This window comes from Pseudomonas sp. Yb2C2 (genome assembly GCF_052112325.1).
GTDB classification, from domain to species: Bacteria; Pseudomonadota; Gammaproteobacteria; order Pseudomonadales; family Pseudomonadaceae; genus Aquipseudomonas; species Aquipseudomonas marginalis.
Genome location: NZ_JAVAJK010000018.1, coordinates 56,424 through 112,455, shown reverse-complemented (window position 1 = coordinate 112,455; position 56,032 = coordinate 56,424). Strand labels below are relative to the sequence as shown.

General features: G+C 63.3%; 51 protein-coding genes (2 of these 51 only partly in view). 30 read left to right on the top strand and 21 right to left on the bottom strand.

The genetic code is table 11. The features are described from left to right. On the bottom strand, nt 1-365 hold the 5' portion of the coding sequence (locus tag Q8X51_RS23340) for a DUF4822 domain-containing protein (protein ID WP_065928002.1). Its footprint begins 136 nt before the window's first position; the window shows 365 of its 501 coding nt (coding positions 1-365); the start codon lies at nt 363-365; its stop codon lies off the left edge, out of view. Between the two features lie 442 nt (nt 366-807). Here Q8X51_RS23340 and Q8X51_RS23335 point away from each other — a divergent pair, with 442 nt between their 5' ends. Continuing rightward, the gene (locus Q8X51_RS23335; protein ID WP_315871719.1) at nt 808-2,085 is read left to right on the top strand and encodes a serine/threonine transporter; all 1,278 of its coding nucleotides are present in this window, start codon (nt 808-810) and stop codon (nt 2,083-2,085) included. A 145-nt stretch (nt 2,086-2,230) separates the two neighbouring features. Continuing rightward, the gene (locus tag Q8X51_RS23330; protein ID WP_407694176.1) at nt 2,231-3,880 is read left to right on the top strand and encodes a SulP family inorganic anion transporter; all 1,650 of its coding nucleotides are present in this window, start codon (nt 2,231-2,233) and stop codon (nt 3,878-3,880) included. 126 nt (nt 3,881-4,006) lie between these two features. Here the strand turns inward: Q8X51_RS23330 and acnB are convergent, their stop codons facing one another. Then, nucleotides 4,007-6,616, bottom strand: coding sequence for a bifunctional aconitate hydratase 2/2-methylisocitrate dehydratase (gene acnB, locus Q8X51_RS23325; protein ID WP_065928005.1), 2,610 nt, complete (start codon nt 6,614-6,616; stop codon nt 4,007-4,009). 396 nt (nt 6,617-7,012) lie between these two features. Between acnB and Q8X51_RS23320 the strand changes: the two genes are divergently transcribed. Beyond that, on the top strand, nt 7,013-7,483 hold the full coding sequence (locus tag Q8X51_RS23320; RefSeq protein WP_065928006.1) for a DUF1289 domain-containing protein: 471 nt from the start codon (nt 7,013-7,015) through the stop codon (nt 7,481-7,483). Nucleotides 7,484-7,517: 34 nt separating this feature from the next. On the opposite strand, the gene Q8X51_RS23315 is transcribed toward Q8X51_RS23320, so the two are convergent. Continuing rightward, a complete protein-coding gene (locus Q8X51_RS23315) occupies nt 7,518-8,381 on the bottom strand; it encodes a universal stress protein (protein WP_027608548.1) in 864 nt (287 codons plus the stop codon). 149 nt (nt 8,382-8,530) lie between these two features. On the opposite strand from Q8X51_RS23315, the gene Q8X51_RS23310 reads away from it, so the two are divergent. Further along, the gene (locus Q8X51_RS23310) at nt 8,531-9,133 is read left to right on the top strand and encodes a tRNA-(ms[2]io[6]A)-hydroxylase (protein WP_027608547.1); all 603 of its coding nucleotides are present in this window, start codon (nt 8,531-8,533) and stop codon (nt 9,131-9,133) included. Here the strand turns inward: Q8X51_RS23310 and Q8X51_RS23305 are convergent. Then, nucleotides 9,089-10,288: an MFS transporter gene (locus Q8X51_RS23305; protein WP_407694175.1), complete on the bottom strand. Its 1,200-nt coding sequence runs from the start codon at nt 10,286-10,288 to the stop codon at nt 9,089-9,091. The genes Q8X51_RS23310 and Q8X51_RS23305 overlap by 45 nt on opposite strands. Before the next feature lie 157 nt (nt 10,289-10,445). On the opposite strand from Q8X51_RS23305, the gene Q8X51_RS23300 reads away from it, so the two are divergent. Together Q8X51_RS23300 and Q8X51_RS23295 are read left to right on the top strand one after the other, a co-directional pair. Then, a complete protein-coding gene (locus Q8X51_RS23300) occupies nt 10,446-11,153 on the top strand; it encodes a response regulator (RefSeq protein WP_065928008.1) in 708 nt (235 codons plus the stop codon). Next, nucleotides 11,154-12,431: an ATP-binding protein gene (locus Q8X51_RS23295; RefSeq protein ID WP_065948241.1), complete on the top strand. Its 1,278-nt coding sequence runs from the start codon at nt 11,154-11,156 to the stop codon at nt 12,429-12,431. It begins immediately after the preceding gene. A gap of 75 nt (nt 12,432-12,506) precedes the next feature. Here Q8X51_RS23295 and Q8X51_RS23290 read toward each other — a convergent pair whose 3' ends face one another. The 3 genes from Q8X51_RS23290 to Q8X51_RS23280 form a co-directional block, all read right to left on the bottom strand. Continuing rightward, nucleotides 12,507-13,298 carry a MipA/OmpV family protein gene (locus tag Q8X51_RS23290; RefSeq protein WP_323145994.1) on the bottom strand — a complete coding sequence of 264 codons (792 nt, stop codon included), beginning with the start codon at nt 13,296-13,298 and terminating at the stop codon, nt 12,507-12,509. A 21-nt stretch (nt 13,299-13,319) separates the two neighbouring features. Further along, nucleotides 13,320-15,143 carry a serine hydrolase domain-containing protein gene (locus tag Q8X51_RS23285; RefSeq protein ID WP_137212543.1) on the bottom strand — a complete coding sequence of 608 codons (1,824 nt, stop codon included), beginning with the start codon at nt 15,141-15,143 and terminating at the stop codon, nt 13,320-13,322. Nucleotides 15,144-15,237: 94 nt separating this feature from the next. Then, nucleotides 15,238-15,726, bottom strand: a complete 489-nt coding sequence (locus Q8X51_RS23280) for a GFA family protein (RefSeq protein WP_065928012.1) — start codon at nt 15,724-15,726, stop codon at nt 15,238-15,240. 93 nt (nt 15,727-15,819) lie between these two features. Between Q8X51_RS23280 and Q8X51_RS23275 the strand changes: the two genes are divergently transcribed. From Q8X51_RS23275 to Q8X51_RS23260, 4 genes are read left to right on the top strand one after another with little or no spacing between them, the layout of a single operon-like run. Beyond that, on the top strand, nt 15,820-16,941 hold the full coding sequence (locus Q8X51_RS23275) for an AAA family ATPase (RefSeq protein ID WP_137212545.1): 1,122 nt from the start codon (nt 15,820-15,822) through the stop codon (nt 16,939-16,941). Continuing rightward, nucleotides 16,938-17,384, top strand: a complete 447-nt coding sequence (locus Q8X51_RS23270) for a bpX5 domain-containing protein (RefSeq protein ID WP_027608539.1) — start codon at nt 16,938-16,940, stop codon at nt 17,382-17,384. The genes Q8X51_RS23275 and Q8X51_RS23270 overlap by 4 nt, the downstream gene beginning before the upstream one ends. Beyond that, nucleotides 17,371-19,197: a hypothetical protein gene (locus Q8X51_RS23265; RefSeq protein WP_065928015.1), complete on the top strand. Its 1,827-nt coding sequence runs from the start codon at nt 17,371-17,373 to the stop codon at nt 19,195-19,197. Before Q8X51_RS23270 ends, Q8X51_RS23265 begins: the two co-directional genes overlap by 14 nt. After that, the gene (locus Q8X51_RS23260; protein WP_407694174.1) at nt 19,190-22,081 is read left to right on the top strand and encodes a bpX6 domain-containing protein; all 2,892 of its coding nucleotides are present in this window, start codon (nt 19,190-19,192) and stop codon (nt 22,079-22,081) included. The genes Q8X51_RS23265 and Q8X51_RS23260 overlap by 8 nt, the downstream gene beginning before the upstream one ends. Here the strand turns inward: Q8X51_RS23260 and Q8X51_RS23255 are convergent. Further along, complete coding sequence (locus Q8X51_RS23255; RefSeq protein WP_065928017.1) at nt 22,068-22,967, bottom strand: LysR family transcriptional regulator; 900 nt, start codon at nt 22,965-22,967, stop codon at nt 22,068-22,070. The two genes, Q8X51_RS23260 and Q8X51_RS23255, sit on opposite strands and share 14 nt — an antisense overlap. A 339-nt stretch (nt 22,968-23,306) precedes the next feature. Here Q8X51_RS23255 and Q8X51_RS23250 point away from each other — a divergent pair, with 339 nt between their 5' ends. The 8 genes from Q8X51_RS23250 (at nt 23,307) to dctM (ending at nt 31,801) form a co-directional block, all read left to right on the top strand. Next, on the top strand, nt 23,307-24,125 hold the full coding sequence (locus tag Q8X51_RS23250) for an FAS1-like dehydratase domain-containing protein (protein ID WP_330214563.1): 819 nt from the start codon (nt 23,307-23,309) through the stop codon (nt 24,123-24,125). A gap of 29 nt (nt 24,126-24,154) precedes the next feature. Then, a complete protein-coding gene (locus tag Q8X51_RS23245) occupies nt 24,155-25,312 on the top strand; it encodes an acyl-CoA dehydrogenase family protein (protein ID WP_407694173.1) in 1,158 nt (385 codons plus the stop codon). A 10-nt stretch (nt 25,313-25,322) separates the two neighbouring features. Further along, nucleotides 25,323-26,672: an MmgE/PrpD family protein gene (locus tag Q8X51_RS23240; protein ID WP_065928019.1), complete on the top strand. Its 1,350-nt coding sequence runs from the start codon at nt 25,323-25,325 to the stop codon at nt 26,670-26,672. 9 nt (nt 26,673-26,681) lie between these two features. Then, nucleotides 26,682-27,875: a CaiB/BaiF CoA transferase family protein gene (locus Q8X51_RS23235; protein ID WP_407694172.1), complete on the top strand. Its 1,194-nt coding sequence runs from the start codon at nt 26,682-26,684 to the stop codon at nt 27,873-27,875. A gap of 14 nt (nt 27,876-27,889) precedes the next feature. Then, complete coding sequence (locus tag Q8X51_RS23230) at nt 27,890-28,702, top strand: HpcH/HpaI aldolase/citrate lyase family protein (RefSeq protein ID WP_074846965.1); 813 nt, start codon at nt 27,890-27,892, stop codon at nt 28,700-28,702. A gap of 155 nt (nt 28,703-28,857) precedes the next feature. After that, a complete protein-coding gene (locus Q8X51_RS23225) occupies nt 28,858-29,841 on the top strand; it encodes a TRAP transporter substrate-binding protein (protein ID WP_065928022.1) in 984 nt (327 codons plus the stop codon). Nucleotides 29,842-29,888: 47 nt separating this feature from the next. After that, on the top strand, nt 29,889-30,521 hold the full coding sequence (locus tag Q8X51_RS23220) for a TRAP transporter small permease (protein WP_065928023.1): 633 nt from the start codon (nt 29,889-29,891) through the stop codon (nt 30,519-30,521). Then, nucleotides 30,521-31,801, top strand: a complete 1,281-nt coding sequence (gene dctM, locus Q8X51_RS23215; protein WP_065928024.1) for a C4-dicarboxylate TRAP transporter large permease protein DctM — start codon at nt 30,521-30,523, stop codon at nt 31,799-31,801. Before Q8X51_RS23220 ends, dctM begins: the two co-directional genes overlap by 1 nt. 209 nt (nt 31,802-32,010) lie before the next feature. On the opposite strand, the gene ampC is transcribed toward dctM, so the two are convergent. Further along, nucleotides 32,011-33,165 (bottom strand): class C beta-lactamase, encoded by a 1,155-nt coding sequence (gene ampC / locus Q8X51_RS23210; RefSeq protein ID WP_065948248.1) that lies wholly within the window; start codon nt 33,163-33,165, stop codon nt 32,011-32,013. Between the two features lie 127 nt (nt 33,166-33,292). Between ampC and Q8X51_RS23205 the strand changes: the two genes are divergently transcribed. Together Q8X51_RS23205 and Q8X51_RS23200 are read left to right on the top strand one after the other, a co-directional pair. Continuing rightward, the gene (locus Q8X51_RS23205; protein WP_065928026.1) at nt 33,293-34,171 is read left to right on the top strand and encodes a LysR family transcriptional regulator; all 879 of its coding nucleotides are present in this window, start codon (nt 33,293-33,295) and stop codon (nt 34,169-34,171) included. A gap of 74 nt (nt 34,172-34,245) precedes the next feature. After that, nucleotides 34,246-35,430, top strand: coding sequence for a DUF2252 family protein (locus Q8X51_RS23200; RefSeq protein ID WP_323145986.1), 1,185 nt, complete (start codon nt 34,246-34,248; stop codon nt 35,428-35,430). 62 nt (nt 35,431-35,492) lie between these two features. Here Q8X51_RS23200 and yghX read toward each other — a convergent pair whose 3' ends face one another. Beyond that, on the bottom strand, nt 35,493-36,380 hold the full coding sequence (gene yghX / locus Q8X51_RS23195; RefSeq protein ID WP_407694171.1) for a YghX family hydrolase: 888 nt from the start codon (nt 36,378-36,380) through the stop codon (nt 35,493-35,495). Between the two features lie 44 nt (nt 36,381-36,424). Further along, on the bottom strand, nt 36,425-36,919 hold the full coding sequence (locus Q8X51_RS23190) for a PaaI family thioesterase (protein ID WP_330214559.1): 495 nt from the start codon (nt 36,917-36,919) through the stop codon (nt 36,425-36,427). An 86-nt stretch (nt 36,920-37,005) separates the two neighbouring features. On the opposite strand from Q8X51_RS23190, the gene Q8X51_RS23185 reads away from it, so the two are divergent. Beyond that, nucleotides 37,006-37,563, top strand: coding sequence for a YceI family protein (locus Q8X51_RS23185; RefSeq protein WP_315871730.1), 558 nt, complete (start codon nt 37,006-37,008; stop codon nt 37,561-37,563). Here Q8X51_RS23185 and Q8X51_RS23180 read toward each other — a convergent pair. Beyond that, nucleotides 37,560-38,450, bottom strand: a complete 891-nt coding sequence (locus Q8X51_RS23180) for a DMT family transporter (RefSeq protein WP_065928030.1) — start codon at nt 38,448-38,450, stop codon at nt 37,560-37,562. The genes Q8X51_RS23185 and Q8X51_RS23180 overlap by 4 nt on opposite strands. 88 nt (nt 38,451-38,538) lie before the next feature. Here Q8X51_RS23180 and Q8X51_RS23175 point away from each other — a divergent pair, with 88 nt between their 5' ends. After that, a complete protein-coding gene (locus Q8X51_RS23175) occupies nt 38,539-39,864 on the top strand; it encodes an aminotransferase-like domain-containing protein (RefSeq protein ID WP_407694170.1) in 1,326 nt (441 codons plus the stop codon). Between the two features lie 23 nt (nt 39,865-39,887). Here Q8X51_RS23175 and Q8X51_RS23170 read toward each other — a convergent pair whose 3' ends face one another. Next, complete coding sequence (locus Q8X51_RS23170; RefSeq protein ID WP_407694169.1) at nt 39,888-40,316, bottom strand: nuclear transport factor 2 family protein; 429 nt, start codon at nt 40,314-40,316, stop codon at nt 39,888-39,890. 222 nt (nt 40,317-40,538) lie between these two features. Here Q8X51_RS23170 and Q8X51_RS23165 point away from each other — a divergent pair, with 222 nt between their 5' ends. From Q8X51_RS23165 to Q8X51_RS23150, 4 genes are all read left to right on the top strand, one after another. Continuing rightward, nucleotides 40,539-41,633 (top strand): SMP-30/gluconolactonase/LRE family protein, encoded by a 1,095-nt coding sequence (locus Q8X51_RS23165; RefSeq protein ID WP_407694168.1) that lies wholly within the window; start codon nt 40,539-40,541, stop codon nt 41,631-41,633. Nucleotides 41,634-41,735: 102 nt separating this feature from the next. Next, nucleotides 41,736-41,954, top strand: a complete 219-nt coding sequence (locus Q8X51_RS23160; RefSeq protein ID WP_065928033.1) for a DUF6434 domain-containing protein — start codon at nt 41,736-41,738, stop codon at nt 41,952-41,954. After that, nucleotides 41,951-42,421, top strand: coding sequence for a RidA family protein (locus Q8X51_RS23155; RefSeq protein WP_065928034.1), 471 nt, complete (start codon nt 41,951-41,953; stop codon nt 42,419-42,421). Before Q8X51_RS23160 ends, Q8X51_RS23155 begins: the two co-directional genes overlap by 4 nt. Continuing rightward, nucleotides 42,421-43,158 (top strand): CPBP family intramembrane glutamic endopeptidase, encoded by a 738-nt coding sequence (locus Q8X51_RS23150; protein WP_065928035.1) that lies wholly within the window; start codon nt 42,421-42,423, stop codon nt 43,156-43,158. The genes Q8X51_RS23155 and Q8X51_RS23150 overlap by 1 nt, the downstream gene beginning before the upstream one ends. A gap of 1,054 nt (nt 43,159-44,212) precedes the next feature. Here the strand turns inward: Q8X51_RS23150 and Q8X51_RS23145 are convergent. Together Q8X51_RS23145 and Q8X51_RS23140 are read right to left on the bottom strand one after the other, a co-directional pair. After that, entirely contained in the window at nt 44,213-45,919 is a 1,707-nt protein-coding gene (locus Q8X51_RS23145; RefSeq protein WP_407694167.1) for an amidase, read from the bottom strand. 56 nt (nt 45,920-45,975) lie between these two features. Further along, nucleotides 45,976-46,761, bottom strand: a complete 786-nt coding sequence (locus tag Q8X51_RS23140) for a helix-turn-helix domain-containing protein (RefSeq protein ID WP_323145981.1) — start codon at nt 46,759-46,761, stop codon at nt 45,976-45,978. A gap of 82 nt (nt 46,762-46,843) precedes the next feature. On the opposite strand from Q8X51_RS23140, the gene Q8X51_RS23135 reads away from it, so the two are divergent. Continuing rightward, nucleotides 46,844-47,164 (top strand): DUF2834 domain-containing protein, encoded by a 321-nt coding sequence (locus Q8X51_RS23135; RefSeq protein WP_065948254.1) that lies wholly within the window; start codon nt 46,844-46,846, stop codon nt 47,162-47,164. Nucleotides 47,165-47,211: 47 nt separating this feature from the next. Here the strand turns inward: Q8X51_RS23135 and Q8X51_RS23130 are convergent, their stop codons facing one another. From Q8X51_RS23130 to Q8X51_RS23120, 3 genes are read right to left on the bottom strand one after another with little or no spacing between them, the layout of a single operon-like run. Further along, nucleotides 47,212-48,135, bottom strand: coding sequence for a sugar ABC transporter substrate-binding protein (locus tag Q8X51_RS23130; protein WP_065928039.1), 924 nt, complete (start codon nt 48,133-48,135; stop codon nt 47,212-47,214). A 35-nt stretch (nt 48,136-48,170) separates the two neighbouring features. After that, nucleotides 48,171-49,304: a phytanoyl-CoA dioxygenase family protein gene (locus tag Q8X51_RS23125; RefSeq protein WP_407694166.1), complete on the bottom strand. Its 1,134-nt coding sequence runs from the start codon at nt 49,302-49,304 to the stop codon at nt 48,171-48,173. After that, nucleotides 49,304-50,146, bottom strand: coding sequence for an SDR family oxidoreductase (locus Q8X51_RS23120; RefSeq protein ID WP_065928041.1), 843 nt, complete (start codon nt 50,144-50,146; stop codon nt 49,304-49,306). The genes Q8X51_RS23125 and Q8X51_RS23120 overlap by 1 nt, the downstream gene beginning before the upstream one ends. A 122-nt stretch (nt 50,147-50,268) precedes the next feature. On the opposite strand from Q8X51_RS23120, the gene Q8X51_RS23115 reads away from it, so the two are divergent. Next, nucleotides 50,269-51,294 (top strand): LacI family DNA-binding transcriptional regulator, encoded by a 1,026-nt coding sequence (locus Q8X51_RS23115; protein WP_065928042.1) that lies wholly within the window; start codon nt 50,269-50,271, stop codon nt 51,292-51,294. 36 nt (nt 51,295-51,330) lie between these two features. Further along, on the top strand, nt 51,331-52,335 hold the full coding sequence (gene iolG, locus Q8X51_RS23110; RefSeq protein WP_407694165.1) for an inositol 2-dehydrogenase: 1,005 nt from the start codon (nt 51,331-51,333) through the stop codon (nt 52,333-52,335). Here the strand turns inward: iolG and Q8X51_RS23105 are convergent. Both Q8X51_RS23105 and Q8X51_RS23100 read right to left on the bottom strand, forming a co-directional pair. Continuing rightward, nucleotides 52,323-53,486 (bottom strand): GGDEF domain-containing protein, encoded by a 1,164-nt coding sequence (locus Q8X51_RS23105; protein ID WP_027608507.1) that lies wholly within the window; start codon nt 53,484-53,486, stop codon nt 52,323-52,325. The two genes, iolG and Q8X51_RS23105, sit on opposite strands and share 13 nt — an antisense overlap. A gap of 110 nt (nt 53,487-53,596) precedes the next feature. After that, nucleotides 53,597-54,808 (bottom strand): MFS transporter, encoded by a 1,212-nt coding sequence (locus Q8X51_RS23100; protein ID WP_315871735.1) that lies wholly within the window; start codon nt 54,806-54,808, stop codon nt 53,597-53,599. A 97-nt stretch (nt 54,809-54,905) separates the two neighbouring features. On the opposite strand from Q8X51_RS23100, the gene Q8X51_RS23095 reads away from it, so the two are divergent. After that, nucleotides 54,906-55,727 carry an AraC family transcriptional regulator gene (locus Q8X51_RS23095; protein WP_330216501.1) on the top strand — a complete coding sequence of 274 codons (822 nt, stop codon included), beginning with the start codon at nt 54,906-54,908 and terminating at the stop codon, nt 55,725-55,727. Here the strand turns inward: Q8X51_RS23095 and Q8X51_RS23090 are convergent. Then, nucleotides 55,684-56,032, bottom strand: the 3' end of a protein-coding gene (locus Q8X51_RS23090; protein ID WP_407694164.1) for a bifunctional diguanylate cyclase/phosphodiesterase. The gene runs 2,261 nt beyond the window's last position; 349 of the gene's 2,610 nt are visible here — the last part of the coding sequence; the start codon falls outside the window, past its right edge; the stop codon is at nt 55,684-55,686. The genes Q8X51_RS23095 and Q8X51_RS23090 overlap by 44 nt on opposite strands.

Genomic DNA, 56,032 nt, shown 5'->3' with positions numbered 1-56,032 from the left:
AGTCTTCTAACAATGGTTCTGGTCGGGCCAACGTCAGGGACCAGGATATGGGTCTTTTTATCGCCGGTGACCAGGAAGTAACCGCCGCCGCCATCGGCGTGTTTCGAGCGGCCGGTATCGGTGTAGAAGAACTCATAGCGATTGCGCTGCGGGTCCCACATCGATATGCCTACCACGCCGGGGTAGCTGGCCTTGACGTCGGTGTCCGGCTCGCCTTCGATATAAACCTTGGTGGTCAGCCATTGAGGCGAGGAAGCCAGTGCGTGAACGTCAGGTTCAGACGCGGTTTGATTGGCGTAACTTTCAGACGAGCAGAGTAGGCCCGTGATCAACAAACCAGCAAAAACAACAGTGAGTCTTCGCATATTGGAATCCTTGTTATTTTAAATAAGCATGTTGTTCTTCGAATGGAGCGGGGCGATGTTAGGTTGGTTCTTGGCGAATGCTCAATGGCTATGTAGGGTTGTGTAACAATTGCAAGGTTGTTGTGGTTAAACTTTTATTTAGATATAAGGTGTTTCTGGTCTTGCTGTAGGCGACTTCTCTAAAAGTATGGGAAGTCCATTGGTTAGAATCCCCGATCGCGCTCGTCAATGGCGCCTGGCAGCCACTCGAGAAACCCGCGGCAGCCCCCCGAAACCACTGCCCAGGGCCGCGCTTGAGCCTCTGCACCGCATAACCGTTCCTCAGCTAAGTCTTTGCTTATTCACGAGAATCCCGGACAATCCGGCCCCTTCTATGGTCGGGGCGCTGCCTGTCAGGTTTTTCTGACTCGTCCCGGCCGTGTAAATGCGGAGATCCGACCGGATGAATGATCAGGCCAATAGCGTCGACGAACGCTATGCAACGACACCTGCAACCCTCTCAGGCTGGAGCCGCCAGGACACCACCTGGATGCTTGGCCTGTTCGGCACCGCCATTGGCGCCGGCACCTTGTTCCTGCCGATCAACGCCGGCCTGGGCGGCTTCTGGCCCTTGGTGATCCTGGCGGTGCTGGCGTTCCCGATGACGTTCTTTGCCCACCGTGGCCTGACCCGTTTCGTACTCTCCGGTCGTGCGGGCTCCGACATCACCGATGTGGTCGAAGAGCATTTCGGCATCAAGGCCGGTGCGTTGATCACGCTGCTGTACTTCTTCGCGATCTTCCCGATCCTGCTGATCTACAGCGTGGCCCTGACCAACACGGTCAGCAGCTTCATGGAGCACCAGTTGCACATCATGCCGCCGCCACGGGCGTTGCTGGCGTTTGTGCTGATCCTGGGGCTGCTGGCGGTGGTGCGTTGCGGTGAGCAGGTGATCGTCAAGGCCATGAGCCTTATGGTGTACCCGTTTATCGTCGCCTTGCTGTTCCTCGCGGTGTACCTGATCCCCCATTGGAACGGTGGCATCCTCAGCACCGCCAGTGTGGTGCCGGCACCGTCGGCGTTGCTCAACACCCTGTGGCTGGCGATTCCGGTGATGGTGTTCTCGTTCAACCACTCGCCGATCATCTCGGCGTTTGCGGTCGACCAGAAGCGCCAGTACGGCGAACACGCCGATGAGCGCAGTTCGCAGATCCTGTCCCGCGCGCACCTGTTGATGGTGGTGATGGTGCTGTTCTTCGTGTTCAGTTGCGTGCTGACCCTGTCGCCGGCGCAGTTGGGTGAGGCGAAAGCGCAGAACCTGTCGATCCTGTCGTACCTGGCCAACCACTTCAACAACCCGACCATCGCGTTTGCCGCGCCGTTGATCGCGTTCGTGGCGATTGCCAAGTCGTTCCTGGGTCACTACATTGGCGCCAGCGAAGGCCTCAAGGGCCTGGTGCTCAAAAGCGGTCGCCGTCCGGCCGCCAAGACCCTGGACCGCATGACCGCCGCCTTCATGCTGGTGGTGTGCTGGATCGTTGCCACGCTGAACCCGAGCATCCTCGGCATGATCGAGACCCTGGGCGGGCCGATCATCGCGTCGATCCTGTTCCTGATGCCGATGTACGCGATCCGCAAGGTGCCGGCCATGGCCAGGTACCGTGGGCAGGCGTCCAACGTGTTTGTCACGGCGGTGGGCCTGGTGGCGATTACCGCATTGATTTATTCGCTGCTGTCCTGACCCCGGGGCTCACGCCCGCAAGCCGATTCGCGCACACCGCGAATCGGCTTTTTTTTTGCCTGCGCAAAAGCTGACGCGGCGCAACCGTCGCCGACCAATGAGGGCTAAGCTTACCCACGCTTTTTGCCAGGATGGGTTGGGCCGATTGAAGACTGAAACCGATGCACCCGTTGCCGTAACCTCTAACCGCACCCAAGACCTGCTGGCCGGCTTATCCATTGCCGGTTTGCTGCTGCCGGAGGCCGTGGCCTATTCCAGTATTGCCGCGCTGCCGCCCCAGGCCGGGGTGATCGCCTTGTTTGCCGGGCTGGTGTGCTATGGCCTGTTCGGCAGCAGCCGCTTTGCGATTGTCTCGGCCACCTCGTCGTCGGCAGCCGTGTTGGCGGCGGCCACGGCGAGCCTGGCGGGTGACGACCCGGCATTGAGGCTGTCCCTGGCCTTCGGGCTGGTGTTGCTCACCGGGGTGTTTTTCCTGTTGGCCGGACTGTTCAAGCTCGGCGGCGTCACCTCGTTTATCGCCAAACCGGTATTGCGTGGCTTCGCCTTCGGCCTGGCGCTGACCATCATCCTCAAGCAATTGGCCGGTGTGGTGGGTGTGCACCTCACCGATAACAACCTGATCCGTTTTCTGCCGCAGTTGCTGGAGCAGCTGCCGCGCTGGAACTGGCCTGCGGCACTGGTGGCGACGCTGGCGTTGCTGGTGCTGTGGCTGTGCGCACGCCTCCCGCGCCTGCCCGGTGGCCTGGTGGTCGTGGTGCTCGGCATCGCTGCCGGGCAGTACCTGGACCTGCAGGCCTATGGGGTGGCGCAGATCGGCATGATCGACCTGCGCCTGGAGCTGGGGCATTTGCCGGTGCTGCCGTTTGCCGACTGGCTGCGCCTGGGGGAATTGGCGTTTGCGCTGGTGATGATCCTGTACGCGGAGTCCTACGGCTCTATCAGTTCGTTCGCGCTCAAGCATGGTGACCGGGTGTCATCCAACCGTGACCTGCTGGCGCTGGGCGCGGCCAACCTGGTCTCCGGGTTGTTCCACGGCATGCCGGCCGGTGCCGGGTATTCGGCGACGTCGGCCAACGAGGCGGCCGGCGCCTATTCGCGCCTGGCGGGGATTGTCGCGGCGCTGGTGATCTTGCTGATTGTGCTGACGGTGCTGCCCTATGTCGCGCTCACGCCGGAGCCGGTGCTGGCCGCCGTCGTCATCTATGCCCTGGGACGAGGCTTGAGCGTGCAGCCGCTGGGGCGTTATTTCCTGTGGCGGCGCGATCGCGTGCTGGTGATCTGTGCGGTAACGGCAGTGCTGGTGCTCGGTGTGCTGGATGGTTTGCTGGTGGCGGTCGCGATCAGCGTGATGTTGATGCTGCGCCAGATGTCCTCAGCCGACATCCAGGTGCTGGGGCGCTTGGGTGACAGTCATGACTTTGTCGATCGCCAGCACCATGCCGATGCCCTGGCCGTGCCGGGGGTCTTGATCGTCCGGCCCAGCGAGGCGCTGTTTTTTGTCAATGCCGAACGCATCCTGGGCGCGGCCTTGCGCCTGATGCGCCAGTCGCCGGTCGAGGCGGTGGTGTTGAGCCTGGAAGAATCCCCGGACCTGGACGGCACCAGCATCGAAGCGCTGGCGGCGTTTTTTGCCCAGGTGCGCGGGGAGGGCAAGCGCCTGGTGTTGGCCCGTGTGCGGCATGACGCCCGCGAGGTGTTGCAGGGGTTGCCCGAAGCGCTCGCGCCCCATGTGCTGCTCAGTGGCTTGAGCGTCGATGGCGCGGTGCAGTTGGCGCTTGAAGTGGGCAAAGCGTAACGCGTGGGGCTTGCCCTCGATAGCGGTGGGTCAGTGACAGATGCATCAACTGAATGTGTTTGTATTCCAGGCATAAAAAACGCCGCGTACCTTGCGATACGCGGCGTCTTTCACATCAACACACCGTTAAGCCTGGATCACCGGGATGTTGGCGCTTGCTGCGATTTTGCGGAACTCGGCGATCTGGTCGAAGTTCAGGTAGCGGTAGACGTCACTGGCCATGGTGTCCAGTTTCGCTGCGTAGCCCATGTACTCTTCGACGGTCGGCAGGCGACCCAGGGTGGAGGCGACTGCCGCCAGCTCAGCCGAAGCCAGGTAGACGTTCGCGCCGTCACCCAGACGGTTCGGGAAGTTACGGGTCGACGTCGATACCACGGTCGAGTTCGGCTCTACACGTGCCTGGTTACCCATGCACAGCGAGCAGCCCGGCATTTCCATGCGCGCGCCAGCCTTGCCGTAGATGCCGTAGTAGCCTTCTTCGGTCAACTGGTGAGCGTCCATCTTGGTCGGCGGCGACAGCCACAGGCGAGTTGGCAACTGACCCTTGACCTGCTCCAGCAGCTTACCGGCAGCGCGGAAGTGACCGATGTTGGTCATGCACGAACCGATGAACACTTCGTCGATCTTCTCGCCGGCAACGCTGGACAGCAGACGGGCATCGTCCGGGTCGTTCGGCGCGCAGAGGATCGGCTCGTTGATTTCGGCCAGGTCGATCTCGATGACTTCGGCGTATTCCGCGTCGGCATCGGCTTCCATCAGTTCCGGGTTGGCGACCCAGGCTTCCATCGCTTGGGCGCGACGTTCCAGGGTGCGGGCATCGCCGTAGCCTTCGCCGATCATCCAGCGCAGCAGGGTGATGTTGGAGTTCAGGTACTCGGTGACGGATTCTTTCGACAGCTTGATGGTGCAACCGGCAGCCGAACGTTCGGCCGATGCGTCGGAGAGCTCGAAAGCCTGCTCCAGCGTCAGGTCGTTCAGGCCTTCGATTTCCAGGATGCGGCCGGAGAAGGCGTTTTTCTTGCCTTTCTTCTCTACGGTCAGCAGGCCAGCCTGGATCGCGTAGTAAGGAATGGCATGAACCAGGTCACGCAGGGTGATGCCAGGTTTCATCTTGCCTTTGAAGCGCACCAGGATCGATTCCGGCATGTCCAGCGGCATGACGCCGGTGGCGGCGGCGAACGCGACCAGACCGGAACCGGCCGGGAACGAGATGCCCATCGGGAAACGGGTGTGGGAGTCACCACCGGTGCCGACGGTATCCGGCAGCAGCATGCGGTTCAGCCAGCTGTGGATGATGCCGTCGCCTGGACGCAGCGATACACCGCCACGGGTCATGATGAAGTCAGGCAGGGTGTGGTGGGTGGTCACGTCGATCGGCTTTGGATACGCCGCGGTGTGGCAGAAGGACTGCATCACCAGGTCGGTCGAGAAGCCCAGGCACGCCAGGTCTTTCAGTTCGTCACGGGTCATCGGACCGGTGGTGTCCTGGGAACCCACGGTGGTCATCTTCGGTTCGCAGTAGGTACCTGGACGAACGCCTTTGCCTTCCGGCAGGCCGCAGGCCTTGCCGACCATTTTCTGGGCCAGGGTGAAACCCTTGCCCGTGTCGACCGGTGCTTCAGGCAGCTTGAACAGGTCGGTAGGGCCCAGGCCCAGCTCGGCGCGCGCCTTGTCGGTCAGGCCACGGCCGATGATCAGCGGGATACGTCCGCCGGCGCGAACTTCGTCGAGCAGGACCGGGGTCTTCATTTCGAAGGTGGTCAGGACTTCGTCGGTGCCGTGCTTGCAGACTTTGCCAGCATGAGGGTACAGGTCGATCACGTCGCCCATGTTCATGTTGGTCACGTCGAATTCGATCGGCAGTGCGCCGGCATCTTCCATGGTGTTGTAGAAGATGGGAGCGATCTTGCTGCCGAAGCAGAAGCCGCCGGCGCGCTTGTTCGGCACGTAGGGAACGTCGTCGCCGAAGAACCACAGCACCGAGTTGGTCGCGGATTTACGCGAAGATCCGGTACCGACCACGTCACCGACGTAGGCGATCGGGAAGCCTTGGCCGCGCATTTCTTCGATCTGCTTCATCGGGCCGGTCTTGCCTTGCTCGTCCGGCACGATGCCTTCACGTGCCATTTTCAACATGGCCAGGGCGTGCAGCGGGATGTCAGGGCGGGACCAGGCGTCCGGGGCGGGGGACAGGTCGTCGGTGTTGGTTTCGCCGGTGACCTTGAACACGCGCAGGCTGATCTTGTCGGCCAGGGTCGGGCGGTTACGGAACCACTCGCCGTCAGCCCAGGACTGGATCACGCCTTTGGCGTGCTCGTTGCCGTTGCGGGCTTTTTCGGCGACGTCGTGGAACGCATCGAACATCAGCAGGGTGTGCTTGAGTTGGGCAGCCGCGACAGGCGCCAGCTCGGCGTCGTCCAGCAGCTCGACCAACGTCACGATGTTGTAGCCGCCCTGCATGGTGCCGAGCAGTTCAACCGCGCGTTTCTTGTCGATCAGGGGGGAAGTGGCTTCGCCCTTGGCCAGGGCAGACAGGAAGCCGGCCTTGACGTAGGCAGCTTCGTCAACGCCCGGTGGAATACGGTTGGTGATCAGGTCAACGAGGAATTCTTCTTCGCCAGCCGGGGGATTCTTCAGCAGCTCAACCAGGCCTGCGGTTTGTTCGGCATTAAGCGGCTGGGGAACGATACCCAGTGCTGCACGCTCTTCGATATGTTTGCGGTAGGCTTCAAGCACAGTTATTACCCTCATCAGTGGTCCCACGGGACGCTCATCCAGAAATGAACGGCACGCATGCGCTCGGGGGCTTTTTGGGCCGCAAAGCCAGCGCTGCCGGCATTCCTTACAGAAGCTGCTTTCAAAGTTTTACGCCTGCAGAACGGAGCTGATGAGGGTTGGCGCTGATCATTACCTGCCGGGTAATGACCATCGCCAACACCGTTCTGAAGGAACGACTGTGCTCGTGACGCTTTGAAAACAGCTTCCAGCGGATTATTGGCGCCTTACAAGGCCGGATGATTCTACGGCAAAAAATTTCTAAAGGTAAGTTGCATCACCAAGTTTGCTGGGTGATCAACCTTAGACAAAGGGCTAACATGGCGCACTGTTTCGCTGATTTGCGTGTTGTTGCCCATGTCCAACCAAACCATCAAGACCCCCTGCGTCGGCCTGTGCTCCACGGTCTACGGCGATCTCGTGTGCCGTGGCTGCAAGCGTTTCCACCACGAAGTGATCCAGTGGAATGGCTATAACGAGGAAGAAAAACGCGCGGTCTGGCTGCGGCTGGAGCAACTGTTGGTGCAGGTGATGGCCGGCAAACTCGAGATTTTCGATCCCAAGACCCTGCGCGGCCAACTGGAGCAACGCAAGATCCGTTTCGTGCCGCACCAGTCCGAGTACTGCTGGGCGTACCAGCTGATTGCCCGCGGCGCGCGGGTGATCAATAACCTGGAGGCGTACGGCATGGTGCTGTTGCCGGAGTTTCGCGACTGGGCCTTGCCGGAACTGCGCGATGCCATCGACCGTGAGTTCTTCATTCTGTCCGAGGCCCATTACCAGCGCTATATCGCCCCGGGGTTCCTGAGAGACGCGCTCGCTGACTGACAACACACATCCAACTGTGGGAGGGGGATCGGCGTCAGGCCTTGGTCGCCAGTTCCTCCAGGTGATCCATCAACGTCTGCGGCTTGAGCACCAGTACATCACTGTCCACCGCATCCAGGATCACCTCCGCCGTATTACCGATCAACGCCCCGGAAATGCCGGTGCGCCCCACCGTGCCTATGATGGTCACGGCCGCTTTCAATGTGTGGGCCAGGTGGGGGATCAATACATCCGCCGGGCCCTCCTCGACATGCAGGTGCGCGTCATCCACATCGAATTCCGCCTGGAACGCCTTGCACTGCTCCCGATAACGCGCCTCGATGGTTTCCTTGAGCTGGAACGTCGGGTCCGCCGCCGACAACATCGGCGACGGATGGGCGCTGATCACATGCAACTGCGCCTTGGCCAGGCTGGCGATGTCGAAGCCATGGTCGATGATCGCGTGATGCAGCTCGCGGTGTTCCCCGTCGTTGTTGCCCACATCGATCGCCGCCAGAATTACCCCGCCCGCCCACGGTGTGGACGTCTTGACCAGCAACACCGGCGTCGGGCACAAGCGCAACAGCTTCCAGTCCGCCGGCGTCAGCAGGGCCTTTTTAAGCGGGCTGTCGGGAAAGTGCTGCTTGATCACCAGCCCACAGCCTTCGGCCTGCTGCACATCGATAATGGTGTCATGCAGGCTTTCATTCCACGCCTGCTCGGTGGTCACGCTGTAACCGTCCTCCTGCAAGCCGGCCTTGAGCAGGCTCAACAGCGCCGAATGCTCGTGTTTCTTGTCGCAGACCAGCAAGTGCAGGTGCGCGCCGGTAACCCCGGCGATCAGCTTGGCGCGCTTGAGGGCCAGGCTTTCCGAATGCGCGGGCTCGATGACCACCAGGATGCTGCGAATGGCTTGCATGATCGGATCTCCAAAAGGGTGGGCGTGGAACAACTATAGTTGCTGCCCGCCAGACGTCATGTTGATGCACATCAAGGCCGGTGGCTGGTGGTCTGCGGCGCGGTGGGTATAATCGGCGGCCTTTTTATGATCCTTTGTCCGTGAGCCCGATGAACCTGCCCGAAATCCACGAATTCCTCGGTTGCCGAACCCCCGATGCCTGGGTGCAGGCCGCATTGGCCGATCAGGACACCCTGTTGATCGACCACAAGAACTGCGAATTCAAAGCGGCCAGCACCGCCCTGAGCCTGATCGCCAAGTACCACGCCCATGTTGACCTGATCAATATGATGTCGCGGCTGGCCCGGGAAGAACTGGTGCACCATGAGCAGGTCATGCGCCTGATCAAGAAGCGCAAGGTCGAGTTGCGCCAACTGCACGCCGGGCGCTATGCCTCCGGTTTGCGCAAGGTGGTGCGCAGCCACGAACCGGTCAAGCTGGTGGATACCCTGGTGGTCGGCGCCTTTATCGAAGCGCGCAGTTGCGAGCGTTTCGAAGCCCTGGTGCCGCATTTGGACGAAGAACTCGGCAAGTTCTACTTCGGCCTGCTGAAAAGCGAGGCGCGGCACTTCCAGGGTTACCTGAAGCTGGCCTACCAGTACGGCGACGCCAAGGACATCGCCCAGGTGATCGAGCGGGTGAGGGCGGCCGAGCAGGAACTGATCGAATCACCCGACATCGAGTTCCGCTTTCACAGTGGCGTGCCAGCCTGAGGCCACGGCCACACCGATCAAGGCGCTGATCCCGGTCAGTAGCAGGATCACCGTCTGCGTGCCCAAGGGCGCCGCCAGCACTGCAATCACCAGGCCCGCCAGCGGCTGGGCCAGGTTGTTGAGCAAGGTGATCACGCCGACGGTCTTGCCGAAGTCCTGCACTGGAATGACCCGCTGGCGGGTGCTGCGCAGGTACACGTTGAACATCTTGTCGAAGCCGGTGACCAGCAGGAAGCCCAGGGTGTATGCCCATAGGTTGGGACTGACCGCCATGATCAACGCGCCGGCGCCGATCATCGAGTAAGACAGCCCGCCCAGCACTTTCAAGGGCAGGGTGGCGCGCGCCAGGTAAAACAGAATCGCGATGGTCACTCCCGCGCCGGCCGCCTGCAGCAGGGCATAGGTGTCCTTGTCGGCAGCGTAGAGGCCGGTGACCATGGCCGCGGAGGTGGCCAGCGTCACGCCGATGATCAGGTTCACACCGACCGCCAGGGTAATGATCCGCTTCAGGTCCGCCAGGTTGCGGATATGCCCGAACGCGATGCGCAGCGGTTGCAGCCAGATATCCCGGTGCTGCTGATGGGTTTCCAGGCTTGCCGTGGTTTTACGCTGCCAGGCCAGCATCGCCAGGTCCGCCAGCACAAACAGCCCGGCAATTCCCAGCACCACCCAGTGCCAGGCCCACACCTCCAGCATCAGCGCGGCCACCAGCGGCCCCAGCACCAGCCCGCTCTGGTCGGCGATCTGCGAGTAGGAGAGGGTCTTGGCATAGCTGTACTGCTGGAAGACATGCGGCATCAGCACTTCGCGGGCCATGATACCCTGGGTCGTCAATACCCCGCATAACGCCGACAGCAGCACCAGCCAGTAGATACCGTCGAACATCCCATACAACGCCACCGCCATCACACAGGCCAGTGCCCGGTAAACCTGGCTGATATGCAGGATGCGCACCGGCGAATACTTGTCGCACAACGCCCCGCACACCGGAAACGCGAGATAGCGCGGCAGTGATTCGACAAAGAAGGCCAGCCCGGCCCAGGACACGCTGTGGGTGGTCTGGAACACGATCAGTGGCACGATAAACAACAGGATCTGGTCCGCCAGCCGCGACAGGAACAGCGAAACGAAGAACGCCAGGTAATCCTTGCGCATACAACTCCCTGTGGATGGCGTTAAAAAATGCAGGCTATTTGTTAAAAACTCTTAAAAGCATGAAGCTTCGTCGGCACCAACTGGCCAGTTGCTTTAGTTGACCAGCTTGCCACCTATAATGCCCGCTCTTCAATCCGTCTTTGCACACTGAGAACTTATGGAAAACCTGGGTCTGGGCAAGGTCCTGCTCGTTGAGGACGACGAGAAGCTGGCAGGGCTGATCGCGCATTTTCTGTCACAGCATGGCTTTGAGGTCCGCGTGGTGCACCGCGGCGATGAAGCCCTGGCGGCGTTCCTCGACTTCAAACCCAAGATTGTCGTGCTCGACCTGATGCTGCCGGGCCAGAGTGGCCTGCATGTGTGCCGCGAGATCCGCACGGTGTCCGACACCCCCATTGTGATCCTCACTGCCAAGGAAGACGACCTGGACCATATCCTCGGCCTGGAGTCGGGTGCCGACGACTATGTGATCAAGCCGATCAAGCCGCCGGTACTGCTGGCACGCCTGCGCGCCCTGCAACGTCGCCAGGCGCCCGAGCCGACGGTGCGCGGCGCCCTCGCGTTCGGCCGCTTGGCGATTGACCGCAGTTGCCGGGTGGTCAGCCTGGGGGACGAGCAGATCGACCTCACCACCATGGAGTTCGAGCTGCTGTGGTTGCTGGCCAGCAGCGCGGGCAAGATTCTTTCCCGCGACGACATCCTCAACCGCATGCGCGGCATTGCCTTCGACGGCCTTAACCGCAGCGTCGACGTGTACATCAGCAAGCTGCGCGGCAAGCTCAACGACAACCCCCGTGAGCCGGTGTGCATCAAGACTATCTGGGGCAAGGGCTATCTGTTCAATCCGTTTGCGTGGGAGGTCTAGATGCTGCGCCTGTTTCTGCGCCTGTATGTGATTCTGGCGATCGGCCTGGCGGGGGCGATCTGGCTGGTCAACTACACCTTCGACGAACTGCTCCCCGAAGCCAACGAGACCTATAACCGCGAAGCCATGCGTGGCCCGGCATACGGCTTGGTGGAGCAATTGCGGCCGTTGCCCGTGGAGCAGCGCGCCGCACGGCTGGCCGAGTTGCAGTCCCACTACGGCCTGCGCCTGAAGCTGGTGCAGAAGGATGCCCAGGCCCTCACCGAGCGCGAACAAAAGCTTCTGGAACAGGGCTTGCTGGTGGTGCGCGGCGACTTTATGGAGTTTCTCACGGCCATCGACGGTGGCCCGCAACTGCTGGAAATCAAACTGCCGGAAGAGCCCAAGTGGTTATACCTGTGGGCCTACGGTTTTCTCGGGCTGTGCCTGGCCATCGTCCTGTATTTCTGGGTGCGCCCGCACTGGCGCGACCTGGAACATATCCGCCTGGCCGCGCAGCGCTTCGGCGACAACGACCTCGGCTCGCGCATCCTGCTGCCGCGCAGCTCCACCGTGCGTGCGCTGGCCGGGCACTTCAACCAGATGGCCGAGCGCATCGAAAGCCTGATCGCCAACCAGCGCGAACTCACCAATGCGGTGTCCCACGAACTGCGTACACCGATTGCACGGTTATCGTTCGAACTCGACCAACTCAAGCAACAGGCCGACCCGCGCCAGCGGGGCGAATTGATCGCCGATATGTACGCTGACCTCGGCGAGCTGGAGGAGATGGTGTCCGAGCTGCTCACCTACGCCAGCCTGGAGCGCGGCGCCACTCAGGTCACCCGCGAGCGCATCGAGGCCCACAGCTGGCTCGACAGCGTGATCGGCAGCGTCGCGCTGGAGGCGGAGGCGGCCGGTATCCAGCTGACGTTGCGTACCTGCGAGGTCGACTTTATCCAGATCGAGCCGCGCTTCATGGCCCGCGCCGTGATCAACCTGCTGCGCAATGCCATCCGTTATGCCGAGCGCCGGGTCGAGGTGTCGCTGGTGAAGTTCGGCGAGGGCTACGAAGTGCGTGTGTGTGACGACGGCCCCGGCGTGCCCGAGGACGGCCGGGCCAGGATCTTCCAGCCCTTCATGCGCCTGGATGCCAGTCGCGACCGCCGCACCGGCGGCTTCGGCCTCGGCCTGGCGCTGGTGCAGCGGGTGTCGCAGTGGCATGGCGGGCACGTGCACGTGATGGATTCGGAGTGGGGCGGGGCGTCGTTTCGCATGACGTGGGCGTATGCCGAATAAGTATCCGGAGAACAATGGGAGGCAAATGTGGGAGGGAGCAAGCCCCTTCCCACATTTTCTGACGGGCTTACCCGGTCAAAAGGTGTATTCCAACACCCCCATCACCGAGGTCTGCAAGCGCCGCTCCACAATCGGGCTCTTGCCCGCGTCATCCGCCAGGTATTGCACATCCAGCAGGGTCGAGAACTGGGTGTGCTCGCTGATCGGCAGGCTCCACACCAGGTTCATGCCATTGCTGATATTGCCTGCACCGGCCTTGTAGGCCTTGAAGCGACTTTGCGCGGCCTGGCCGGTGGTCACGCCGTACCAGGTCTGCAGGTAATTGCGGTCACCAAAGTGACTGTTGAGGCTGGCATCGACCGATCCGTAGCGGCCGTCGTAGAGCGTGGTGCCCAGGCTCAGCTCCAGGTGGGTGAACGCCTTGCCGCTGTCCTTGTGGTCATCTTCCTTGAGCGCGTGTTCCAGGGTCGCGCCGGCAATCACGCCACCCAGGTTATAGCTGGCACTCACTCCCACTTGCGGGCGGGCCTTGATCTCGCCCATGCCCTTGAGCCGCTTCGAGCCGGCGTGCAGGCTATGATTCTTGTCCTTGCGTGAATGGCTGGCACCGATATAGGTGCTGAAGCTCAAGGCGTTGCCTTCATAGCCCCAGCCCAGACCTTTGTCGGTGTCGAGGAATATCCCCCAGGGGCTGACGACTTTGCCGCCCAGCACCGGCGCGGTCATGCGCTCATCGCTGCCGCTGTAGCGGGGCACGTTGGCCATGCCGGCCTTGAGGCTGTATTGCCAGTCTTCGGCAATTGCGCGGTCGGCAGCGGCCAGCAGGCACAGTGAGGAGAGCGACAGGTACAGGGGGGTTGAGCGCATAAAGGGTTCCATATGGGGGGGTTAGAAAGCCAAGGGTTTATAAGGGGAGCGGGTGCGTTTGAAGGCGTAGCCCGAAGCGCTGAGACCGTTGATCTGGCGGCTCACCGTATCGCCCAGGCCATAGCCGTTGCCGGCGAGGACGGCATGGGCGTTGTCGATGGGCAGCAGGATGTAGTCGGTCAGCGGTTCGTCGTGCAGTTGGCCGCGGATCACCAGGAAGCCGTCTTCCAGGCGCACGCTGATGCCGCTCAGGGGGGCGTCCGGCTCATGGGTGTTGAGCACTTGATAGGTGCCGATGGTGTCGGCCCAGGCCGAGGGCAAGGGCGGCGGTTCGATGCGCTCACCGATAGCCACGCGCTGGCCGTGGCTGCGGGCGGTGAGCATCTGGCGGCCTTGCACGCTGATCACGTCCAGTTGCACGCGGCCCAGTTCGCCGAGGTCCTTGAGCCAGAAGCCGAGCACTTTCTTCTGCGCGCGCAACCAGCCATCGTCGTCGCGCAATAATTCGAAGGTGTAGCCGGCCAACTCGCCCGACAGCCGCTGATCGTCATCCTTGATCCGGAACACGCCCCAGGCGGTGGCGTAGAAGCCGGCCAGGCGCCTGCGGTCGATGGCGGCCGGCACGTGGCGCAGTTTCAGGCCGTGGCTGGGCGCCTGGCAGTCGTCGGCGCAGACGGCGTGGCCGGTTTGCGCCTGGAGCAGCAGGCGCAGGGTGTCGGTGGCCAGGCCGGCCACCAGGTCTTCGGCGTTGCTGTCATTGGCCATGATGATCACGGCCAGTTGTTGGTCGGGCAGCAGGCTCAACTGCGCGGCAAAATCATCGCCGCCACCGCTGTGCTGGTAGGTGCGTATACCGGGGCCGACGGGTTCGTCACCGCATGGGGCGAGGAACCAGCCCAGGCCCATCTGGCAATCGAAGTCCAGCGCATTGCCGGTGTTCTGCTGGGTGAACATCGCGTCGATCGAAGCGCTGCCCAGCACGCGGTTGCCTTTGTAGACGCCTTGGGCGAAGAGCATGTGCACGTAATGCGCGAGGTCTTTCGGGCTGGCCCACAGGCCGCTGGCGGCGATGTCGCGCACCGGGGCATCGGTACTGGCAACGCCGTCCGTGTAGCCCAGGGCGCGGAACGCCTGCTGGCTGGCGGTGCCGACAAAACTCGACTGGTTCATTTCCAGCGGCTTGAGCAGGCTGTTTTGCAACTGGGCTTCAAAGCTTTTGCCGCTGCTGCGCTCGATGGCCGCGCCCACCAGGGCATAACCGAGGTTGGAATACGCCACCTGCGAGCCTGGCGGGCTGCTCAGCCAAACCCCCGACACGCGCATCGGCATCTGCCCCATGGCGTAGGTGCTGTGCAGGTCACGCAGGTGTTCACTGGGCAGGCCGGACTGGTGGCTGAGTAAACGCCGCAGGGTCACAGCGCGGTCGGCAGCGGCCTGGTCGTCATGAAAGCGCGAGCGCACGTAAAACTCGCGCAAGGTCTGCTGGATCGGCGCATCCAGCGCCAGCCGCTGTTGTTCCACACATTGCAGCGCGGCCGTGGCGGTGAGAAGCTTGGAAATGCCACCGGCACGGAACGCGGTGTTGGGCGTGACCGGCACGCCCCGGGCCTTGTCGGCCAGGCCGAAGCCCTGGGCCCAGATCAGCTCCTGGCCATTGACCAGGGCAATCGACAGGCCGGCGATATGCTCTTGGGCGATCGCCCGGGGAATGCGGGCTTGCAGGTAGCGGATGATCGCGCCGTAGTCACCCTTCTGAATGGGCGGTGGTGCCGGCGGTTGCCCATGGCAACCGAGGCTGCCCAGCAGGCAACCCAGCAGCGGAATACCGCGCAATCTGCGAAACATGAGGAGCACCCGAATGGCTGTTTGGATGCTCGAATGCTAGGGAAGGGCCGTCCAACAATCTTTGCGAGCTTTGTCGGGAAACTGTCAAAGACTGTTAACGGCTGAGCCCATGGCGTTCATGCCACTGCGCGATGGACTCTTCGGGGTATTCATCAAACTGCAGGTCGCCTTTGCGCACGCTGACTTCGACCCACGGCGCCTTCGAGCCCAGCATCAGGTGCGTATGCGCCGGCGGTACTGGCAACGGCGTGTCGATGGCCGAGGCAAACGGGTGGATCAGCTCCGGCCACTCCGGGCTGAACAGCCATAGCGCACTGCCGCACTGCGAACAGAAATGCCGCTCGGCGCTACTCGCATGGGCACGGCTGGCGCCCTCGGGTTTGAGCCGGGCGTGGTAGATCGAAATCTGTTTGCGCCCGCGCACTTGCAAGCTATTGGCATCCCCGGCCAGGTTGATCGCATAACCGCCGCCGCCCTGGGTCTTGCGGCAGATCGAGCAATAGCAACGCTGGTAAGGGTACGGGTGGGCGCTGGTGAGGCTGAACGTCACGGCGCCGCAGTGGCAGGATCCCTCAAGCTGCATCGGGGCTGACTCCTCTTGGGTTTATGTAACAACGCTTTGCTAATACCTTAGCCTCAGGCAAGATTCCTTGCTTTGGTTTCAGGGAAGACACCCATGATTGCTGAGTTGCACAGCGCTGCCGCGCAAATTCGCCATGCCGTGCGTGCGGCCACCGAAGGCCTGGTCGGGCGTGAGCAACTGGCCGAGCTGATTGTATTGGCCGCCGTGGCTCAGGAGCACATCCTGGTCATCGGGCCACCTGGCACCGCCAAGAGTGCCGTGGTGCGGCGTGTGGCGCAGTCCATGGGCGGGCGTTATTTCGAATACCTGCTGGGGCGCTTTACCGAACCCTCGGAATTGTTTGGTGCGGTGGACTTGAAGAAACTGCGCGAAGGCACCGTCGAAACCGACGTCAGCGGCATGCTGCCGGAAGCCGATATCGTCTTTCTCGATGAGGTCTTCCTCGGTTCGACCGCCATCCTCAACACCCTGCTGGGCGTGCTTAACGAGCGCCGCTTTCGCCGTGGACACACCCAGATCCAATGCCCGCTGCGCGTGTGTGTCGGTGCTGCCAACGGCCTGCCGGACGACGAAGCGCTGGCGGCGTTCGGGGATCGTTTCCTGTTGCACCTGTTTGTCGAGTCGGTGCCGGATAACCAGTTGGAGGCCATGCTCGCGGGTGGCTGGCAGTCGGAACAGCGGCCGGTGCAGCAGTTGCTCGGTTTGACCCAGTTGGACACCCTTGGCCATGCGCTGAAAAACGTTGACCTCAACCCCGTACGTCCGTTACTGGCCCAGGCTATCCGCCGCCTGCGTGAAGCCGGCATTCAGTTATCGGACCGGCGTATCGTCAAGTCTCAACGGCTGATCGCAGCGGCTGCCTTGCTGGGCGGGTGCCTGGAAGCCAGCGATGCCGACCTGTGGCCGCTGCTGTACGTGCTGCCGACCCAGGAAAGCCAGCAACACGGTCGTGAAGTGCTGCGCGACCTGTTTGCCGCCTCCAGTAACCGTCATTTGTTCAGTGCGGTGGAGGAAGCCACCTTGCAGCCGATGTCACGATTCAATCGCCTGTTGGAAACCGCCGAAGATTACCTGGCACGCACCGAGCCACCGGCGAGCCCGGCGCTGGAAGGCCTGCTGCGCGAGATTGACGCCAACTTCAACAGCCAGACCCTGCCTGAGCCGTTGCGACAGGTACGCGGGCAATTGGCGCGACTGCTGACGCCCACGCCATGAGTGCAGCGTTGCAGCGTTGGACCTGGCGCCCACGGCAGGTACCGACCGAGCCGCAGGCCGCTGTCGCCTGGGGTGACGCTGCTCGGCTTCTGCACGCGCGCTTGTTACAGCTGCCGGACGAACAGGCTGCGCGACTGCAAGCCACGGCCAGCGGTGAAGTGCTGGTGGTTACCGGCGCCGGTGTTGACCTGCCCTGGGTCGACGGGGTGGCCTACGCCGCACCGGGAGATGTCGCGCCAGGGCTGTGGTTGCCCACCAGTTGGGAGCCGACAGCTGCGGTAGATGTGCTGGGCCAGGCCCTGGCGGCACGCTTCAAACGTTCGCCGTTATTGCTGTGGCGTGAACCGCAGGCCGTGGTGCCGCTGGATCGCTTGCTGCCCGTCAGCCCCGATCATTTGCGGCGAATCGCTGCTCACTGGGGGATGCCCGATGCAACTGCCTGATGCCCTGCAACCCTGGCGGCAGTGGCTGGAATGGTTTGCGCCCGAGCACCTGCCAGTGTTCGCCGATCTGCTGGGCCGTCTCAACCCGCTGCTCGGCCCACTGCGGGGCAGGCAACAAGGCGGTGTGCCGGAGCCTGATGGCCTGGGCGACCTGCAACGCCGTGGCCCCTATGAGCGTCTGCTCTCCAGTGAATGGTTGCTGGCAGAGGAGGTACCCGATGAGTTTCTCCGCCGTGCGGTCGGGGGCGAGCATATGTTCCTCGCGCCCCAGTACCGTGCCCGTGAGGCCAACCGCCTGATGGTGGTGCTGTTCGACGCCGGTCCCTTGCAGTTGGGGGCCGCACGCCTGGTGCATATCGCATTGCTGATGCTGTTGGCGCGGCGTGCCGAAGAGGCGGGCGCCGAGCTGCGTTGGGGGCTGCTGCAAGGCCCGCCGGTGTTGCATGAACTGGATTCGCCGGCACAGATCAAGCGTCTGCTTAACGCCCGCACCTATGAAGGGGTGAGCGACAGCCATTGGTATGCCTGGCGCGACTGGATGGCCGCGCAGGATCGTCCTGTGGGTGAATGCTGGATGGTCGGGCAACGCTTGCCGGTCGCCGACGCCAGGCATTGCAGCCACCGGGTCCAGGTCAAGCGCAGCCTGGATGGGCGTAGCCTGTCGTTTGAGTTGCAGGCAGGCCAGACGCGACGGGTGTTGCTGCCGATGCCGCAGGCGCAGCACGCGGTGCAATTGCTCAAAGGGCAGTTCGATCACGAGGTCAAGGCACCGCCCGCCACCAAGACTGGTGTGGTGCCGCGCGTGGTCCTGACCTTGCCGCCGGTGATCTCAGGCTCCGGCAGCCATGTCGCCCTGCGCATGCTGGATGAAACCGGAATGGTGGTGATCAAGCTGCCGTCGAGGAACCAGAAAAAATCCCTCGAGGTGCGTCGGCGCCTGTGGTCAGGCCACCAACGCGCGCTGAGTATGAGCTTTCACTACCGCAGCCTGGGCGCGGTGCTCAGCAGTGACAACACCTTGAGCTTCTGGAACATACCGGGCATTGCCCCGATCGACAAACCACCCGCCGAACGACTGCACCTTCCTCCAGGCACCGCGACGTTCCTGCCCTCGGTGTGGTTGCGCAGTCAGAAAAGCGAACGGCTCTACCTGCTGGACAGCAAGGGCCGGCTCGCCTGCTGGCAAGGCGCGGTGCTCCGCGCTCCGGCGCGTGAGGGCTGCGAGATCACCGACAATGTCATCGGCCTGGCCCAGGTCGACACCTTGACCCTGGCCTACGCCCGCAGTGAAGGCGGGCAAGTCGTCGTGTATGCGGCTACGGGCGATGGGCTGAGGTCCGGTGGTTACGCGGTGGGTGCGGCCAATGGCGTGAGCCAGGTGCTGTTTGCAGGCACCGCCTATTGGCGGCAGTACTTTGGCGGCTGTGCACTGCTGGCCGATAATCTTGGCAGCCAACGTTGGCGCGTGGTCACCCACGACAGCTTCCCCTCGAAAAAAGCCCAGATCGACCTGGCCCCCGGCTGGAAGGCCATCGGCCTGCACCATGAGGTTGGCCCCCAGGAACTGCACGCGCTGGTACTGCTGGGCCCGAACCAGCACACCGTCGGTTTGTATATCGAAGGGCAGCAGCGTGTGCTGTTCACCACCTCGGCAGCGATTGCGCGGGCAACGTTCTGCCCGATGAGTGGCCTGGTTGCCGTTATCACCAGCGCCCGTGAACTGTTGGTGTATTCGGTGCCCGAGCGTGCCATGCGCCTGCAAGTGCTGTGTAACCAGGTCGCGTTGTTAACCCATGAGCGTGAGCATGCTTGAACAGGACGCAATGCTGATCAGGCGCCCGCTGCTGACGGGGCATCAACACATTGATGGGCTGTGGTTTTCCAGCGACCGCTTGGATTTGCACGAGCGCGCCGGCTTGATCCTCGAATACTGGCAGCCCGGCGCCCGTGCCTACCGCTTTGCCGACGGCGATGTGTTGCAGTTCGCGCGGCCTGAATCGGTGTTGTGCGAAACCCTGGTCGGTTGGCCGCTGGTGCGCCAGGGCCGTGGTTTGTCCTCCGCGCTGCTCGACCCGCAGGAGCTGCGGGCCTTGCCGGCTGCCGACCTGTGGCTGGTGCGTGGCAGCCAGGTGCAGGCCTTGCAGTTGCGCGATGCGCAGTTGCTGGCGCCTGGGCAGTGGCTGGATATCAGCGCCTGCACACTGTTGGATACCTTCGACTGCCATGCACCGGTACTGGAACCGGTGCCGCCGCTGCGGGTCACCGATGTGCGTGAGATTCTCGGCGGGGCACTGGGGCCCGTCAGCCCGGAGCGGGAAGGGGTGATGCAGGCGCTGATCGAACGTCAGCGCCATGCGCCGAAGAGCCCGCCGGCCAAAGCGACCGCGGCTGGCAACGGCGAGTGGGACTCACGCGAGCCAGCCTCGTTCCCGGCACTCAAGCTTGGCGCGACCTTGGCGCTGGTGACTGCTGTGCTGTGGATGGCCAACCAGGGTCAGCACGCGCCCTTGACACCCATGCCAACGCTGAGCAGCGACCAGGTTTTTGCGGTGGTCGGCGTGACGTTGGTCGGTGGGCTGTTCTTGACCGGCTTTTTATGGGGCCTGAACCGAGCCCTGCGGCGTGGGCGCACGCCAGTCTCCGGCACGCCAACAGCACCGGCCGCCCCAGGCATCGCTGCGCGCAGCGAACCGCGCCGGCACAAACCCGCTGCGTGGCGCCGCTGGCTGACCCGCCTGACCCTGCATTCGCGCTTGTCCACGTTGTATGGCAAGCGTCAGGCTGCTTATGTGCGGCGGATGCTCGAGATGTTCGAGGACGGCAATTTCGAAGAAGCCTTGCGCCATGCCATTCCCTTGAATGGTGAGCAGTCCGGTGACGAGCAGAGCTTTGGAACCCCCCAACGCCGCCAGGACCTGGCCCTGGACCGGCAAAACGGGGCAAGCCGTTCGATGTTCTTCGAAGAGGGGATGACCGAGCACCTGCGCCAGGTCTACCGCCAGAGCTATGAGCGCCTGGACCGCGCCGGGCGCATTGAAGAAGCGGTGTTTATCCTCGCCGAGTTGCTCAAGGAGCGTCAGCAGGCCCTCGATTACCTGGAAAAACACGCGCGCTATCAACAAGCCGCCGACCTCGCCCTGGCCTGGGATATGCCACCTGGGGTGATCGTACGCCTGTTGTGCCTGGCCGAGAACTGGCAGCGCGCCTTGCTGGTGGCGCGCCGTGACGATGCCTTCGGCGATGCGGTGCTGATGCTCCAGGCCAAATCACCGGAAACCGCCGACCGCCTGCGCCTGGAGTGGGCCGAAGCGTTGATCGCCAAGGGGTTGTGGCTGCAAGCGGTCGATGTGATCTGGAGCCTGCCGGCTGAACGCCCACGCGCCGCGCAATGGCTGCTCAATGCCGAAGCGGCCGGTGGGCGCCTGGCCATTGGCGCGTTGGTCAAGCGCGCCATCCTGCTGCCGGACACCCTGGAGGCGTACGGCGAATGGGTCGAAGACGTGCGTGACGACCCCGCGCGCGGCAGCGAGCGCGCCGCCCTGGCCGAGGCATTGCTGGAACATAAAGCCCAATCCTCGGCCCTGGCCTGGCTGGCAGGCGCTACCGTGCACGCGATTCTTGCCGACCAGTTCAGTGGGCACGGGCGTCTGAACTTCAATCAGTTGCAGGCGCTGGTCAAAATGAGTCGGGATAAATTGCTTCAGGCGGACTTGCCGGGCCAGGCGCTGAAACGTCCAGCCGTTGTGTCGCTGGACCGCGTGGGCAGCACGCTGGAGTGGTCCGCACCGGCGGCGGGCAATCGGCCGATCCTGGATGCCGTGCCCCTGCACGATGAGCGTTACCTGTTGGGGCTGGGCGAGGCCGGCGCGCTGGTGGTGGATGCGCAGGGCAAGACGCTGTTTCATTTTGCGGTGCCGGCGCAGCAGATTGTCATCGGCCACAGCCGCCAAGTGGCCTTGGCGCTGACGCGTCGAGACCGGCTGTGGCGTATCAGCAAGCTGGACCTGGTAAGCCGCACGGCCACGGACCTTGGTGTCTTGGCGCTGGACGTATTTGCCAAGGTGTTTGACGGCACTGCCTGGACCGTCGGCCGTGACCGGGAACTGAGGGTGGTGGACGTCGATCGTGGGTTTGAAACGTTATGGCACGTGGGCGATCTACCGGCACGGGTGCATGCCCTCGAGACGGATCAGCACAACGAATACCTGTGGCTGTTGGAAATGGGCGGGATCCTGGCGCTCTGGCATTATCGTTTGCCGGAGCGTCGCTTGATCAGTCGCGACCCTGGAATCGATGTCATAGAAGCGGATTTCGGGCTACCCAGTGCAACCGGTCAGGCGGCGCAATACTTGATCAAGTACGACAGTGAAGGGCCGCCGGTCCTCGTCCTGAAGCAGGGTGGGGCGCGCAAGGGCTATCGTTTGCCCGGCAACCTGCGGGAGGAGGAGTGGGATCAAACGGTCTGGCCATTCCTGTTCGAGGACTGGCTGCTGATTCGCTATGGCGTGGAGGAAGAGGCGACCCGTTGGCATTTCATTCATCGCGCCAGCGACCGGCTCTGCGTCAGCCTGCACTGGCCACAAGCGCAAGTCCAGGCGCGGCGCCTGGGGACGGACTGGCTGTTATTCGATGATCAAGGCCGCTTGAGCCACATCAACCTCGACCACGCCAGCCAGCACAACCTCACCCTGCATTGACCGTTTCCGGCATCAGCGTGGCAATCAATGCCCGTATGGTGCCGGGCAGTGCCTCAAGCTCCCTGACCAGAATACTGCGCTCACGAATCGCCCACGGCTCATCCAGCGTCACCGCCACCAGTTGCATGGTGCGGCTGTGCCGTACGGCGGCGGACTCGGGGATGATGCCGATGCCCACGCCCGCTTCGACCATCCGGCAAATCGCCTCGAAACTCGACACCTGGATACGCAGCGACAACTGCTTGCCCAACCGTTCGACGTGTTCACGCAGGAAGCTGAGCAAGGTGCTGCCTTCATGCAGGCCGATATGCTGATAGGCCAGGGTTTGCTCCAACGTGACCGAGGCTTGATCGGCCAAGGCGTGGCCGACGGGTACCATCAGCACCAGTTTGTCGGTGCTGAAGTGCAGCACCTGCAAACCCGCCGCCTCCACGGGGCCGGCGATGATGCCCATGTCGCTGGTGCCATCCAGCACGCCGCGCACGATATCGCGGGACAAGCGCTCCTGCAGGTCGACGGTCACGCCAGGGCGCTGGGACAGGAAGCCGGCCAGCACCTCCGGGAGGAACTCGGTGACCGCCGTGGTGTTGGCGAAGATGCGGATATGCCCGGCGGAATCCACGCCGTATTGGGTGAACTCACTCTTGAGGTAATCCACCTGGCGCATGATCAACCGCGCATGGTGCAGCAGCCGTTCGCCCGCAGGGGTGATCTCTACGCCACGGCTGTCACGGTACAGCAGGCGCGTGTCGAGCTGGCCTTCCAGCGCCTTGATCCGCGCACTCGCGGCGGCCGGCGAGAGGAAGGCGCGCCTGGCGCCCTGGGTCAGGCTGGGGGATTCGGCGATATGGATAAACAGGCGCAGGTCGGCCAGGTCGAAGTGCATGCAAAACTCCCGTATGAATGAACCCGGTAGATACCGTCCTATCCAACACCGCCCAAATCCCCGTAGCAGCTGTCGAGCGCAAGCGAGGCTGCGTAGGCCGCGACTCGGTCCTGAATCGACAGCGCGCCCGACGCAGCCTCGCCGGGGCTCGACAGCTGCTACGGGGATTGCGCGGTGCGGGATAAGACGGTATCTACGGATCTGGGCCGCGCGGGTGTTATGTCGGGGAAAGAGCGTTCAGCATAGCCGAACGCTGGTTTATTGAAATGCAAATTCTCAGAACGGGCCGGCGCTTGCATGATCCGGGGCAGACACTCACTGCCCGAGGACCTGTACCTGATGAGCGCTACTGACTGGATCGGCCGAAGCGAAACCGCCCACGACCACCTGAGCCATAACCTGCTCAAACGCATTGCCGCCACCTTTGGCGAAGCCGTCCCCGAGCAGGGCGCGGTCCTGCCGCCGCTGTGGCAGTGGTGCTTCTTCCAGGACCCGCTGCCGGAAAGCGCCCTGGGCGGCGACGGCCACCCGGCCCGTGGCGGCTTCCTGCCGCCGGCGGATAACCGTAATCGCATGTGGGCCGGCGGGCGTATCGAATTCCTGCACCCGCTGCGGGCCGGCGAGGCGGCAACCCGCGTGTCGACCATCACCCAGGTCGAAGAAAAGACCGGCCGCAGCGGCTCGCTGTTGTTTGTCACCGTGCGCCATGACTATGCCCAGGAAGGTCGCCTGGCGATCCGCGAAGAACAGGACATCGTCTACCGCGAGCCGACGCCGCCCAAGCCGGGCAGCGGCGAGGCCCTGGCCCAGGGCGAGTGGCAGGAAACCATCGACCCCACGCCGACCCTGCTGTTTCGCTACAGCGCCGTGACCTTCAACGGTCACCGCATTCACTACGACTACCCCTATGTCACCGGCACCGAAGGCTACGCCGGGCTGGTGGTGCATGGCCCGCTGATCGCGACCTTGAGCCTGCGCGCGTTTTGCCGCGCCCATCCCGAAGCCACCGTGCGGCGCTTTGCCTATCGCGGCGTGCGCCCGTTGATTGCGCCGCAGCCGTTCGCAGTGGGCGGTCGCATCAGTGAAACCGGGGCGGCGGCGTTGTGGGCCGGGAATACCGATGGCCTGGCGCAGACCGCTGAAGTGCATTTCGAATAAGCCAAGAACAACAGGCGGAGAGCCGTGAGATGAACCCGAATGACAACGAAGCACTCAATGCCATCCGCGACGGCGTGCGCGCCTTGTGCGCCGCATTCGACGCGGCCTACTGGCGCCGGATCGACGAAGAAAAGGGCTTCCCCGAAGCCTTCGTCAAGGCGCTGACCGACGCCGGCTGGCTGTCGGCGATGATTCCCGAGGAGTACGGCGGCTCCGGCCTGGGCCTGGCCGAAGCCTCGGTGATCCTCGAGGAGGTGAACCGCTGCGGCGGTAACTCCGGCACCGTGCACGGGCAGATGTACAACATGTTCACCCTGTTGCGTCACGGCAGCGAGGCGCAAAAACGCTTCTACCTGCCCAAGCTCGCCAGTGGCGAATTGCGCCTGCAATCCATGGCGGTCACCGAGCCCACCACCGACACCACCAAGATCAAGACCACCGCGATCAAGCGTGGCGACAAATACGTGATCAACGGCCAGAAGGTCTGGATCTCGCGGGTGCAGCATTCCGACCTGATGATCCTCCTGGCGCGCACCACCCCGTTGGCACAGGTGAAGAAAAAGTCCGAAGGCATGTCGATCTTCCTGGTCGATCTGCGTGAGGCCATCGGCAACGGCCTGACCGTGCAGCCCATCGCGAACATGGTCAACCACGAGACCAATGAGTTGTTCTTCGACAACCTTGAACTGCCCCTCGATAGCTTGATCGGCGAAGAGGGCAAGGGCTTCAAATACATCCTCGATGGCCTCAATGCCGAACGCACCCTGATCGCCGCCGAATGCATCGGCGATGGCCGCTGGTTTATCGACAAGGCCAGCGCCTACGCCCGCGACCGCGTGGTGTTCGGCCGGCCCATCGGGCAGAACCAGGGCGTGCAGTTTCCGATTGCCGAAGCCCATATCGAAGTCGAGGCGGCCGACCTGATGCGCTGGCGCGCCTGTGCGGAATACGACAGCGGCGTGAATGCCGGCGCCAGCGCGAACATGGCCAAGTACCTGGCGGCCAAGGCGTCCTGGGAAGCGGCCAATGCCTGCCTGCAGACCCACGGCGGCTTTGGCTTTGCCTGCGAGTACGACGTCGAGCGCAAATTCCGCGAGACGCGCCTGTACCAGGTGGCGCCGATCTCCACCAACCTGATCCTGTCCTACGTGGCCGAGCACCTGCTCGAGCTGCCACGCAGCTTCTGAGGGCCTGCCCATGAGCCATACCCAAGCCCTGTGTCGGTTCCTGGCCGACCTGGCCTACGAGCAGTTGCCCGAACCCGTGCTGGCGCGCACCGAAGACCTGTTCCTGGATTGGCTGGCGTCCGCGTTGGCCAGCCAGGGCGCGCACCCGATCCCGTTGTTCGAGCGCTATGCCCAGAAGATGGGCCCGAGCAGCGGCCCGGCGCAGGTGATCGTCAATGGCACCGGCAGCAGCGCGTATTTCGCCGCACTGGTCAACGGCGCCTCGTCCCACCTGGTGGAACAGGATGACCTGCACAACAGCTCGGTGCTGCACCCGGCCACCGTGGTGTTTCCCGCTGCCTTGGCCGCCGCCCAGGACCTCGGTAAATCCGGCCGTGACGTGTTGCTGGCCTCGGTGGCCGGCTATGAGGCCGGGATCCGCATCGGCGAATTCATGGGGCGCTCCCACTACCGCATCTTCCACACCACGGCCACGGTGGGCACCCTGGCGGCGGCCGTGGCGGTGGGCAAGTTGCTGGATTTCAATCAGGACCAGTTCATCCATCTGCTCGGCAGCGCCGGCACCCAGGCCGCCGGGCTGTGGGAGTTCCTGCGCGATGCCGCCGACTCCAAGCAACTGCACACGGCCAAGGCGGCCGCGGACGGTTTGCTCGCCGCGTACCTGACGGCGGATGGCCTGACCGGTGCGCGCAATATCCTCGAAGGCGACCAGGGCCTGGCGGCGGGTATGTCCACGGATGCCGAACCGAGCAAGTTATCGGCTGGCCTTGGTAGCCGTTGGGCGCTGCTGGAGACCTCGTTCAAGTTCCACGCGTCGTGCCGCCATACCCATCCGGCCGCCGATGCGTTGCTGGCGTTGATGCAACGCGAAGGCCTGGAGGCCGTCGATATCGCCCGTGTGGAAACCCGTGTGCACCAAGGCGCCATCGATGTACTGGGGCGGGTAAGCGTGCCGACCAGCGTGCATCAGGCCAAGTTCTCCATGGGCACCGTGCTGGGGTTGATCGCCGTGCATGGCAAGGCCGGGCTCACCGAGTTCCATGAATCGGCGTTGACCGATCCCGCCGTCGCCGCCTTTCGCGACAGGGTCAGCATGACCCTCGACCCCGAGGTCGATGGCGCCTACCCGCAGCGCTGGCTCGGCCGCGTCACCGTCACCACGGTTGACGGCCGCACCCTGCACGGCGCCATCGACGAGCCCAAGGGCGACCCGGGCAACACCCTGAGCCGTGCAGAACTGGCGGATAAATTCCAGCGCCTCGCCCGGTTCAGTAACGCTCGCACACCGGCCCAGGCCGCCGCATTGATCGCCAAAGTCTGGGATGTGCGCAACGCCGCGTCCATGGCCCACTGGCTCTGAGGAACTGTCATGACTGACCCACGACCGCTGGACGGCATCACCGTTGTCAGCCTGGAACACGCGATCGCCGCGCCCTTTTGCACCCGTCAACTGGCCGACCTCGGCGCCCGCGTGATCAAGATCGAACGCCCCGGTGCCGGTGATTTCGCCCGTGGCTACGATGAGCGCGTGCGTGGCCTGGCCTCGCATTTCGTGTGGACCAACCGCTCCAAGGAAAGCCTCACCCTGGACCTCAAGCAGGACGACGCCGACGCCATCCTCGACAGCCTGCTGGCGGATGCCGATGTGCTGGTGCAGAACCTTGCACCGGGCGCGGCGGCGCGCATGGGCCTGTCGTTCGAGGCGCTGCATGCACGCTTTCCACGGCTGATCGTCTGCGACATTTCCGGCTATGGCGAAGGCGGGCCCTACGAGAAAAAGAAAGCCTATGACCTGCTGATCCAGAGCGAGGGCGGCTTTTTGTCGGTGACCGGTGGCCCGGGTGACGAGCAGATGGCCAAGGCCGGTTGCTCCATCGCCGACATCTCCGCCGGCATGTACGCCTACAGCGGCATCCTTTCCGCGCTGCTGTTGCGCGGCAAGACGGGGCAGGGCAGCCGCATCGACGTGAGCATGCTCGAAAGCCTGGTGGAATGGATGGGCTACCCGATGTACTACGCCTTCGACGGTGCGCCTCCACCCCCGCGTGCCGGCGCGGCGCATTCGACCATCTACCCCTACGGGCCGTTTCCCACCGGTGACGGCGGCACGGTGATGCTCGGTTTGCAGAATGAGCGCGAATGGGCGGCGTTCTGCGACAAGGTGCTGCTCACGCCTGGGCTGGCGACGGATGAGCGCTTCGGCGCCAACTTCAAGCGCTCGGCCAACCGCGAGGCGCTGCGCCAGATCATCGTCGACAGCTTTGCCCAACTGGATGCCGAGGCCGTGATCCAGCGCCTGGAGGACGCGCAGATCGCCAGCGCCCGCGTCAACGATATGCAAGGCGTGTGGGACCACCCGCAGCTCAAGGCCCGCGACAGTTGGCGTGAAGTTGCAAGCCCTGCCGGGCCGTTGCCGTCGCTGTTGCCGCCGGCACGCAACGGGGCGTTTACCCCGCGCATGGACGCCGTGCCGGCGCTGGGGCAGCACAGCCAGGGCATCCTCGAGCAGCTCGGTTACTCCGGCGATGCCATCGACAGCCTGCGCGCGCGCGGCGTTATCTAATAAGGAAGTCCGTTATGCCAAACCCTCTTGTGCGCTCTGCGCTGTTTGTTCCCGGCAGCCGACCGGAGCGATTTTCCAAGGCGCTGGCCAGTGGCGCCGACGCCGTGATCGTGGATTTCGAAGACGCGGTGGAAGAGCCGCTCAAGCGCCAGGCGCGGGATAACCTCGGGGCGTTCCTGCAAAGTCACCCGCAGGCCCGGGTGTGGGTGCGCATCAACGCGCCGGAACATGCCGAGCATTTTGAAGATGTGGCGTTCTGCAAAGCCCACGTCAACGTGGCAGGTGTGCTGTTGCCGAAAGTGGAAAGCGCGGCCCAGGTGGCGGTGGTCGCCGCTGCGGGCAAAGTGATCTGGCCGATTATAGAAAGCGCACGGGGCTTGCTGGCGGTGGCCGACATCGCGGGGGCGCCGCAGGTCGAACGCCTGTCATTCGGCGGCCTGGACCTGGCGCTGGACCTCAACTTGAGCAGCAACTCCCCGGCCGCGCAGTTCGCCCTCGACCAGGCACGCCTGGCGCTGATCGTGCATTCCCGCGCGGCTGGCCTGGTGGCGCCACTGGATGGCGTGCACCCGGCCATCGACGATCCTGAAGGCCTGCGCCGTTCGATCCGGCATGCCTATGAAATGGGCTTTGCCGGCGCGTTGTGTATCCATCCCAGGCAGGTGGCGGTGATCCATGAAGCGTTGGCGCCCAGCGCCGCCGACCTGGCCTGGGCACGGCGGGTGGTTGACGCCGGGGCGCATGGGGCGGGGGCTTACCAGATTGATGGGCAGATGGTGGATGCGCCGGTGTTGTTGCGGGCGCAGCGGTTGCTCGCACAGTTATAGCTGACGGAACCGAATCAAATGTGGAGGGGGAACTGCATTTTTCTTGAGGTTGGTGTTCGGCGTGGCCGAACGCAGGTATCAAAAATTCGAAATTCACTACACGCGTCATATCAGGCACCTTGCCCTACAACACAACAATAAGAAGGTGATTTTCCATGCTCAAGCTTTCTCGGGCGCTGTTCTGCGCCGCCACCTTGTTTGCCGCGGGCCTGGCCCAGGCGGCGGACCCGATCGTGATCAAGTTCGCCCACGTGGTCGCTGAAAACACCCCCAAGGGCCAGGGCGCGTTGCTGTTCAAGAAGCTCGCCGAAGAACGCTTGCCCGGCAAGGTCAAGGTCGAGGTGTACCCCAACTCGTCACTGTTCGGCGACGGCAAGGAAATGGAAGCCCTGCTGCTGGGCGACGTGCAGATGCTGGCGCCGTCCCTGGCCAAGTTCGAGCAATACACCCGGCAAGTGCAGATCTATGACCTGCCGTTCCTGTTCAACGACCTGGCCGCCGTCGACCGCTTCCAGGCCGCCGAGGGCAAGCAACTGCTGACCTCGATGCAGAGCAAGAACATCCTCGGCCTGGCCTATTGGCACAACGGCCTCAAGCAACTCTCCGCCAACAAGGCACTGCATGAACCCAAGGACGCCCGTGGCCTGAAGTTCCGCGTGCAGGCCTCCAGCGTGCTGGAGGAGCAGTTCAAGGCGATCCGTGCCAACCCGCGCAAGATGAGCTTTGCCGAGGTGTACCAGGGCTTGCAGACCGGCACCGTGAATGGCACCGAGAACACCTGGTCGAACTATGAAAGCCAGAAGGTCAACGAAGTGCAGAAGTACTTCACCGAATCCAACCATGGCCTGATCGACTACATGGTCATCACCAATGCCACGTTCTGGAACGGCCTGCCGCCGGACATCCGCGGCACCCTGGAGCAGGTCATGGTCGAGGTCACCGTCGAGGTGAACAAACAGGCCGAAGCGCTGAACCAGTCGGCCAGGCAGAAGATCGTCGAGGCCAAGACCAGCGAAATCATCGAGCTGACCCCCGAGCAACGCCAGTTGTGGCGCGAAGCGATGCGGCCGGTGTGGCAGAAGTTCGAAGGGGAAATCGGGGCTGATCTGATCAAGGCGGCGGATGCCTCCAACCATTGAATCCGGTTTCCGCCCTGACATCTCATTTGCTTTCGCGAGGTTTTGCCATGCAAACGCTAAGGCGCGTCTGGGAGCACCTGGAGGAAGGCTTTATTGCCTTCCTGCTGGCGGCCATGACCCTGGTGACATTTGTTTACGTCATGCTCAACAACATCTACACGCTGTTCTTTGCCCTGTCTGACAAGTGGGCGTGGAGCAGCACGTTCTTCGGCGCGCTGGGCGACCACACCATGACCTGGGCCCAGGACATGACCTGGAGCGTGGCGCTGACCAAGGCCATGTTCGGCTGGCTGATTTTCTTCGGCATTTCCTATGGGGTGCGCACCGCCGGCCACCTGGGGGTGGACGCGCTGGTCAAGCTGACCCGGCGTCCGGTGCAGCGCGTGCTGGGCATGCTCGCCTGCCTGTGCTGCCTGGCCTATGCCGGGCTGTTCATGGTCGCCAGCTACAAGTGGGTCAGCGCGGTGATGACCGCCCATATCGGCGCCGAAGACCTCGACCAGTTCGGTATCGACGTGGGTGACATTGTGATCATCGTGCCCATCGGTTTTGCCCTGGTGTTTATCCGCTACCTGGAGATCTTCTACCGCATCTTTACCCGCCGTCAGGTCGGGTTGGGGCTGGCTGACGAGGCCGGTGAGGCCAGCAAATTGGCAGGCAGCCATGGGGAGCGTCACTGATGGCCGTGCTCTGTCTGTTCCTGCTGTTGTTCGTGTTCATGTTCCTCGGCGTGCCGATTGCCATTGCGCTGGGTTTGTCGGGCGCGGTGTCGATCCTGATGTTCAGCCCGGACTCGGTCAGTTCCCTGGCGATCAAGCTGTTCGAAACCTCCGACGCCTATACCTTCCTGGCGATCCCGTTCTTCCTGCTCTCCGGTGCGTTCATGACCACCGGCGGCGTGGCGCAGCGGCTGATCGACTTTGCCAACGCCTGTGTCGGGCATATCCGTGGCGGCCTGGCGATTGCGGCGGTACTGGCGTGCATGCTGTTTGCGGCGCTGTCCGGCTCATCCCCGGCGACGGTGGCGGCGGTGGGTTCGATTGCGGTGGCGGGCATGGTGCGCTCCGGTTACCCGAAGGAATTCGGCGCGGGGATCATCTGCAACGCCGGCACCCTGGGCATCCTGATTCCGCCGTCGATCGTAATGGTGGTGTACTCGGCGGCGACGGAAACCTCGGTGGGCAAGCTGTTCATGGCCGGGGTGATCCCGGGCTTGCTGCTGGGCCTGATGCTGATGGTGGCGATCTACATTGTCGCGCGCATCAAGAAGCTGCCGGCCCAGCCACGGGCGACGTTGGGTGAATGGCTGGGCTGTGCGCGCCGCGCCTTCTGGGGCCTGTTGCTGCTGGTGATCATCCTCGGCGGCATCTACAGCGGCATGTTCACCCCCACCGAAGCGGCGGCGGTGGCGGCGGTGTACTCGGCCTTTGTGGCGTTGTTCGTCTACAAGGACATGAAGCTGCGCGACTGCCCCAAGGTGCTGCTGGAGTCCGGGCGCCTGGCGATCATGCTGATGTTTATCATCGCCAATGCCATGCTCTTCGCCCATGTGCTGACCACCGAGCAGATCCCCCAGGAAATCACCGCCTGGGTGCTGTCCGAGGGCCTCACGCCGATTGGCTTTTTGATCATGGTCAACGTGGTGCTGCTGATCGCCGGCAGTTTCATGGAGCCTTCGGCCATCGTGCTGATCCTGGCGCCGATCTTCTTCCCGATCGCCATGAAGCTGGGCATCGACCCGATTCACCTGGGCATCGTGATGGTGGTCAATATGGAAATCGGCCTGGTGCACCCACCGGTGGGGCTGAACCTGTTCGTCACCTCGGCGGTGACCGGGTTGACGCTGGGGCAGACCATTCGTGCGGCGTTGCCGTGGCTGATGATCCTGTTGGTGTTCCTGATCATGGTCACGTACTTGCCGTTTATCTCGCTGGCCTTGCCGCACTGGTTGGGGATGTAGCGCGGGTCAGCAAGTGACTCACTGTAGGAGCGAGGGGGACGCCTAGTTCTTGCTCGCGAAGAACTCAGGGCCACCACGTTTATCGAGAATGAACGCGTTGCCTGGGCGTTTTTCGCGAGCAAGAACTAGGCGTCCCCCTCGCTCCTGCAAAGTGTCTTAACTGACTGGTATTGGGGCTTGCCCCTCCCACATTGGTTTTGCGTCAGGCTCTATTGGTCCAGTGCACTCAAGATTGCATGGGCGACCTTTACCCGTTCGGCATTCGGGTAGTTCTTGTTCGCCAATATCACCACGCCCACTCCCTTGCTCGGCACGTACGCCACGTAGGCGCCAAACCCATTGGTGGAGCCGGTCTTGTTCACCAGGGTGTCGGCGTGGGGCGCCTGGGGCGGGGTCAGCCAGTTGACCGCGTGCGGTTCCATTGCCATGGGTGTGGAGTTGCCGGCCATCAACCCATCGAGCGGGATGGGGTAGGGGTACATTTCCCAGCCCAGGCCCTGGGTCATGCCGTCCACGCTGTAGTAACCCGTGTGAGTCACGCTGATCGCCTGCTGCAGGGTTTTATCCAGCGTCGCCGGGTGCATGTTCGCGTCAACGTACTTCAGCAAGTCCGCAGCGCTGGTCTTGATGCCGTAGGCCTCGCTGTCCAGGGCGCCGGGGCCGACGCGTACCGGTTTGCCATCTTTGCCATAGCCTTGGGCGTACAGGCTCATCTGGCTCTGCGGCACCTTGATGAAGGTGTGCTTGAGCCCGAGTGCGGGCAACAGGGTCTTTTCCATCGCCTGATCGAACGGCTGCTTGAGGCTCTGCGCCGCCAGGTAGCCGAACAACCCCAGGCTCGGGTTGGAATACAGGCGCTGGGTGCCAGGGGCGAAGTCGGGTTGCCAGTGCTGGAAGTAGCTGATCATGCGCTGGGTGTTATCCGCATTGGCGGGGAATTGCAGGGGCAAGCCGCCGGCGGTGTAGGTGCCGAGGTTGAGCACGCTGATGTGGTCGAACTTGCCGCCGCCCAGTGCCGGCAGGTAATGGCTGGCCGGGTCGGAGAGCGTGAGTTTGCCGCTGGCTACCGCGTAACCGGCCAGGGTCGCGGTGAAGGTCTTGCTCACTGAACCCACTTCGAACAGGGTGTTTTCGCTGACCGGCTGGCGGGTATCGGTGGCGGCGATTCCGTAGTTAAAGTATTGCGCCTTGCCGTCCCGCACCACGCCGACCACCAGGCCGTTAATCGACTGCTGCTGCATCAGCGGTTTTACATTGGCATCCACCACCGCCTGCAGGTCGGTGGACGCCAGGCAGTTGCCGGCGGCGATAAACACCGCGAGGGCGGTTAAATTACGCACGCCAGACAGTAAATGTTGGGGCATGATAACGCTTCCATGAGAATGATCGATTGAATAAAGAGCCTGCGCGGGCGAGGCAAATGTAGGCCGTTCGCCGGTCCTGAGCAAACGATGATATCTCGCAGCAGTCATTAGAAATATTGGGGTCAATATGCTCCGCTCCCACTTACCGTTGAACGCCTTGCGCGCCTTCGAAGCGGCCGCCCGGCATTTGAGCTTTACCCGCGCCGCCATTGAGTTATGCGTGACCCAGGCGGCGGTCAGCCATCAGGTCAAGAGCCTGGAGGCGCAGCTCACTGTCACCTTGTTCAAGCGCCTGCCCCGCGGGTTGATGCTCACCCGCGAGGGCGAAACCCTGCTGCCGGTGGTGCGCGAGTCGTTCGACCGCATTGCCCACACCTTGGGTCAGTTCGAGGGCGGGCATTACCGCGAGGTACTCACCGTGGGCGCGGTCGGCACCTTTGCCGTCGGCTGGCTGCTGCCACGTCTGCCGGACTTCCAGAGCCGCTACCCGTTCATCGACCTGCGCCTGTCCACCCATAACAATCGAGTCGACGTGGCTGCCGAAGGCCTGGATTACGCGATTCGTTTCGGTGCAGGTGCCTGGCACGGCACGGATGCGCTGGAGTTGCTGGAAGCGCCGCTGACGGTACTGTGTGTGCCGTCACTCGCCGCGCAGTTGCACACGCCGGCCGACCTGTTGAAACACACGCTGCTGCGCTCCTACCGCGCGGATGAGTGGAGCCTGTGGCTTCAGGCCGCCGGGCTGCCCGCCGACACCCTGGTACCGCGCAGCATCGTGTTCGACTCGTCGCTGGCGATGATGGAAGCAGCGCTGCAAGGCAGCGGTGTCGCGCTGGCGCCAGCGCTGATGTTTTCGCGGCAACTGGAGAGTGATGTGATTCGCCAGCCATTCGACGTCGGCATCACCACTGGCAGCTACTGGCTGACGCGCCTGCAGTCGCGGGCCGAGACCTCGGCCATGCAGGTCTTCAAGGCGTGGTTGCTGGAGGAGAGTGGGCGTGTCTGAGTTTATTTCTGAAACATAATGAAACATTTGCTCGGGGCCGGCGTTCTACCGCTACACCTGCACTGAGTTATTCCATGAAAATACCGCGCCCCTCCGCTCGCATGCCACACCTCACCCAACTGCGCAATTTGAAGATGGCACGCTCCGCCCACGCGTATGTGCGCGGCAGCACCGTGCAATTCTACGAGTGGCTGCACAGCCAGATGGGCAGGCGTCTGCCTCAAGGCCCGGCGATCTGGATCTGCGGCGACTGCCACGCGGGTAACCTGGGGCCCACCGGCGACAACAAGGGCCGCATCGATATGCATATCCGCGACCTTGACCAGGCCGTGATCGGCAACCCGGCCCACGACCTGGTGCGCCTGGCGCTGTCCCTGGCCACCGCCGCGCGCGGTTCGGACCTGCCGGGCGTGACCACCGCGCGCATGCTTGAAGAAATGATGGTGGGCTATGAACAGGCGTTCAAGGACAAGCCCGACGAGGTACCGCCGCGTCCGTCCCAAGTCAAGGCGGGGATGCGCAGCGCCGTCGAGCGCACCTGGAAAAGCCTGGCCCGTGAGCGCATCGACAACGTGCGGCCGACGATCCCGCTGGGCAAGCATTTCTGGTCGCTGTCGCGGGCAGAAAAAAGTGCGCTGGAAAGCGTCTGCGCGTCGGATGACATCCATCAGTTGGTCACCTCGCTCAAGGGCCGCCCCAAGGACGCCAAGGTCCAACTGCTGGATTCGGCTTACTGGGTCAAGGGCTGCAGCTCCCTCGGCCTGCTGCGCTACGCCGTATTGCTGGGGGTGGGCGACAAGGACGATGAGGAATACTGCCTGATCGATATCAAGGAAGCCGTCGGCGCCGCCGCACCGCGCGCGGCACGGGCGAAGATGCCCAGGGACAACGGCCGCCGAGTGGTGGAGGGCGCCCGCCAGCTGTCGCCGGGCCTGGGTGAACGCATGGTGGCGACACGGTTTCTGGACCATGGCTTTTTCATCCGCGAACTGTTGCCCCAGGACATGAAGCTGGAACTGGACGAACTGAGTGAACTCGATGCCATGCACGCCGCCGGTTACCTGGCGCGGGTGGTCGGTATCGCCCATGCCCGGCAGATGGACCGGGCGACGCGCAAGGGCTGGATGTCGGTGCTGCAGGAAAACCGCTCCAGGCAATTGGATGCGCCGTCGTGGTTATGGACCAGCGTGGTGCAGTTGGTGGGCAGCCATGAGCAGGGCTACCTCAACCATTGCCGCCGGTATGCGCTGGAACACTGAGCTGGAATGCGGTGACGATCAATGTGGGAGGGGGCTTGCCTCCTCCCATATTTGGACTGTATTCAGGCCAGGTATTTGCGGAACCAACCCAGTGTCCTTTCCCACGCCAGATTCGCCGCGGCCTCGTCATAACGCGGTGTCGAATCGTTATGGAAACCATGGTTGGCGCCCTTGTAGATATACGCTTCATAAGTCGTGCCGGCGGCCTTCAGGGCCTTTTCATACGCCGGCCACCCCTCGTTGATCCGCGTATCCAGCTCGCCGTAATGCAGCATGATCGGCGCCCTGATGCGCGGCACGTCCTTGGCTTCCGGCTGGCGCCCGTAGAACGACACCGCCGCGCCCAGTTCCGGGTACGCCACCGCCGCCGCATTGGTCACGCCGCCGCCATAGCAGAAGCCGGTGATGCCAACCTTGCCGGTGCTGCTGTCGTGGTGCATCAGCCATTCGATGGCGGCGAAGAAGTCGTTCATCAGCTTGGTCGGGTCGACTGTCTGTTGCAGCGCCACGCCTTTTTCATCGTTGCCGGGATAGCCGCCCACCGAGGTCAGGCCGTCCGGCGCGAGGGCGATAAACCCGGCTTTGGCCAGGCGCCGGGCGACGTCTTCGATGTAGGGGTTGAGGCCACGGTTTTCGTGGACCACCACCACGGCCGGCAGCTTGCCGGTGGCCTTGGCCGGGCGCACCAGGTAGCCACGCACGGTGCCGTTGCCCTTGGGCGAGGGGTAGGTGATGTAGTCGGCAACGATGTCCGGGTCGGTGAATTTCACCTGTTCGGCCAGGGCATAGTTGGGGCTCAGGGCCGCCAGCAGGGCCGAGGCGGTGAGGCCGCCAAAGGTGAACAGCGCCGCGCGGTCGAGAAATTCGCGGCGGTTGAGCTTGCCGTGGGCGTAGCCGTCGTAGAGTTCCAGCAGTTCGGGGGCAAAGTCTTTCGCGGTGAGACGAGTCATCGGTTCGGTCCTCGATTAGCGGTGCCAGTCAATGTAGACCAGGATCAGCTGTCACGGCCATGGGCGGCCGCAGCCAGTTCGCGGGTGTCGACGCGCACAAACAGCGAATCGCCGATGGCCGTGAGCACCTCGCCGGCGTACACCTCGCAGACCACGCGGCTTTTGCGGCCCACTTCGCCTTCGACCCGCGCACGCAAGGTGAGCGGAGCGCCCATGGGGGTCGGCTTGATGAATTTGATCCCCAGGTTGCCGGTGACGCAGTCGATGCGCGGCAGGCTGCCGGGTTCGCGTTGTTCGTCACGGTAGTGGTAGGCCATGGCGGTCCAGTTGGAATGGCAGTCCACCAGCATGGCGATCAGGCCGCCGTAGACCAGGTCGGGCCAGCCACTGTATTTTGCCTCGGGGTGATGTTCGGCGATGAGATGGACACCATCGGCATCCCAGCGGCTCTTGATATGCAAACCATGCGGGTTACTGCCGCCGCAGCCGTAGCAGATGCCTTCCGGCGCGGTGATGTCCTGTAGAGAAGGGGTGGGCATGCAGCGTCCTTATTGGTGTGAGCGACTAGTCTGTTTAGCAGGACAGGCACCTGATGGGAATACATCCATTTTTTGCGGAGCGTGGCATGAAGCGTCGAATTCTCCCGTTGGTCCTGGTCCTGGGTGCTATCGGCTGTGCCCAGGCGGCGGAATACACCGACGTCAATCGCACCGCCAGCCAGATCAGTTTTACCTATAAGCAGTTGGGGCAGCGGGTGTATGGCACCTTCGGCGACTTCGAAGGCACGCTGAGCTTTGACACGCAAAAGCCCGAAAGCGGACATGCCTTGCTCAAGATCCAGCTGGCGAGTATCGATGCCGGCAGCCCCGATGCGAACGACGAGCTGCAACGGGCCTCGTGGTTCGATACCGCGACCTATCCGGTGGGCGTCTATGAGTCCACCGCTGTAAAGGCCCTGGGGGATAACCGCTTCAACATCAGCGGCACCCTGACGATCAAGGGCACCACGCGCCCGGTGGCGGTCAACGTGGTGCTCAAGGAGCTGGATGGCATCGGCGTGTTCGACGGTGAGTTCATCCTCAAGCGCGGCGACTTCAGGATCGGCGAAGGCGAATGGGCCGGCAACAGCGTGGTGTCCGACGACATCAACATCAAGTTCAAGATGGTCGCGCCCCAGCGTTAGCGCGCGAACCGCTTGGCCCCGGCCACGCAGCCGATCACCGCGACCGTCACCAGCAGCATGCCCAGGCTGACCTGTTCATGCAGCAAGCCCGCTGCCAGCGCCAGGCCGAAGAACGGTTGCAGCAGTTGCAACTGTCCGACGGCGGCGATGCCACCCTGGGCCAGGCCGCGATACCAGAACACAAAGCCGATCAGCATGCTGAACAGCGACACATAGCCCAGGCTCAGCCAGGCCGGCAGGCTGATACCGCTGACGCTCGACGGCGCCAGCACCAGGCTCAACGGCACCACCACCGGCAACGACACCACCAGCGCCCAGCAGATCACCTGCCAGCCGCCCAGGCTGCGCGACAGTTTGGCGCCTTCGGCATACCCCAGGCCGCACACCAGCACCGCCAGCAGCATCAGTACGTCACCCGCCGGTGCGGCGCTCAAGCCCTGGGCGAAGGCGTACCCCATCACCAGCGCACTGCCGAGGATCGAAAACAGCCAGAACACCGGGCGTGGACGCTCGCCGCCACGCAGTACAGCAAACACGGCGGTCGCCAGCGGTAGCAGGCCGATGAAGACGATGGAGTGCGCGGAGGTCACGTATTGCAGCGCCAGCGCGGTGAGTAACGGAAAGCCGATCACCACGCCGAGGGCGACGATGGCCAGGGGCATCCATTGCTGGCGCGCGGGGCGTTGCTCCTTGAACAGCCCCAGCAAGGCCAGCCCCAGCAGCGCGGCAATGGCGGCGCGGATCATGGTCAGGAACACCGGGTCGAATTCCATCACCGCCAGGCGCGTGGCCGGCAGCGAGCCGCTGAAGATCACCACGCCGATAAAACCGTTGATCCAGCCTTGGGTGCGGGTGTCCAGGTTGCTGAGGGGGGCTGTACGTTCCATATGGGGTGTCCGAAAAGGATGAGTTGCGTGGCAGGCATCCTAGGGTTGAAGATAAAGACAATCAAAAAATTGTCATGGATACATCGCTATGCCCCGCGCCCGCTACAAGTCGTTGGTCGACAGCTTCGCCGAGGCCATTCGCTCAGGCAGCATGCCCCCCGGTACGCGACTGCCGACCCACCGCCAATTGGCCGCCGAACATGGCCTGGCGCTGGTCACCGCGAGCCGGGTGTACGCCGAGCTGGAGGCCATGGGCCTGGTCAGTGGCGAGACAGGCCGAGGCACCTTTGTGCGCGAAATCTCGCTGCCGCCGGGGCAGGGCAGCGGGCAGATGAGCGTGGCGGCGGGCATGCTCGATCTGAGTTTCAACTACCCGTCCTTGCCGGGCCAGGCCGACTTGCTGCGCACCGCATTGCGCCAGTTGGCGCTGTCCGGCGACCTTGAAGCGCTGCTGCGTTACCAGCCCCACGCCGGTCGCCTGCATGAGCGCGCCGCTGTCGCGCGGCACCTGTTGAGTCGAGGGCTGACGGTCGAGGCCGAACAGGTGCTGGTGGTCAGTGGCGCCCAGCACGGGTTGGCCGTGACCATGATGACCTTGCTCAAGCCCGGTGATGTGATCGCCGTCGACGCCTTGACGTATTCGGGGTTCAAGGTGCTGGCCGAGACCCTGCACCTGGAGATCGTCGCCATCCCGGTCACCGCCGACGGCCCGGACCTGGACTACCTGCACAGCCTGTGTCGCAAGCGCCCGGTGCGTGCCGTGTACAGCATGCCGACTTTGCATAACCCGTTGGGCTGGGTGCTGAGCCTGGCGCAGCGCGAGCAGTTGGTGGCGATTGCCCGTGAGCACAACCTGATGATCATCGAGGACGCGGCCTACGCGTTCCTGGCCGAGGACGCGCCGCTGCCCGTGGCCAGATTGGCGCCGGAGCGCACGGTCTATGTGGGCGGGCTGTCGAAAAGTGTCGCGACCGGCCTGCGCGTGGGGTTTATCGCTGCCCCGTCGGGTTGGGTCAAAGCACTGGAACGCACCATCATGGCCACCACCTGGAACGTGCCGGGGGTGATGAGTGCGATTGCGGTGGCCTGGCTCGAGGATGGCACCGTGGCGCAACTTGAAACCCACAAGCGCCAGGATGCGCGGGCGCGGCAAGCCTTGGCCGCGCAGGTGCTCAAGGGGGTGGCCTACACCAGCCACCCGTCATCGTATTTCTTGTGGCTGCCCCTGGCGGAAGAGGCCCGCGCCGATCAAGTCGCCATGACCTTGCAGCGCGACGGTATTTCCGTCTCCACCGCCGAGCCCTTCGCCGTCTCGGCCCACGTGCCCCATGCGTTGCGCCTGGCATTGGGCTCGGTGGACATGCCGGCGCTGCGCGAGGCGTTGGTGATGGTGCGCAAGGTGGTGCAGTGGTGAGCCCGATGGCCCACCGCTAGCCATCAGAATTTAAACGCCTGGCGCCCGATCAGCAGCCAGTGGCCTTTCTGTTTTTGCCAGATCTGGAAGTTCTCGATTTCGGTGGGCACTTCCTTGCCGCTGTTCACCGCCAGGGCGGAGAAGTGGTTGCGTACCAGGGCGGTATCGCCACTCAGGGTGATGGTCTGTTTCTGCATTTCCAGGGTCTTGAAGCCGCTGCGCCCGGTCTCGATATCGGCAATGAATTCTTGCTTGTTCTGGATCTTGCCGCTGGAGTGGCCGTAGGTGAGGTTCTCGGCGGTCAGGCTCTGGAGCTGCTTGAGGTCTTTATGCAGCATGGCCTGGGTGAGGTGGTCGACCGCTTGGGCGACGTCTTCGTCGGCGGCAGGGGCGGCGGCCACATAGCCGCTGAACAGGCACAGAAAACCGATCAGCACTTTGACGTTTTGCATGGGTGTTTCCTTATTGTTGTTGGGGAGGTGTACGGGCAACACGTTACTGAATATGTTGTCGTACAACATTGCAATAGTCGAAGGGCTTTTGGAAAGTAAAATTTGGAATATTTGCGCAGTGCCTTACGTTGTAAAGGGTGGTTGAAGTCTTCAATCTTGTACGATGTCTCATCACAGGTTAAAACTAGTCTCCCGTCTAACAATAAAATAACGGAGATACCCATGGATTTTCCCCCTTCGCCTGCCCGCTCCGAACACAGCCGCCGGGTCTTTCTCCAGCGATCCCTGGCGGTTTCCGCGTCGGTGGCGGTGCTGGGCAACCTGCCTCGCCTGGCAGACGCGGCCGAGCCCTTGAGCCAGCGTTATCCAGACCCCCTGATCAAGGTGCTCGACGACAGTTTCCTCGAGCTGCGACTGTTCAATGCCAGCGTTGAGCGCCTGGCGACCGGCCTGCGCTGGGCCGAAGGACCGGTGTGGATCGGCGATGGCCGCTACCTGCTGCTCAGTGATATTCCCAACAACCGCATCGTGCGTTGGGATGAGGTGACCGACAGCCTGTCGGTGTACCGTGAAAACGCCAACTTCTCCAACGGCATGTGCCGCGATCGCCAGGGCCGCCTGCTGGTGTGCGAAGGTTCGACCACTTCTGGCGAGGGGCGGCGCATCACTCGCACCGAACATAACGGTAGCATCACGGTGCTGGCGGACAGCTTTGACGGCAAACCCTTCAACTCGCCCAACGACATCGTGTGCAAGCGCGATGGTTCGGTGTGGTTCAGCGACCCGCCATTCCAGACCGGCAACCACTACGAAGGCCACAAGATCACCCCCACCCAGCCCCATGGCGTGTATCGCATCGACGCTGACAGCGGCAAGGTTACGCGGGTGATCGACGACCTCAACGGTCCCAACGGCCTGTGCTTTTCGCCGGATGAAAAGACCCTCTACGTGGTGGAAGGGCGCGCCAAGCCCAACCGACTGATCTGGGCGATTGACGTCAAGGACGACGGCACCCTGGGCGAACGGCGCAAGCATATCGAAGGCCTCGAATACGCAGCGCTGGACGGCATCAAGTGCGACGAGAGCGGCAATCTCTGGTGTGGCTGGGGCGGCAATGGCGACCCCAAGGCCGACCTGGAAAAGCTCGACGGCGTGCGCGTGTTCAATTCCCAGGGCAAGGCCATCGGGCATATCTCGCTGCCGGAACGCTGCCCCAACCTGTGCTTTGGCGGCCGCGAAGGCAACCGCCTGTTCATGGCCGGCAGCCATTCGATCTACGCGTTGTTCGTCAATACGCGAGGGGCGGATTTCGCCTGATAGGCGCTGAAAAAAATCCACTGTCAGCGCCGGTTGGCCGGCGTTCACAGTGGCTATTTAGCGCTATGCTGCGTGCTCCTGAAACATCAGAGCGTTACGCAAATGGACTTTGATTGGCACAGCGCCCCTATCACCCGCAGCACGCCTGTCACTTCACACTACAAAAACACCCAGAACGTACGCCGTTTCATGCGTGAGCACTGTGGCGCGGGGTTCACGTTCGACCGGCCTTTCATGGCGTGGATTCGCAACGCAACACCCAAGACAATGGGCGACGTGGTGGATGAGTGGCAGCGTCGCAACGAGGACTCCCGAGCATGACACCGGATGAAAAATACCAAGCCGTGCAAAAACGCCTCGGCTATCAATTGGATGAATTCAAAGTCGGCGGCAACTACACGCCGCTGGTGCGCGACGGTAACCATCTGTACATCAGCGGGCAGATCCCGCGTGTCGGCGACACGGTCATGCTGCCGGGTAAGGTCGGTGACACCTTGACCCTGGCCCAGGCACAGATCGCCGCCGGCATCAGTGCATTGCGCTGCCTGGGCCTGCTCAAGCAGGCGCTCGGTTCGCTGGATCGGGTCAAGGCCATCCCGCGTATCACCGTGTATGTACGCAGCGCCGAGGACTTCGATCAGCAGAGTGAAGTGGCCAACGGCGCCTCGGACCTGTTGCACGAGATCCTCGGCGGTGCCGGGGTGCATTCGCGCACGTCGGTGGGGGTGATGCAACTGCCGAAGTCGGCGGCGGTGGAAATCGACATGGTCGCGGTCGCGCACGACTGATGGTCAGCCAAGGTCTGGTCGTCCTGCTCAACTACGGCCTGCACCTGGCGCCGGGCTTGCTGCTGTTTGGCCTGTGGTTCGGGTTGACGCCCAAGTCGTTGCCGGCCATGCGCATCCTGATTTTGCTCGCGGCGTTCGTGCTGATGCGCGATGTGATGACGCCCCTGGGCATGTGGGCGCTCAGTGACGACGTGCAAATCGCCTTCACCGCGAATGCCTTTGTATTGGCGGCGCTGGGTGGCCTGTCGGTGCTGCTGGCCGTAGTGTTGGTCCGGGTGGCGCCGGAGTTGTGGCGCCTGGTGGTATGGACCCGGGGCCACCGCGCCCTTGGCCTGGCGGTGGGGCTTGCGGTCGGTTGCCTGATCGGTGTGCCGTTGCGGCTCTATCAAGGAATAGAGCCGCACGCGATCCCCGGCTACTGGGTGTGGCTGCCGGGCATGGTGGTGTTGGCCTATGGCGCCAATGCGCTGGAGGAAGTGTTGTTTCGCGGGTTTTTGCAGGGCTACCTTGAACAGCAGGTGACACCGCTGCGAGCGGCGCTGATCAGTGGCGTGGCGTTTGCCGCCTGCCATGCCTTCCTGGCCTTGAGCGTGACTCAACTGGGCTGGCCGGTGTTGCTGTTTACCCTGATCGAAGGGCTGGCCTGCGCACTGGTGCGCATGCGTCATGGCGTGTTGGCGGCGACGGCCTGCCATGGCACGGCAATCCTGCTGATTGCGGTGCCCTATATGGCCTGACTTGAAATGCGCTCAGAACGGTGGGAGGGGGCTTGCTCCCGATTGCAGTGGGTCAGCCACCGATGCATCAACTGACACGCCCTCATAGGGAGCAAGCCCCCTCCCACATTTTTTACCGAGTACACCAGCCCCAACTCCAATTGGCTCCAAGGCCGAAAAAGCCAGAGCAAAAGCAGACCGAGATCTACCTGATATATGCAGTTCCAAATGTGGGAGGGGGCTTGCTCCCGATGGCAGTGGGTCAGCCACAGATGCATCAACTGACACGCCCTCATCGGGAGCAAGCCCCCTCCCACATTTTTTACCGAGTACACCAGCCCCAACTCCAGTTAGCTCCAAGGCCGAAAAAGCCAGAGTAAAAGCAGACCGAGATCTACCTGATATATGCAGTTCCAAATGTGGGAGGGGGCTTGCTCCCGATGGCAGTAGTTCAGCCACAGATGCATCAACTGACACTCCCTCATCGGGAGCAAGCCCCCACACTTAACCGAGTACACCAGTGACAACTCCGGTCGGCTCGAAGACTGCAAAAGCCAGAGTAAAAGCAGACCGAGATCTACCTGATATATGCAGATCCAAATGTGGGAGGGGGCTTGCTCCCGATGGCAGTAGTTCAGCCACAGATGCATCAACTGACACGCCCTCATCGGGAGCAAGCCCCCTCCCACATTTTTTACCGAGTACACCAGCCCCAACTCCAATTGGCTCCAAGGCCGAAAAAGCCAGAGCAAAAGCAGACCGAGATCTACCTGATATATGCAGATCCAAATGTGGGAGGGGGCTTGCTCCCGATGGCAGTGGGTCAGCCACAGATGCATCAACTGACACTCCCTCATCGGGAGCAAGCCCCCTCCCACACTTAAGCGAGTACACCAGTGACAACTCCGGTCGGCTCGAAGACTGCAAAAGCCAGAGCAAAAGCAGACCGAGATCTACCTGATATATGCAGTTCCAAATGTGGGAGGGGGCTTGCTCCCGATGGCAGTGGGTCAGCCACAGATGCATCAACTGACACTCCCACATCGGGAGCAAGCCCCCTCCCACAGTGAAGCAGTTAGTTTGTCGCCAGCGGCGGCGTGCGCGGCGGGATCAGGCGTTTGCTGCCGGTGGCTTCATACGCCGCCGCAAATCGCAGCAACGCCGAATCCTCATAGGCCCGCCCGGCAAAGGTCAGCCCGACCGGCATGCCGATGTCTGCCATTAGGCCCATGGGCACGGTAACGGTAGGCACGCCCAGGTGGCGGATGGCGAGGTTGCCGTTGGCCACCCACACACCGTTGCTCCAGGCAATGTCCGCACTGGCTTCGTTCACATCGGCATCCGCAGGGCCTACATCGGCCACGGTGGGGAACAGCACAGCGTCGAGGCCGAGCTTATCCATCCAGTCTTCCAGGTCGATCCGCCGGGTTTGCTCCAGGCCGCGCAGGCCATCGGGCACGGTGCTGATCTCGTTCCACGGGGTGATGCCACGCTCGGCCATGCGCACGTACTCGTCCATGCCGGCGGCCAGGTCGTCCTCACGGTTGGGCAGGGTGCCGGGGTCGTGGGGGAAGATTTTCGGCCCGTCCACATCGGCCAGGCGGTTCAGGGCCGGGTCGTTGTTGGCGCGCAGGAAATCATCGAAGGCCCAGGCCGACAGTTCCCACAACTCATCGTGCAGGAATTCCTTGGACACCAGGCCACGAGTAAACACGGTCGGCGCGCCTGGGCGGTCGCCTTCGCAGTTGGACACCAGTGGGAAGTCCACCTCGATGACTTCGGCGCCTGCGGCTTCAAGGGCCTGGCGCGCGGCCTGCCACAGGTCGATCACGCTGGCACGGGTGTTGATTTTCTGCCCGGTCGGGCCGCCGATGCCGGGCTTCTCGCTGGTGCCGGCCTCGGGGTCGGCATTGATGTACATGCGCGGCACGCCGAAGCGTTTGCCGGCCAGGGCTTCAGTGTTGACCGCCAGTTCAGCGTAAGACGCCGGGCGCACCGAGGCGACGCTGGGGATCGGCACCCACGGCTGCAGGCGCCACAGGTCGCCACGGGTGTCCGGGTCGTCGGCCACCACCACGTCGAGCACTTCCAGCAGGTCGGCCATGGTGCGGGCGTAGGGAACTACCACGTCCATGGTCGGGGTCAACGGCCAGTTGCCGCGCACCGAAATCACCCCACGGGACGGGGTGTAGGCGCACAGGCCATTGTTGGACGCCGGGCCACGGCCGCTGGACCAGGTTTCCTCCGCCAGGCCGAAGGCGGCAAAGCTGGCGGCGGTGGCGGTGCCGGCACCGTTGGACGAACCGGAGGCGAACGGCGCGGTGAGGTAGTCGGCGTTATACGGGCTTTCCGCGCGGCCATACACGCCGCGCTGCATGCCGCCATTGGCCATCGGCGGCATGTTGGTCTTGCCCAGGCAGATGGCGCCACCGGCGCGCAGGCGCTCGATGGTGAATGCATCGCGCTGGGCGACAAGGCTGGCAAAGGCCGGGCTGCCCGAGGCGGCCGTCAGCCCTTTGACCAGGTAGCTGTCCTTGGCGGTGTAGGGAATGCCATCCAATGGCCCCAAGGTTTCGCCCTTGGCCCGACGTGCATCGGAGGCTTGGGCTTCCTTGAGGGCGTCGGGGTTACGCACGACGACGGCGTTGAGGGCGGTAGCGGTCTGCGGGCCGTCGTAGGCATCGATCCGTGCGAGGTAAGCCTGCACCAGTTCAACGGCCGTGGTCTGGCCGGATTCGAGCGCCGCGCGCAATTGGGCAATGGAGACTTCGGTAACTTGCATGACGTTTTCTTCGCCGCCTTAAGGTGAGGTATGGCGGCAGTCTACGTACAGATATTTCACAAAACCAGTGCGGCATTTTCCCCATGGGCGGCACGCATCACCTGCCAGGTGGCGTCGTCTGCGGGAATCAGATGTTCGATACGCAGGGAGGCGAGGGTGATGTCCTGGGGCATGCCGAAGGTGGTGAAGGTGGACAGAAAGCTCAGCTCGCCCTGGCTGGTATGCACGCGGGTCAACACCAGCGGCGGCATTTCAGGCGGCGGCGTGGTGTGGGCGGGGGCGGGCAGGCTCGCCAGTAGAGCGGCCAGCACAGGGTTGTCCAGCGCCTCGCGGCTTGCCCGTTGCCAGGCCAGGGTGCGGATTTCTTCGGCGTTGACCAGGTGGTCGCCCAGGCCGCCGGGTTGCAGCAGGGTGGTCAGCAGGTTCAGGCCTTCCAGCGGCGGCGTGACCCCCGCCAGTGCCAACAGCGCGCCGGTACTCGCATTCGCCGCCAGCACTTCCCAGTGGCTGCCCAGCAGGATCGCCGGGGCCGGGTTGTTGGCGTGCAGGACATGGCTGACCGCCTCGCGAATTGCAGCCATGGCCGGGGAGGCGAGCGGGGTAGCGGTATAGCGGGGCGCGAAGCCGGCGGCGAGGAATACGCGGTTGCACTGCTCCAGCGGTGTTTCCAGTGCGCTGAGCAGGTGATGCAACGTACCTGGGCTCGGCTTGGCGCGGCCGGTTTCGAGGCAACTGAGGTGGCGCTGGGACACGCCGGTGATCAGGGCCAGGTCAAGTTGGCTCAGACCAGCCTGTCGGCGTAGCTGGCGCAGATGTTCGCCGGCAGTAGCGGGGTTATCCATGGCGTGACTATGACCTCCGAGGTCATTGCGAGGGGGCAACCTTATCACTAGGGTGGGCCTCGATCACGTCAAGGAACAGACCATGCACAAACCTTATCTGGCCCTCGCCGCTCTGCTGGGTTTTTCGCTGTACACCCTGTTCACGCTGCTCACGGCCGAGCAATCGTTGCTGGCCTTCGGACGAGAGTTGATATCGCGCCCGGACACCGCGCAGGTCGTCATCGACCTGTACCTGATGGCCGTGCTGGCCTGTGTGTGGATGTACCGGGATGCACGGGCGCGGGGGCGGTCGCTGGCGTCGGTGCTGCCGTACTTCTTGCTGACGGCGGTGTTCGTGTCGGTGGGGCCGTTGCTGTATATCGTCGTCAATGGGGTTGTGCGACGCGCAGAACGTCAGGACTGACGGGTCTACTTGTGGCGAGGGAGCAAGCCCCCTCGCCACGATGAAGTTTATGGGTTGAGGAATGCCTGGTAGTTGTCCTTGGTGATCTGCTGATAAGGAATGGTCAGCTCGGCGTCATACGGCTGTTTCTTGACCATCTTCACCGCCAGGTCAATGGAGCCCACGGCCTGCCCCTTGTTGTCCTGATACGCCGTCACCAGCAACTGGCCTTTCTTCACTGCGTCCAAACCGGCCGCGCCGCCATCGCTGCCGGCCACCAGAATATCCTTGCCGGGCTGCATGCCGGCCTGGCTGATCGCCATGGCCGCGCCAATCGCCATTTCATCGGCATTCGCCGCCACGGCGTCGATTTTGCGCCCGGACACGATCCAGTTGTTCATCAGGTCAATTGCCTTGCTGCGCTGCCATTCGGCACTCTGCTCCTCGACGATCTTTATACCTGGATAGTCCTTGAGCACGTTCTTGACCCCCAGCGTACGGTTGTGGGTGGCGTTGTTGGACAGCAGCCCGAGCATGATCGCCAGGTTGCCTTTGCCGCCCATTTTCTCGGCCAGGTAGCGCATCTGGATTTCACCGGCCTTGATCTCATCCGAGCCGACATAGCCAACCCCTGGCGGTACTTCCTTGAACTCGGGGCGGCGGTTGACGTACACCAGCGGGATCCTGGCCTGTTGGGCATTGACCGTCATTTTCTGGGTGGCGGCGGTGTCTACGGCGTTGACGATAATTGCGTCCATGCCCTGGGCGGTGAAGTTCTGCACCTGGTTAAGCTGGCGCACCACGTCGCCCTGGGCGTCTTCGAATTGCAGGGTCACGCCGGGCAGTTCCCGGGCGTGGGCGGCCATGTAGTCACGCATTTGCGCGAGAAATACGTCGTCGACCTGGGCGATGCTCACGCCGATCCGTATATCGGCCAGCGCCCAGGGGGTGATGGCGAGGGTCAAGAGTGCCGCAAGGAGTTGCTTCTTCATGGTTGTGCTCCGTTGTTTTTGTTGTTGTTAAAGCATCACGCCTGGCGCTTGGCCCGCAGTTGCGCCACGGCCGCGGCGAAGTCCTCATACGCCCAGCGTTCGTCGAGGGCTTGCAGCATGAGTTGTTGCCCGGTTTGCGGGGCCAGGCCCTGCAAGGGTGGGTCGGTGTCGAGGTTGGTGGGGAAGGCATAGCCGTCGGCGGTGCAGGCCACCACCGCTGCAATTGCCTGGGCATCCAGGGCCGTGCTGGCCAGCAGGGCCGGGTACACCGCCAGCATCATGCGGTCGCGGTCGAGGGCTTCCATGGGCTTGCCGAAGGCCGAGGAGATTTGCAGCAGGTTGGCCATGCGCTGGTGGCCGGCCGTGCGGTTGGTGCCGGCGGCGTGGAACAGCGCCGGGTTGAAAAACAGCAGGTCGCCCTTGTCCAGCGCCAGTTGCACGGCGTGCTGCTGGAAGTGCTCGATAAATTCGGGGCGCCGCCAGGCCAGGTAACCCAGGGCGTATTGCTGGGAAAACGGCAGCAACTGGGTGGGGCCGCTTTCCAGCGGCATCGCCGAGTGGGCCACTGCGCCCTGCAACGTCAGGTACTGGGACAGCACATGCAAGGGCAGGGGAAAGCGCTCCACCACCTCGGTGGTCTGGAAGCCCAGGTGATAGTCGCGGTGCGGCTGTTGCGCCTGGCCGCCGGGGTGCACCACGTTCACTTGCGCCGTTACCTGATAGCTCGGGCCCAGCCATGCCTCGGCGATCAGCCCCAGCAGCGGGTTGGCGTAATACTCCACAAAGGATTGCGGCGACTGTAGCGCGGCCTTCTGCAATGAATTCCAGATACGCCCGTTACTGCCGGCCTTGGCAAAATGGTCGGCGGCCACGCCTTGGGCGGCCTCCTGGGCAAAGATCGCCTCGAACACCTGGCTGTGGCGATCCACCACTTCCAGGTCCTCATAGGCGCGGCGCACCACCATCACGCCCGGTCCATCGCGAAACAAACGGTGCAGTTCATTCATCACCGTGTGGCGGTCGCTGTTGCGCAAGGTGTAGGCCTGATAGACCGGCACGTTGCCGAGCACTTCCGCAGCCAGGGGATAGTCCTCGGCACGCGCCTGTTGCGCGCAAATCCGCTTGAAATCCTCAATGCGTACATCCTGCAGTGTCACAAATGCCGACATTACTCACCTCCCAGGCTCAGGGCATTGAAGGGCTGCGGGCTGCCGCTGTCGGTGCAGCCGACCACGCCTTGCTCCAGGTCGATCACCGCGCCGGTCATCATCCCCGACTCGCGCGACAGCAGGAACGCCACGCTTTGCGCCACCTCTTCGGGCTTGAGCAGGCGGCCGAACGGCTGCGCGCGTTCCGCCTCAGCCAGCCAACCGTCCTGGGCGCCGTGGTACTGGCGCTGGATCTGATCCTCATGGGGCGTGTCCATCCAGCCGATGTTCAGGCCGTTGACGCGGATCCGGTTGCGCAGCGCACTGAACGCCACGTTCCTGGTCAGGATCGCCAGCGCACCTTTGGACGCCGCATACGCGCAAAGGAACGATTGACCACCATGCCCGGTGATGCTCTGGATGTTTACCACGGCGCCTTCCACGCCCTGGCTGATCATCAATTTCAACGCGTCCTGCATCAGGAAAAACGGCGCCCGCACATTCACCGCCATCAGCCGATCGAACAGCTGCGGCGAGGTGTCGACAATGGTGCCGCGGTCCGACATCCCGGCGCAGTTCACCAGGCCATGCAGGGTGCCGAAGTGGGTGCGCGCGGCCTCGATGATCGCGCGGCAATCCTCGACCTGTTCAAGGTCGGCCTCGACAAAAAACGCCTGGCAATCCAGCTGCGCCAACTGCCGCACCTGTTCTTCGCCCTGGGCGCGGCGCCGCCCGCAAATGATCAGCCCGGCGGCGCCGCGTCGCGCCAGGGTGTGGGCCACGGCGGCGCCCAGGCCCTGGGTGCTGCCGGTGACGACAAAATATTGGCCGTTGAACGTACTGGCGAGGTCGGCTTGAGGCATGGGGTTCTCCTGGATTGTTGTTGTTTTGATTGCCCGGCTCGACGCCGGACAAAACTGAGACTAGCATTGCAAAACCTCAGTAATACCTAAAAAAGACCTCATAAACACCTCAGGCGAAACCCATGCTCGAACGCGCCAAACACTTCTCCATCAAGCAACTCGCGACCCAGGCGGGCGTGAGCAAGGCCACGGTCGACCGCGTGCTGCATCAGCGCGGCAGCGTGCACGGCCAGACTCGCCGACGTATCGAGCAGGCGCTGGATGAACTGGAATCCCAGGAGAAAAACGGCCTGGCGGTAGGGCGCACCTTCCATGTCGACGTGATCATGCACACCCCTCAGCGTTTCAGCGCCGCGGTGCAGGCGGCGATCACCGCGCAACTGGCCAGCCTGGCGCCGTTTCGCATCGCCCCGCGTTTTCACTTGTTCGAAGAAATCGAGCCCCAGGCCATGCACGATCAGTTGCTGCGCTGCCTCGACACCGGCAGCCAGGGCGTGGTGCTCAAGGCCGCCGACGAGCCGGCGGTGAACCAGGCCGTCAAGCACCTGATCGCGGCGGGCATCCCGGTGGTGACCCTGGTGACGGACCTGCCGCAAAGCGAACGCATCGGCTACGTCGGCATGGACAACCGCACCGCCGGCCAGACCGCCGCCTACCTGATGTCGCGCTGGCTGCCGGCGTTGCCCCAGGACGTGGCGGTGGTGATCGGCAGCGAGTTGTTCCGTGGCGAGGAGGAGCGCGAGATGGGCTTTCGCGCCTGGCTGCGCGGGCGAGCCCCCCACCTGCGGGTGCTGGACGTCAGCGGCGGCTATGGCGTGTACCCGCGCACCTTCGAGCGGGTCACCCAGGCGCTGCAACAGCATCCCGGCCTCAAGGCGGTGTACAGCGTCGGCGGCGGCAACCGTGCGATTGTCGACGCCTTCGCCGCCCTGGGTCGCCCGCTGGAGGTGTTTATCGGCCACGACCTCGACGAAGAAAACCGCCAACTGCTGCTGGACGAAAAAATCGCCGCGATCATCGACCACAACCTGCAGATCGATGCCCGCCACGTGTTCCTGCACATCCTGCACTACCACCGGTTGTGGAAGGCCGGCCCGATTGCGCCGTCACAGGTGCAGATCGTCACCCCGTTCAACCTGCCGGACTGAGCACTCCCCCCAAACAACAAGATCAGGAGTTCAACCATGCTACGTATCGCCGTCCTAGGTGCCGGGCGCATCGCCAAGATCCACGCCGCCAATGTCGCCGCCCACCCGAATGCCACGCTGGTGCTGGTGGCCGATCCCTGGCGCGAAGGCGTCGATGCCCTCAGCCGCCAACTGGGCTGCGAGGCGGCCTACGATTGCGCCGCCGTCCTCACGCGCAAAGACATCGACGCCGTGGTCATCGGCACCCCCACCGATACCCATATCGACCTGCTGTTGGCGGCGGTCGCCGAGGGCAAGGCGGTACTCTGCGAGAAGCCCATCGACCTCGACATCGCCAAGGCCCGCAGCGCCGCCCAGGCCGTGGAGCGCCAGGGCGGCAAGGTGATGCTCGGCTTCAATCGCCGTTTCGACCCCGACATGCTGCGCCTGCGCCAGGCCCTGGATGCCGGCCAGATCGGCGCAGTGCGCCAAGTGATCATCACCAGCCGCGACCCAGGCCTGGCCCCGCGGGACTACCTGGAACACTCCGGTGGCATCCTGCGCGACATGACCATCCACGACTTCGACACCGCCCGCCACCTGCTCGGCGAAGAACCGGTGGAAGTCAGCGCCATCGCCAGCCGCCTGGTGGACCCGAGCCTGGAACAGATCGACGACTACGACAGCGTGATGGTCCTGCTGCGTACCGCCTCCGGCAAGCAATGCCATATCAACTGCTGCCGCCAGGCGGTATACGGTTACGACCAGCGCGTGGAAGTCTCCGGCGCCCTTGGCGTGCTGCTCACCGACAACCATCGCCCCAGCACCCTGCGCCACTGGAGCGCCGACCACACCGAAGCGCTGGAACCGTTGCAGCATTTCTTCCTGGAGCGTTACGCCGATGCCTATCGCAATGAGCTGACCCGGTTTATCGATGCGCTGAACAACGGCCAGGCACTGCCCACCAGTGTGCGCGACGGGTTGTATGCGCTGCATCTGGCCGATTGTGCGTTGGAGTCGGTGAGGACGGGGAGGTGCGTGGCGGTCAGTTACGACCTGTAGGCCCCGGTCCGATCCACCAACCGAATGCTGTCCCGTCCGCCACGCTTGGATTCATACAGCGTGGTATCTCCCTGTTCGATCAGCGCCGCCAGGCTGGCCGGCGGCTGGTCGAACAGGGTGGCGCCGATGCTCAGGGTCACCGGCGCGGGCGTGGCAAAGGTTTGTGCGGCCAGTTGCTGGAACTGCTCGCGCAGGCTGCTGCCCAGTTCGACGATCTGCTCGGTCGAGGCCGGGTTAAGCAGGATCACAAACTCATCACCGCCCAAACGTGCGGCCAGCGCGCCTCGGGGCACGACTGCGCGAATCATCTCGCTCAAGGCGATCAGCACACGGTCGCCGGCGGTATGGCCGTGGAGGTCGTTGACCGACTTGAAGTTGTCGATATCGATCAGCAGCAGTGCGCCCGGTTGTTGCGCCGACACCTGGGCCAGCAGGCGCGGCGCGCGCAGGTCGAGGGCGCGGCGGTTGTAGAGGGCGGTGAGCGGGTCGCGGGCGGCGAGGCGGGCGATCTGCTGTTCGCGGCGGTAGCGTTCCGAGCCGGTCATCGACAGCGCAATCAGCATGATCGCCATGGCGCCTTCCACCAGGGACACCTGGATGATCTCGCCCTTGAACGCCGCAAGGTCGATCAAGGTGCCAGGGATCACCACCGACAGCGCCTTGGCCACGTAGAACATGCCGTGGACCAGCAGCACATAACGCAGTTGCACCGCGCCGATGCTCAATGATCGGCCGTGGGGCCGCAGCAGGAAACTGGCGCGCAGGGTCGGCAGCGCGACCAGCAGCGACTGCACGCCCAACATGGCTTTGGACCACGGCAGGTCGGTCGGGAGCATCAGCATGCCCAGCCACACGGCCAGCAGCAGCCACCACCGCGGCGACAGGCGTACCTGGGTAAAGCGCGCGACCCCGAGCAAGAACAGGCAGTGCGCGGCCACCAGCAAGCCGTTGGCAAACCAGATGCCGATGAGCAGGTAGCCATTGATGCGCAGCAGGGCCAAGGTGGAGCCGACGGTGATGGTGGCGAAACCGGCGCTCCAGAACAGCAGCGAAGGTTCGCGTACGCTGCGCCATTCTATGGCCAGGTACAGGGCAGCAGCGGCGGCCAGGGCAACGGTGAGTGCCAAAATCGTAGGAGGGTCGAGCGTCATTTCGTGCCGGGTCTGCCTGGGTGTGCGTTGAGGCTGGGGATTGTAAGCGCACACGCAGGTTTTTCAGAGCCCAAAGGATAATGGCATACAGCCATCCGATGATCGGCGGTCTAGACGCCTTTGGTCGACGGCAGCAGTATCGTCAGGATGCCCACCAGTGGCAGGAACGAGCACAGTGTGTAGACGTACTCGATGCCGTGGCTGTCGGCGAGCAGTCCGAGCAAGGCCGCGCCGATCCCGCTGAAGCCGAACATCAGGCCGAAAAAGATCCCGGCGATCATGCCGACATTGCCGGGCACCAGTTCCTGGGCAAACACCACGATGGCCGAGAACGCCGAGGCGAGGATGAAGCCGATCACCACGCTGAGCACGGCGGTCCAGAACAGGTCGACGTAGGGCAGGGCCAGGGTGAACGGCGCGGCACCGAGGATCGAGAACCAGATGACTTTCTTGCGCCCGATCCGGTCGCCGATCGGCCCGCCCGCGAAGGTGCCCACGGCCACTGCACCGAGGAACAGGAACAGGTACATCTGAGAACTCGATACCGACAGGTGGAATTTTTCAATCAGGTAGAACGTGAAGTAGCTGGTCAGGCTGGTCATGTAGAAGTATTTGGAGAACACCAGCACCGCCAGCACCACCAGGGCAAACGTCACGCGGCCTTTGGACAAGCCGTGGGTGGCTTTGCCGCCTTGCTTGAGCTTGAACAGGTTGAGGTGGTTGCGGTACCAGCGGCTCAAGCCGTACAGCACCAGGATCGCGAACACGGCAAACAGCCCGAACCAGGCGATGTTGCCCTGGCCGTAAGGAATGATGATCGCCGCCGCGAGCAACGGCCCCAACGCGCTGCCGGTGTTGCCGCCGACCTGGAAGGTCGATTGCGCCAGGCCATAGCGCCCGCCGGAGGCCAGGCGTGCGACGCGCGAGGTTTCCGGGTGGAAGGTCGATGAGCCGACGCCCACCAGGGCTGCCGCCAGCAGGATCGCCGGGAAGCTGCCGACAAACGCCAGCATCAGGATGCCGACCAGGGTGCAGACCATGCCCGCCGGCAGCAGCCACGGCTTGGGATGCCGGTCGGTGTGGTAGCCGATCCAGGGTTGCAGCAGCGAGGCGGTCAGCTGGAACGTCAGGGTGATCAGGCCGACCTGGGTAAACGTCAGGCCGTAGTTGGCCTTGAGCATCGGGTAGATCGACGGTAATACGGCCTGGATCAGGTCATTGATCAGGTGCGCCAGGGCACAGGCGCCGAGGATACGCAGGACTAACGGGCTTACTTGGGGCGGACTCGAGGTGGCGGCAGGTGATGCGGTCAAGGTCGACATGCAGGCATTCCATACAAGGCAGCGAACAGGGGCAGCGAGTACTTGAGCAGGCTGCCCATTTCAATTTGTTTCAGAGCTTATGCTAGATTCGCCAGGAATGCCTGTCTCGCGTAATTCGGGAGGCAACCATCGTAAAAAGGGCGAAATGATCAAATCACTGGATAAATTTTTGCAGGAAATCGATGAGGGCGACTGGGCTGTCATCAGTTCGGCCACCGATTATCCGGAAAACTGGGTGATCCCCGACCACAGTCACGAAAAGCATCAATTACTCTACGCCACCGAAGGCGTGATGGTGGTGCATTCGGCGCACAACCAGTGGACGGTACCGCCCAACCGCGGCTTCTGGATGCCCTGCGGGCACGTGCACTCCCTGCGCTGCGTGGGCGCCCTGAAAATGCGTAGCGTGTTCGTGCGCCCTGACAGTTTCCCCAACCTGCCGACCGAGACCAAGGCGGTGAGTATTTCGCCGCTGCTGAGCGAGCTGATCAAGGCCTCCGTGAGCTTGAAACCGCCCTATGCCGAAGACTCCCGCGATGCGCGGATCATGCACCTGATCCTCGACGAGCTGGCGCTGTTGCCGGCCTTGCCGCTGTCGCTGCCGCAACCCGCCGACCCGCGTATCCAGCAGATCTGCCTGGCGTGGCAGGAGGACCCGGGCGATGCCTCCACCGTGGCGGATTGGAGCGAGCGCCTGGCCCTCGACCAGAAAACCATCCAGCGCCTGTTCCGCAAGGACACCGGCATGACCTTCGGCCAATGGCGCCAGCAGGCGCGGCTGCTGCTGGCATTGGAGCGTATCGCGGTGGGGCAGAAGATTATCGACGTGGCCCTGGAGCTGGGCTACGAAAGCCCGAGTGCGTTTACCAGCATGTTCAAGAAACAGTTTGGCAAGACCCCGAGTCATTTTTTCCGCTGACGTCGGCGCAGTAGTCGTCCAGCAAGCCGTTGAATGCGTCGATATCCAGCGGTCGGCTGAGGAAGTAGCCCTGGCCTTCTTCACACGCCACGCTTTTGAGCATGGCCAGGTGCTCAGCGGTTTCGATGCCTTCGGCCGTGACCGTCAGGGCAAGGGCACGGCCCAAGCCGACAATGGCTTGGATAATCGCCTTGTCATCCTCGCTTTCCTCCAGTCGGGTGAGGAAGCTGCGGTCGATTTTCAGACCATCGAACGGGAACGCCCGCAGGTAGCTGAGGGACGAATAGCCGGTGCCGAAGTCATCC

Excerpts from the sequence above, each read along its gene's own strand:
- Q8X51_RS23335 (WP_315871719.1), top strand. The coding sequence starts at position 808 with ATGAATGATCAGGCCAATAGCGTCGACGAACGCTATGCAACGACACCT.
- Q8X51_RS23320 (WP_065928006.1), top strand. The coding sequence starts at position 7,013 with ATGTCCAACCAAACCATCAAGACCCCCTGCGTCGGCCTGTGCTCCACG.
- Q8X51_RS23315 (WP_027608548.1), bottom strand. The coding sequence starts at position 8,381 with ATGCAAGCCATTCGCAGCATCCTGGTGGTCATCGAGCCCGCGCATTCG.
- Q8X51_RS23310 (WP_027608547.1), top strand. The coding sequence starts at position 8,531 with ATGAACCTGCCCGAAATCCACGAATTCCTCGGTTGCCGAACCCCCGAT.
- Q8X51_RS23305 (WP_407694175.1), bottom strand. The coding sequence starts at position 10,288 with ATGCGCAAGGATTACCTGGCGTTCTTCGTTTCGCTGTTCCTGTCGCGG.
- Q8X51_RS23300 (WP_065928008.1), top strand. The coding sequence starts at position 10,446 with ATGGAAAACCTGGGTCTGGGCAAGGTCCTGCTCGTTGAGGACGACGAG.
- Q8X51_RS23295 (WP_065948241.1), top strand. The coding sequence starts at position 11,154 with ATGCTGCGCCTGTTTCTGCGCCTGTATGTGATTCTGGCGATCGGCCTG.
- Q8X51_RS23290 (WP_323145994.1), bottom strand. The coding sequence starts at position 13,298 with ATGCGCTCAACCCCCCTGTACCTGTCGCTCTCCTCACTGTGCCTGCTG.
- Q8X51_RS23285 (WP_137212543.1), bottom strand. The coding sequence starts at position 15,143 with ATGTTTCGCAGATTGCGCGGTATTCCGCTGCTGGGTTGCCTGCTGGGC.
- Q8X51_RS23280 (WP_065928012.1), bottom strand. The coding sequence starts at position 15,726 with ATGCAGCTTGAGGGATCCTGCCACTGCGGCGCCGTGACGTTCAGCCTC.
- Q8X51_RS23275 (WP_137212545.1), top strand. The coding sequence starts at position 15,820 with ATGATTGCTGAGTTGCACAGCGCTGCCGCGCAAATTCGCCATGCCGTG.
- Q8X51_RS23270 (WP_027608539.1), top strand. The coding sequence starts at position 16,938 with ATGAGTGCAGCGTTGCAGCGTTGGACCTGGCGCCCACGGCAGGTACCG.
- Q8X51_RS23265 (WP_065928015.1), top strand. The coding sequence starts at position 17,371 with ATGCAACTGCCTGATGCCCTGCAACCCTGGCGGCAGTGGCTGGAATGG.
- Q8X51_RS23260 (WP_407694174.1), top strand. The coding sequence starts at position 19,190 with ATGCTTGAACAGGACGCAATGCTGATCAGGCGCCCGCTGCTGACGGGG.
- Q8X51_RS23255 (WP_065928017.1), bottom strand. The coding sequence starts at position 22,967 with ATGCACTTCGACCTGGCCGACCTGCGCCTGTTTATCCATATCGCCGAA.
- Q8X51_RS23250 (WP_330214563.1), top strand. The coding sequence starts at position 23,307 with ATGAGCGCTACTGACTGGATCGGCCGAAGCGAAACCGCCCACGACCAC.
- Q8X51_RS23245 (WP_407694173.1), top strand. The coding sequence starts at position 24,155 with ATGAACCCGAATGACAACGAAGCACTCAATGCCATCCGCGACGGCGTG.
- Q8X51_RS23240 (WP_065928019.1), top strand. The coding sequence starts at position 25,323 with ATGAGCCATACCCAAGCCCTGTGTCGGTTCCTGGCCGACCTGGCCTAC.
- Q8X51_RS23235 (WP_407694172.1), top strand. The coding sequence starts at position 26,682 with ATGACTGACCCACGACCGCTGGACGGCATCACCGTTGTCAGCCTGGAA.
- Q8X51_RS23230 (WP_074846965.1), top strand. The coding sequence starts at position 27,890 with ATGCCAAACCCTCTTGTGCGCTCTGCGCTGTTTGTTCCCGGCAGCCGA.
- Q8X51_RS23225 (WP_065928022.1), top strand. The coding sequence starts at position 28,858 with ATGCTCAAGCTTTCTCGGGCGCTGTTCTGCGCCGCCACCTTGTTTGCC.
- Q8X51_RS23220 (WP_065928023.1), top strand. The coding sequence starts at position 29,889 with ATGCAAACGCTAAGGCGCGTCTGGGAGCACCTGGAGGAAGGCTTTATT.
- dctM (WP_065928024.1), top strand. The coding sequence starts at position 30,521 with ATGGCCGTGCTCTGTCTGTTCCTGCTGTTGTTCGTGTTCATGTTCCTC.
- ampC (WP_065948248.1), bottom strand. The coding sequence starts at position 33,165 with ATGCCCCAACATTTACTGTCTGGCGTGCGTAATTTAACCGCCCTCGCG.
- Q8X51_RS23205 (WP_065928026.1), top strand. The coding sequence starts at position 33,293 with ATGCTCCGCTCCCACTTACCGTTGAACGCCTTGCGCGCCTTCGAAGCG.
- Q8X51_RS23200 (WP_323145986.1), top strand. The coding sequence starts at position 34,246 with ATGAAAATACCGCGCCCCTCCGCTCGCATGCCACACCTCACCCAACTG.
- yghX (WP_407694171.1), bottom strand. The coding sequence starts at position 36,380 with ATGACTCGTCTCACCGCGAAAGACTTTGCCCCCGAACTGCTGGAACTC.
- Q8X51_RS23190 (WP_330214559.1), bottom strand. The coding sequence starts at position 36,919 with ATGCCCACCCCTTCTCTACAGGACATCACCGCGCCGGAAGGCATCTGC.
- Q8X51_RS23185 (WP_315871730.1), top strand. The coding sequence starts at position 37,006 with ATGAAGCGTCGAATTCTCCCGTTGGTCCTGGTCCTGGGTGCTATCGGC.
- Q8X51_RS23180 (WP_065928030.1), bottom strand. The coding sequence starts at position 38,450 with ATGGAACGTACAGCCCCCCTCAGCAACCTGGACACCCGCACCCAAGGC.
- Q8X51_RS23175 (WP_407694170.1), top strand. The coding sequence starts at position 38,539 with ATGCCCCGCGCCCGCTACAAGTCGTTGGTCGACAGCTTCGCCGAGGCC.
- Q8X51_RS23170 (WP_407694169.1), bottom strand. The coding sequence starts at position 40,316 with ATGCAAAACGTCAAAGTGCTGATCGGTTTTCTGTGCCTGTTCAGCGGC.
- Q8X51_RS23165 (WP_407694168.1), top strand. The coding sequence starts at position 40,539 with ATGGATTTTCCCCCTTCGCCTGCCCGCTCCGAACACAGCCGCCGGGTC.
- Q8X51_RS23160 (WP_065928033.1), top strand. The coding sequence starts at position 41,736 with ATGGACTTTGATTGGCACAGCGCCCCTATCACCCGCAGCACGCCTGTC.
- Q8X51_RS23155 (WP_065928034.1), top strand. The coding sequence starts at position 41,951 with ATGACACCGGATGAAAAATACCAAGCCGTGCAAAAACGCCTCGGCTAT.
- Q8X51_RS23150 (WP_065928035.1), top strand. The coding sequence starts at position 42,421 with ATGGTCAGCCAAGGTCTGGTCGTCCTGCTCAACTACGGCCTGCACCTG.
- Q8X51_RS23145 (WP_407694167.1), bottom strand. The coding sequence starts at position 45,919 with ATGCAAGTTACCGAAGTCTCCATTGCCCAATTGCGCGCGGCGCTCGAA.
- Q8X51_RS23140 (WP_323145981.1), bottom strand. The coding sequence starts at position 46,761 with ATGGATAACCCCGCTACTGCCGGCGAACATCTGCGCCAGCTACGCCGA.
- Q8X51_RS23135 (WP_065948254.1), top strand. The coding sequence starts at position 46,844 with ATGCACAAACCTTATCTGGCCCTCGCCGCTCTGCTGGGTTTTTCGCTG.
- Q8X51_RS23130 (WP_065928039.1), bottom strand. The coding sequence starts at position 48,135 with ATGAAGAAGCAACTCCTTGCGGCACTCTTGACCCTCGCCATCACCCCC.
- Q8X51_RS23125 (WP_407694166.1), bottom strand. The coding sequence starts at position 49,304 with ATGTCGGCATTTGTGACACTGCAGGATGTACGCATTGAGGATTTCAAG.
- Q8X51_RS23120 (WP_065928041.1), bottom strand. The coding sequence starts at position 50,146 with ATGCCTCAAGCCGACCTCGCCAGTACGTTCAACGGCCAATATTTTGTC.
- Q8X51_RS23115 (WP_065928042.1), top strand. The coding sequence starts at position 50,269 with ATGCTCGAACGCGCCAAACACTTCTCCATCAAGCAACTCGCGACCCAG.
- iolG (WP_407694165.1), top strand. The coding sequence starts at position 51,331 with ATGCTACGTATCGCCGTCCTAGGTGCCGGGCGCATCGCCAAGATCCAC.
- Q8X51_RS23105 (WP_027608507.1), bottom strand. The coding sequence starts at position 53,486 with ATGACGCTCGACCCTCCTACGATTTTGGCACTCACCGTTGCCCTGGCC.
- Q8X51_RS23100 (WP_315871735.1), bottom strand. The coding sequence starts at position 54,808 with ATGTCGACCTTGACCGCATCACCTGCCGCCACCTCGAGTCCGCCCCAA.
- Q8X51_RS23095 (WP_330216501.1), top strand. The coding sequence starts at position 54,906 with ATGCCTGTCTCGCGTAATTCGGGAGGCAACCATCGTAAAAAGGGCGAA.